Here is a 57671-nt window from a genome sequence, read left to right on the forward strand (position 1 = left end):
TTTACCTTCCTGAGGTCCTTTGGCAGAAGCACCGCTTAACGCGATACTTGAACCCGAATTTGCTCTCATGCGATCTCCTAAAATATTCAGGATGTTATAATAAACGTTCAATTGTCTGGCAGAACGGCCAGTCATAGTTTCTGTTTGTTCTTTCTGTAATTGCTCTTCTTTAAAAGCCGTTGCCTGCGTGCTGGAAAGCAATATGTAACGGCCTGGTATCATCGCTGATCCTTCATCAAAAAATACAGAATTACGAAGTGGCAAAGTTTCACTTATCTGGCGTGTTAAAGGAAGGGTTTTAGGACCACGTACAGCAAAAGTAACTTCACGTACAGGTACTGCAACAACAGGAGATTCTGTAACCGGGGCTTTTTTAGATTTACCAAATTTTAAGGCAATTCCGGTTCTAACTGTGGTAATAGATAAACTTTCTATATCACGCGGATCTTGTCCGAAGTATGGATGGAAGGAAACAAATGGTGAAAGATTCACTTTGTTTGCACTGCCTGCAGGAGAAATTTGGAAATCATATCCCATACCTACCTGACCTGAAATCAGAGAATTGCGCATTGCGCTCATTTCTCCATCGGTATTAGGCTGCTTTTCTTGAGTGTATTCAAAATCATTCTGTAAATTGAATGCTACACGAGGACCGGCAAAAAAGTAGAAGTTAGAAGAAGGAAGTCCCAAACGCAGGCTTGGTTCAACGGTTAGGTAACTCGTATTGGTTTGCAAAGTTGCCGGGCAATCGCAAGCTGCAATCACATCATCAAACTTTGCACCGCGGCCATCATAGCCAACATTTAACATGGCTCCTAATATTCCTGCTGGACGATATTCCATTAGAAAAGATCCGAAAGGACGTACTCCAAATCCTTTATGAAAGGCAGCAGGAACAATTAATGAATTATTTAATCTTTGAGTTGTTCCATCATAGAAGTTAAAATTTGCGGCACCAGATACACCAAACCACCAGGTTGGCTGTGTAGTCTGTCCCTGCACTGAACCGAAGCCCAGTATGATCATCAAAGAACAGATGATAAATTTTTGTGTTATTTTATTTGTGGGTAACATGAGATATCTTTTTTAAAAAGTTTTTTCGTTTGTTTTAGTAAATCCCCCGAAGGGGATAAACTTATAATATAAGGTGATTATGGTTTGATAACCGTGGCTGTATTTAAGGTAACAGCAGTTTGTGCCAATAATCTACCAGTAACTTTTGAACCTGTATTCAGGGAAATAAGCGTTTTACTCAGGATATTTCCGAATAATACTGTGTTGGTTTGAAGAACTGCCTGACCTGCAACAACCCATGTAATGTTTTTGGCTTGTGCGCCGCCCAGCAACCTAACCTGTGCACTATTATTCAGAGTAAGGTCTTGTGCGATCTGGAAAACCCATGTATCATTTGGTCCTCCTGATAAAGTCACACTAGCATTAGGATCAATTAAAACTCCAGTACTCCATTTATAAAGACCTGGAGCCAACGTAAGACCGCTTATATTTCCGGCTCCTCTTTCAAGAATAGGTGCAGGAGTTACTAAATTATTTGCAGTGGTATATGCAGTTTCCATATTTGCAATTGCTACTGTCAAATTGCTTGGAGTAGGTGCAGCATAATCAGATGCATAAACTTTTCCGGTAACATGTGTAGCAATGGTTGTGTGTGAAGACTGACCGTTGGTATCCATTATTAATCCAAAACCGGTAATTGAGGTGGCAGCAGCCGGACTCACTCCAATATTACCCTCTACTGAAGTAATACCTGTACTTGATATGCCGGATTTAGTTAAGATTGAATAATCAGCAGCTAAGCCTAAATTGATAGGGCCGGGGCCGATAGCTAACACTGGAGTAAAATTAGCAGTGATTATTTTGTTCGAATTCATATTAACCGTTAGAGGATTTGCTGAACCCGAAGCATCTCCGCTCCATGATGAGAATACGAAACCTGCATTTGCAGTAGCTGTAAGCTGAACTGTGCTTCCATGATTGTAATTTGCCTGATTAGGGTTTTTTACAACGTTTCCATTGACAGCATTTACAGTTAGAGTGTAGGTGTTAATTGTAAAATTAGCAACCAATGTTCTGTTGGCATTTAATACGAACGTATAATTTGCGCTTGTAGACGCAACAACTCCGGTAGCTTTATCTGTCCAGTTAGTAAAAGTGTAACCCGGGTTTGGATTCGATGTTACAGTTACTGAAGATCCAGAATTATAAGAACCTTCTCCGTCAGTTGTACCACCTGCAGTAGGGCTCGATGATAATACTACCGCTAATTGGGAAGCAGGTACAACTCTGTAGTTGGCCACCAGTGTTCTGTTTCCGCTTATTAAAAACTGAAAGCTTGAACTGGTAGAAACAATAGCTCCGTTATCTGTCCAGTTTACAAACGTATAACCTGTATTTGGAGAAGCTGTGACAGTTACTAAAGAACCTGCACTAAATTGACCGCCTCCGGCAGTTATTCCGCCAGCAGCTGGATTTGAAGATAAATTCACTGCAAAATTTCCTACAGTTACTGCTGCAAAGTTTGCAACCAGTGCTCTGTTACCTGCCAATGTGAACTGGTAACTCGGACTTAATGAAGCAACTACACCATTATCTGTCCAGCTTGTAAAGGTAAAGCCTGTATTTGGTACAGCAGATACAGTAACAACTGACCCATTTGCAAAAGTACCAGCTCCAAGAAGGGTACCGCCGACTGCCGGATTAGCTGATAATGAAACCTGAGGAATTGTGGTGAATGACCATACATAATCCTCAACCATTGCTGTACGCAATGTATCAGTTGCACCTGTTGAGATTGTTCCCGTGTAAGTGGTAAATGGCAACAAAGCAACGTCCGGCTTAAATGTGAATACAGTTCCGTTTGCAGTAGGAGCAACCGTGCCTTTTATAAGCGTGGTTCCTTGTTTAATTGTAAACGTTGTATTGTTAATTGTAGAAGCCTCCATATCGGTATTGAAGGTTGCAGATATTACTTTACCCAGAACAACATCAATAGCTTTATCTGTAGGGTCGGTTGAAACAACAACCGGGCAAAGGCCTACAATTTCGCCTTCAAAATTATCTTTTTTACATCCTGCTAAAAAGACAATCAGTAATAAGGAGAAGGACCATATGGTATTATAAATTTTAGAATAGCTCCGGCTATGGTGCACCTGCGTACTATCCGTTTTAAAAGTAATTGTTTTGCTCATGATTAATCGTTTTATTGATACTTGTTTTAATATTCTGTTATGAATTGATCAGAATTTAGGACGCTATAAACCTACCTTCTATTGCATTAGAAAACGTTATACAACTCTGTAAATAAGTTGTAAGATTCACACTTTTTAAGTGTGGATTTTAGTTCAAATGCTTGAAGGCGGAGGGAGTAATTCCCGTAATTTTTTTAAATTGATTTGATAAATGGGCCACGCTGCTATAATTTAACTTCCACGAAATTTCTGTTAAATTCAATTCATCATTGCCAATTAATTCTTTTACTCTCTTTATTTTATGAAGGATCATATAATGTTCAATGGTAATTCCTTCTGTTTCTGAAAAGATATTTGCCAGGTAGGTATAATTGAGATTTAATTCAGAACTTAAATAATTAGAGAAATTAATTTTCAGATCGCAATCTGAATAGTGAACCATTTCGATAACAACATTTTTAATTTTTTGAATGAGAATGCTTCTTTTGTTATCTATCAGCTCTAAACCGCATTTTTGCATAGCGACTTTAATCATTTGAAGTTGTTTGTCTGATATAAAGTCAAGAATTTCTACTGCTCCAAGTTCCACAGACGTGCAATAAAGACCAATTTTTTCAAATTCGATTCTTACAATCATTTTGCATCGCTCGCAAACCATGTTTTTTATGAATAGTTTCATTATGACCTGTTATACAAAGGAGAGTCCCTTAATTAAATAATGAGTTTTGAGGATTTTGATGAGTTGCAATTAGAAACGAGTCTACAGGAAGATTTCTGCTATTAGCCGCTTCTGGCGGCATTTTCTGCTTAAAATCTTATTTGAAATTTATATGCGATAAATAAAGAGATGTATTTTATGAGGATTTTTTAAACTTAAATATGATAGTAATTAATTCACAGAATTAAAATATTTCTTATGAAGTTATTAATAGCCATTTTTTGAGATAAAATTTTTAATTTTTATAATATTAGATTAAAGTATAGTTATGATTATTGATTCATGTATACGTGAGTTTCCTCTGATTAGTTTAAAGGAGTTTATGTATCTTTTTAACTAAATTTTTACAAAACTCCTTAAAATTTTTAAAACAATTTCAAATTCTCAAAATATCCTCTTGGTTTCCATTGCCTGAAAATTGCCTCTGGACTCAATTTTTTGATCTGGCATAAAAAGTGATATTAATTTTATTCCTGACTAAAGATGCCTTTAAGAGGTTTAATCATCATTCAGGGACTAATTAAATTTTTAATATTTCTTAAATCATACCGATTTTAAGAAATGAATTAAGCTCGTAGCAATGGCTGAAACTCAAAAGAATAAAAGTAACAGATCTGGCTTGCCTTATTTACATAAATCTAATTCTGGAATTTCTGGTCTGGATGAAATCACAGGAGGCGGCTTACCAACAGGCAGACCAACTTTACTTTGCGGTGAAGCGGGCAGCGGTAAAACGCTGATGTCAGTGGAGTTTATAGTTAGAGGGGCTTTAGAATATAACGAGCCCGGAGTATTTATGGCTTTCGAAGAAAAAGCTGAAGAACTAGCCATGAATGTAGCTTCCTTAGGTTTTGATTTGCAGAAACTTCAGCAAGACAAAAAAATCAGGGTTGACCATGTTCATATAGAAAGAAGCGAAATTGAGGAGACCGGAGAATATGATCTGGACGGATTATTTATAAGACTAGGACATGCAATTGATAGTATTGGAGCTAAAAGAGTGGTTTTAGATACTATTGAGAATTTATTTTCAGGATTATCCAATCAAAATATATTAAGAGCTGAGCTTCGCAGATTATTTCACTGGCTGAAATCAAAAGGAGTAACGGCAATTATTACAGCAGAACGCGGTGAAGGAAAATTAACACGCCAGGGATTGGAAGAGTATGTATCTGATTGTGTGATTTTGCTGGATCATCGGATTGTGAACCAGATTTCTACCCGGCGGTTAAGGATTGTTAAATACCGAGGTTCTGTTCACGGAACCAATGAGTATCCTTTCCTAATAGACGAAGAAGGAATCTCTGTGTTGCCGGTTACTTCCTTGCTGCTAGAAAAGGAAGTTTCTATGGAGCGGGTATCTTCAGGTATAAAATCTTTGGATAAAATGCTGGGAGGAGAAGGTTTTTACAAAGGCAGCAGTATCCTCGTTTCGGGTACAGCCGGAACCGGAAAAACCAGTATAGCTTCTTATTTTGCTAATGAAGCGTGCAAAAGAAAGGAGCGCTGTATCTATTTTGCTTTTGAAGAATCGCCAAATCAGATTATCCGGAACATGAAATCTATTAACATCGATCTGAAAAAACATGTTGACGACGGATTTTTGCTTTTTAATGCCTCCCGCCCAACCTTATATGGATTGGAAATGCATCTGGTTTCTATTTACAAAATGATTAGAAAATTTAAACCAAGCGTCGTAATTCTTGATCCCATCACTAACTTAATTACTGTAGGATCTGTTAGTGAAGTGAAAGCAATGCTCATCAGATTAATAGATTTTTTACAGGATGAGCAGATAACAGTGATGTTTACCGCCTTAACTTTAAATACGGTTGTTAATGAACAAACTGACGAAGGTGTTTCCTCATTAGTGGACAGCTGGCTGTATGTACGTGATATTGAATTAGACGGAGAACGAAACAGGGGAATGTATATCATGAAATCCAGAGGTATGAACCATTCCAATCAAATCCGCGAATTTATTATTACGGATGAAGGTATTGATCTTATGGATTTGTATTTAGGACCTGACGGCGTTTTAACAGGCTCAGCCAGAGAATCTCAGCAATTAAGGGAAAAAACCGGTGAAGCTTTAAAGAATCAGGCCGCTAATAGAATGGATAGAGAAATTAGCAGAAAAAGAAAAGTTCTGGAGGCGAAAATATCCAGTCTAACTACCGAATTTGAGTCAATTGAAGAAGAACTAAATAAGGTTTATCTGGAAGAAACTTTAAAAAAGCAAATTTCAGATAATAATAAGGAACAAATATTGAACTTGCGTACGGGTCAATCTAAAAAGAAAAATGATGATGATGCCAATTAATCCCGAGGTAAATACGATGGAAGATATGTGGGAATTAAAGCTCTATGTAGCCGGTAATACCCCTAAATCTGCCACCGCATTAGAGAATCTTAAAAAATACTGCGAAGAACATTTATTTGGTAAATACCGTATCGAAATAATTGATCTTCTCGTAAATCCGCAACTTGCAGAGGGCGATCAGATTTTTGCAATCCCTACTTTGGTGAAAAAAGTTCCGGAGCCTATCAGGAGAATTATTGGTGATTTATCTGATAAAGAAAAAGTTTTAGTAGGATTGAACATCATTCCTGTAAAATGATTGTATGATATATAATGACGAGGAATTGGAGTCGGCAGATTCTCAGAAAAATGAAAATACGGCGACCTATATTTTACGCTTATTTATAACAGGAGCCTCGCCAAATTCGGTTCGGGCGATGTCAAATATTAAAAATATTTGTGATACCTATTTAAAAGATAAGTATCAGTTGGAAGTGATTGATGTATATCAGCAACCAAAAATGGCGGAAACGGAGCAAATTATTGCTCTTCCTATGCTGGTAATAAAATCAGCAATTCCGGAGCGCAGATTAATAGGAGATATGTCTGATAAAGGAAAAGTACTTAGAGGTCTGGGTTTAAAATTTAACGATTGGGAAATTGAATAAGGAAAAATCATACGATCAGTTACTTGATGAAAATAGAGATCTTAAGCTACAATTGGAGGAAGCTACTGATACAATATTTGCCATCAGATCCGGGCAAATTGACGCATTAGTTGTCAAAAGTCTGGATGGCCACCAATTATACACCTTAAAAAGCTCTGACCACACCTATCGCATTTTTATAGAAAAAATGAATGAAGGTGCTGTCACTTTAAATAAGGATCGTACTATATTATACAGCAATTCTAAATTCGCCAGACTGGTAAATATTCCTTTAGATAAAGTTATAGGCTCTAAATTTGATTCGTATGTATTCCATCAGTCTCATCAAAATTATCATAACCTGATAGAAGAAGGATGGATTGTTGATAGTAAAGCAGAAATTCTGTTGAATAACGATAATACTGCAACTTCATGCCTTATTTCCTGTAATGCAATGGATTTGGAAGATGGCAAGGCTTTAAGTTTAATTATCACCGATCTCACCTCTCAAAAGGCTACACAAAATCAGTTAATAGAGCAAAATAAACTTCTGGAGGATTCGCAGAATCTCTCCAAAAAACTTAACGACGAGTTAGAGCAAATTGTTAGAGAAAGAACTTCTGATCTGATGATCAGCAGAGAGCATTTTAAATTTTTAGCTAATAATATCCCGGTATTTGTATGGACTGCCAATGCCAAAGGTGAACTGGATTATTATAACAGTCGTTGGTACGAATATACTGGTTTAACTTTTGAAGAAACTCTGGGCTGGGGCTGGCAGCCGGTTATTCACCCCGATGACTTGGAAAGTACATTACAAACCTGGAAATATTCTCTGGAAACCGGTCACCCATATGAAATGGAGTACAGGCTGAAGCGGAGTGATGGCGTATACCGGTGGTATTTAGGATATGCGATTGCCTATAAAAATGATAATGATGAAATTGTAACATGGTTTGGAACCAATACTGACATCGAAGATCAAAAGAAAGCTTTGGAGATTAAAGATGAGTTTATTGGAATTGCAAGTCATGAACTTAAAACGCCATTAACAAGTCTAAAAGGTTATCTGCAAATAATTTCATCTTATAAAAAAGAAGAAGTTCCTGCTATTGTAAAAGATCTGATTGGTAAAGCAAATGTCGCACTAAACAAACTTCAGGGTTTGGTTAGTGATTTACTTGACGTAAGTAAAATTAATGCCGGCAGATTAGATTATAACAGAGAGATCTTCAATATTTCTGAACTGGTGGAATATTGTATAGAAAATTCCAATCATATTTATCCCGATTTTCAGATTGAAAAAAGCATTGAAAATAATTTATTTGTTCATGGAAATGCTGAAAGACTGGAGCAGGTTTTAATGAATTTAATTAGTAATGCAGTAAAGTATTCAAGCGGCAACAAAGATATGATTGTTAGCGTTTGGAAAAATTTTAATGAAGTTCTTGTTTCTGTCACCGATTTCGGAATTGGATTGCTGCCTGAGCAAAAGGAAAAAATATTCGAACGTTTTTATCGGGTTGAAGACAAAAAATTTCTGGCCAGTGGCTTAGGCATGGGTTTATTTATAAGTGCAGAAATAATCAAGGATCATGACGGAGAATTAGGTGTAGATAGCAATCCAGGAGCCGGCTCAACATTTTATTTTAAGCTTCCGCTGATACAGCAATAAAAATAATGTTAACCAAAAAAGGAGCAATATTAAATTGCTCCTTTTTTGTGATTTCAAACAGCTGTGATTACTTCAATATTAAAATTTTATTTTTTTCAGGATAATGAAAATCATTAAATAAAAATTCTAATTTCAGCGCCGAGGATTTTTCAAAAAGAAAAATATAATCTAAACGCTATTATGAGTAATACCACATTTGCAATTATTGTTTTGACTTTGCTGATCGCAGTTGTATATCATTTTTTACTCTCATCTAAAAGCAAATAAATTTTAAAAACTAGTGTTGCCGCCCCTCATTTGCATACGGTTTTCCCTGCCCGGCATCTGCATCTGACTTTGCTGACCATTGAATTTTTGAAGGCGCATAGTAAAGCTCAGCATAAAATATCTGGATAGCCTGTTGTTGCGACTATCAGTTATCGAGGTAGCTGTAACATTTCTGGAAACGCTTGTATTCTCGTTAAACAAATCATAAGACTGTAAACGCAGTGTTCCATTCTTGTTTTTGAAAAACTGCTTTTCCAGGTACGTATTCATAATAAACGGATCGGCTGCCAGTAAGCTGCTATATCCGCTGTTAAAAGTTTTATTCAGATCTATACCAATCAGCCAGGTTTTAAGAAAATAAGTTTTACTGTTGAAGTTAATGCCGTAAGTAGAAACTTCTGTATTTGAATTGGTTACCAGATCATTCGAATTCTTATTGAAACTGTAACTAAACCCAGGATTTATTTCCAGCCATTTGCTTGGATTTAGCTGGACATTTAAACCCTGAGATAAAATCCAGTTTCGTCCTGTATTTTTTTCATCATCACTAAAAGAAACGTTATTATTAAAATTTGCCGAACCATTTAAAGAGAAAACGTACTTACGTTCTGCAAATGGTTTGGAAAAGTTATAAAATCCGTTTACTGCGTAATATCCGTCGGTGTTTAAATACCGGGTTTCTTGAATTAATCCTATCGCCGGATCATTTCTTCTGGAAATATTGGTTACAATCTTGTTTTGTGCAAATGTTGCAGTTAAACTGGTGAATAAAACATTTCCGGATGCGAAATCGAAATTATTGTAACGCATATTCAGGCTATGATTGAATTCGGCATTCAGATCGGGATTACCAAAAATGGGATACTGGGGATTTGCAATATTGGCAATAGGCTGCAACTGACTGTAAGATGGCTCGCTGCTTCTGCCAAAATAACGCACATTGAATGAGCGGGTTTTCGAAAAATTATATGCAAAACGGGCTACGGGAATAAAATTCAGGCCTGTGTTCCGGTAAGTTGTAAATACATTTGAAATAACGGCATTTCCCTCTAAAACTGTTGGCTGAATGCTGGCTCCCAATGAGTAATTATATCTTTTTTGGTTTACACGATAATTCATCCCGATGTTGCTTGTGGTAAATGAATAATCATAATCATTACTTTGATCTGTATTCAATGCCGAATTTCCTGTTTCATCTATATCATAAGTTTGGCGTTCATTATTATTATGCGAATAATTATAGCTGTAATTGAATTCCAGATTAGCCGTTCGGCTTAAAGGTTCGTTATATGATAAGGTTGCTCCGCTGCTTAAATTCCGGTTCAGAATATCCAGTTGCTGGCGGCGATAAACATCCGTATTGCCGGCGGCAGCATCGTAATTGATGTACTCATTAATCTGATCCTCTTCAGAATCATTCTCAGAGCTATTAAGAGATAAATTAAGAGAGATATTTCTTCCACGCTTTGGAAAGCGATGGTTCAGTAACAAATTGGCTCCTAATGAAGGAGTTTCAGAGCCCGTATTGCTAAATGTAGAGCCCTGAGAAATCAGAGCAGTATTATTACTTTGCAGGTAATTAGAAATACCCTCATTATCGCTTAATGAATAATTAAAAGTTGGCGAAAATTTAATAAAATTTAAGCTGTCAATTTTATATTCCAGATTCCAGTTTAAGCGGTGATTGTTGCTGATGGTATTATTATTATTATTCTGATCATTACTAATCAGTGAATTCTGGAAATTGTTCTGGCGGATTTCGTTGCTCAATACATCATTGTTGCGGTTAGAAAAACTATAACTTCCATAAGAGGACACTTTTTTGCTCCACTCATCCCGATAATTTAAGCCCAGAGAACCTACTGAAGTAATTCCGTCTCCTCCACCCTGTGCCGGCCCGCGGCCACCGCCACCTCCCATTATCTGAATTCTACCGCCACCGCCGGCACCACCGCTAAAATTAAATAAGGAGGCATTGGTATTATTCAGGTTGGCCAATACAGAAAGCTGTTGAGTTTCCCTAAATGAATTGGCTGTAACTGATGCCTGGTATCGTTCTTTATTTCCTCCGCCTAGAGTAGCCCGTGCAAAATAACCGTTATTTTTATTTGGCTGTGTTTGAATGTTTAGTATCCGTTCAGGATCGCCGTCTTTTATACCGGTCAGATTAGCCTGATCTCCATAATCCTCAACAATCTGAATTTTATCAATGATGTTTGCCGGTATCTGCTGGGTTGCAGTTTTTAAATCTCCGCCAAAAAAATCTTTTCCATTAACCCGAACCCGGGTAACTGCTTTTCCCTGCGCTTTAACGTTTCCGTCTTTATCAACCTCTATTCCCGGAAGTTTTTTCAGAAGATCTTCTGCAAGGGCATTTTCCCGAAGCTGATAGTCGGATGCTCGGTATTCGACTGTGTCTTCTTTTATAACAACTGCAGGCGTACCAGAAATAACCACTTCATTGAGCAACTTGCTCTCGAATTTTAAAATAATCGGGTCTAGCTGAAGTTCTGAAATACCCTCTTTGTACAGATATTTCCGGATTACAGGTTCATATCCAAGTCTGGTTACAGTAATAATAAAAACAGAGGTCTTTACATCCCTGAAAACAAAAGCGCCCTTATCGTTGGTACTGCTGGTTAATGTGTCTCTGGCTGATATTAGTTTAACACTTGCTGCGATGATTTTGATCCCTGTAGAATCACTAATAATTCCGCTAACCTGTCTGCCGCTTTGCGCATTAGCCGAAAAATGAAAGAAGGCAATAAAAAGAAAAAGTAAAGTTTTATTCATGTATATGTATTTAGATCTATTTTTTTGCCAGTACACTTTTTATCCAAAACTCAGTTGAGGCAGACACTTTATAACTGCTTGGTCCTTCCATTCTTCCGCTTCTAATCCTGTCCCTATTGGTCATTAACCCCCGGTTTTGGCTATTAAAATTCCTGCCGGGAGACATAACCATTCTTTGAGGACCATTAACTTTAATGTTGTAATAAATAGGATCTTTAAAATTTTGGTCAATTCCCAGAGAACTCAGAGGAATCGCTAATTCTATTTGCAGTTCATTCTGCTCATTAAATGTTGCGGCCGCTTTAATTCCATAAGTATTGTAAAGCGAGATGGAGCCGTCCATAATGTCCTTAAAGCCATTAATTTTTATAGATGTTACACGGGCCAGCATTTCTTCTCGCATTCTTTTCATCTCAATACCTGAAGATGTTGTGTCTGAAATTTTAGATGGATTTGGACGCACGGTCCTTGGTTGTGCAATTGGAAATGTAATGCCGGTTTCGGCTTTCTTTTTCCCCTCCGTATTTACCGAAAAGCTGATTCCGTATTTAAAAATTTTTGCAAGTTCCTGAGGAGCTGCATTTTTTAAAGCAACAAATATTAACTTTTCATTACTTGAGATGGTATAGAATAACTTGGTTGTTTCATTGAAATTTAGCTTCTCCGGCCAGTCATTCAGCTTGCCATCTACCTCCAGATTGTTAGAAGCCCATTTGCTAATAAATACTTCATCAGATTTTTTTTGAGAATAGGCATTAAAGGAAATAGTTAAAGCTGCAAATAATAGTAACTGAGCAGTTAGTTTGGGGCGGAAATAAATCATATTTTTCTTTGACTCACGAAACGGTAAAGAGTTTAATGCTTTGATCAATTGATAAAAATCAGAAATCAGTAATTGAATTGTTCTAGCTTAAGCCCGACCGGTGATGATGCAAGATAGACAAGCTTCCAGATCTGCTTTGTTAAATAGTGTTAAGAAGCCATTTACCCTGAAATTGTTACAGGGCAGGCTGATAGAAATCAGAATATTTGATTTCTGCTTATTTTAAAAGATCACTGATGGCACTTCGGGCACGGTCAAAAATTCCGCCCCTCAGATTATTTTCATCCAGAAAATCCCTAATCTCTCTGGCAATACGCCGTAATTCATCTTCGTTTCCGCTGGCTCTTGCAGCTTCCAGCTTACTCAGTAGATGACTGACTTCTATCGCCCTCTGAGATTCTCCCGCTCCCTGTAAAAGTGATATAATGATCCCTAAAATGATAATAAGTAGAATGATAACCAACCACATTAAGCAATCAATTTACCCTTATAAAGTTAAGGATTCCTGGAAATTTTATAAAAAAATTTGTTAATAAAAATACCTGTAAGCAGTATATTCTAAAAATATATTAGGATTTTTCTTCCCAGATTACAGCTAAATGAATAAGGGTTTCTACGGCTTTTTGCATATCCTGTAAAGAAACCCATTCCTGCCTGCTATGAAAAGCATGTTCTCCGGCAAAGATATTCGGACAAGGCAAACCCATAAATGAAAGCCTCGAGCCGTCTGTTCCGCCGCGTATACTTTGCAGTTTTGGCTTTAAGCCGGCCCTTTGAATTGCAAGCTTTCCAAACTCAATTATATGAGGGAATTCATCAAGTACTTTTTTCATGTTTCGATATTGCTCTTTCACCTCCATTTTAAATGAGGAGTGAGGGTAATTTCCAATCACCTCATCTGCAATTATTTTCAGGATCTGTTCATGATTTTTTAAAGCTTCATCTGTAAAATCACGGATTATAAACTCAATACTGGCCTGTTCAACATTGCCCTTCATTTGAGTGGGATGAATAAAACCTTCTTTACCCTCCGTGCTTTCAGGCGAAAATTTTTCCCTGGGAAGAAGGGCCACAATTTCTGATGCAATCTTCAGGGCATTTTCCATCTTTCCTTTTGCAAATCCGGGATGAGCGCTCAATCCTTCAATACTGATTTTTACTGCATCTGCCGAAAAAGTTTCGTTCTCTATGGAGCCGCAGGTTTCCCCGTCAACGGTATATGCAAAATCAGCTCCCAGTTTTATTAGATCTACTTTATCTACTCCCCGGCCAATTTCTTCATCCGGGGTGAAAAGTAATTTAATTGTTCCATGCTTTACATCGGGATGTGTGCTGAAGAAATAAGCCATATCCATAATTTCGGCCAGACCTGCTTTGTTGTCGGCGCCCAGTAAAGTTGTTCCGCTTGCAGTGATCAGGTCATTTCCAATCTGGTCTTTCAAATCATGATGTTCATTCATTCTGATCACCTGATGTTCGTCATCGGGTAAAACCAAATCCTGTCCCTGATAATTCCGATGGATTATTGGCTTTACTCCGGCACCGCTGCAATCGGGCGAGGTATCCATGTGTGAACAAAAACAAATTACCGGAACCTGCTTATCACTGTTGGACGGGATGCTGGCATATACATATCCATGTTCATCCATGTGAGCGTCAGAAATACCCATTTCAAGAAGTTCTTCGACCAATACTGCGGCCAGATCTTTTTGATTATCACTGGAAGGGCAGGTCTCCGATTCGGGATCAGATTGAGTGTTTATCTTGACATATTTTAAGAAGCGATTTAAAACAGTATGTGTTATATTTTCTATGCTATTCATAATCTATCATTTACCGGGCGATTTTTTTTGTAAATTAATACTTATTGCCAGCAAAGAACAGCATTTAGGTTAATTAGATTTTTTCTTAGTTTTATGGCGGGTAATTAATTTAAAAACTATTGAAAAAGCTTTTATTCTTTCTTTTTGGGATTTTTATGTATTCCAGTGCTTTTTCACAATATAATTTCCGGCGTTACAGCATTGGTATTGGGGGCGGAATGAATGAGCCGTATTCGGATGTAAAATACAACGACAGGTCTCCGGCATTTACCCTGAACGGTGATTTTTATTTAACTCCCTTTATTATTGGTGGACTAGAAGCTCAGTTTGGAAAGCTGCAGGGAGGTGATATGGCAAATGACAAACATTTAAGAGAATTTAATAACAGCTATATAACTTCTACGCTTAATGCACGCGTTGCTTTAGGGGAATTACTTAATTATCATCGCCCCAGTATTTTAAATAGCTTTAAGGGATTATATATCGGCTCAGGAGTTGGCTTTATAAAAAACAAAATGACTTTTGTAACTCGTATAAAGCCTGACGGCTCTAACTATGAATTTCCCGGCAAGGACGCCAGTATAAATCTGGTGGTACCTTTAACCGCCGGCATCAATTTTAATTTTTTGGATGGATGGGATGAAACACGATACATTATGACTTTAGGTTATCAAATGAATGTGACTTTTGGCGAAGGAATGGATGGGTTTAATGACCCTCCGAGTGAATTTGAAAACGATAATAATGATATGTTTGCCTATGCCACTATTGGTGTAAAATACTGCTTCGGGCGTAAAGCTCCTTTTTACCGGCCTTTCAGATATTAATCTAGTATGGATATTGAAACTATTCGTGAACATTGCCTGTTAAAGGCAGCGGTAACAGAAACATTTCCTTTTGGTGAAGATACTCTGGTGTTTAAAGTTTCCAACAAAATGTTTCTGCTCATCGGTCTGGAAAATCCAACCAGTTTTAACGCCAAATGTGATCCGGAAAGAGCACAGCAGCTACGTGAAGAATTTGAGGAAGTTCAGCCGGGATATCACATGAATAAAACACACTGGAATACGGTATTTATTAACGGCAGACTTTCTGATCAGCAGTTAATCAGTCTGATTGATCATTCGTATGAACTGGTTGTAAATAGTTTACCAAAAAGTAAGCGACTAATATAATATAGTGATGGAGTGGGTAGAAAAATTGCTTGATGAGAAAACGGGTTCAGCACAGCTGGAAAAGACATTTATTTTCAAAGACTTTATTACCGCCTGGGCATTTATGAGTCAGGTAGCATTGCTGGCTGAAAAAATGGATCATCACCCCGATTGGAGCAATAATTATAATAAGGTATCAATACGTTTAAGTACGCATAGTGAGGCGAACAAAATAACCCTTAAAGATCGTGAACTTGCAGTTTTAATAGATAAGATAAAGGGATGATTATATATTTGAGAGCTTCCTTTCACAAACAGCTTATGAAAAAAACCTTACTTTTTATCTTTCTGCTAACAGTTTCTATAATGGCTTCGGCCCAGTTAACTCCGTTTGAACTTAGTAAAAGTAAAAATGTAACAGCCACTTATCCGCAGGTAATTTCTTACTACAAAGATCTTGATCTAAAATATGATCAGATGAAAATGTTTACATACGGATTAACCGATATAGGAAAGCCTCTGCATCTGGTTGTTCTCTCTAAAAATAAAGTATTCGACCCGGTACAGATTCGCCAGCAAAATAAGCGGATTTTATTGATCAATAACGGGATTCATCCCGGGGAACCGGAAGGCATTGATGCCAGTATGATGCTGGTTCGTGATCTTCTTAAAAAGAATACCATTCCGGATGATGTGGTTATTTGCATTCTTCCTTTATACAATATTGACGGGAGTTTAAACCGCGGATTTTCCAGAGCCAATCAGAATGGTCCGGAGAGTCATGGATTTAGAGGCAATTCAAAAAACCTGGATCTGAACCGCGATTTTATAAAAACGGATTCTAAAAATTCATACTCTTTCCAGGAGATTTTTAATATCTGGCAGCCGGAAGTGTTTTTAGATAATCATACCAGTAATGGCGCAGATTACCAGTATGTAATGACCTTTATAGAAACGCAGCGTGATAAATTAAATCCCATTCTTTCAAACTTTATGACAAAAATCATAGAGCCGGCATTGTATGATGCTATGAAAAAAAAGGGGTATGAAATGACTCCCTACGTAGATCATATTGGCGAAACTCCTGATTCCGGTCTTACAGCGTTTTTAGAAATACCCCGCTTTGCTACAGGTTACGCAGCCCTTCATAATACTATTGGTTTTATCGGAGAAACTCATATGTTAAAATCCTTTGATAAACGCGTATATGCTACGTATCAATTGATGAATAATCTGATAGAGATCACCCAGAAAAATTCGGCTCAACTTGGGTCTGTGAAAAAACTGGCCGATGAGCAGGTTAAAAATCAGAAAGAATTTGCCCTAAATTGGGAAATGGATGATACTAAGTTTGAAACCATTTTGTTTAAAGGATATGAAGGAAAACACAAAGCCAGTGAAGTTAGTAGCCTAAGCAGATTATATTACGACCGCAACAAGCCATTTGAGAAAAAAGTGAAGCTTTACAACACATTTAAGCCAACCGTAACAGTAGAAAAACCTATAGCTTATATTGTTCCGCAGGCCTGGCAAAAAGTAATTGATCTTTTGAAATTAAATCAGGTTGAAATGGAGCGTCTTTCGGCAGATACTCTGATGGAGGTGGACATGTATTATATTGGGGATTATAAAACCTCTCCAAGGCCTTATGAAGGTCATTATATTCACAGTGCAGTTAAAGTAAAAAGTCAGAAACAACAGGTAAAATTTTATGAAGGCGACTTCTTGATTTATACTAATCAGAACCAAAACCGCTATATTGTCGAAACACTGGAGCCTCAGGCTGTAGATTCTTTTTTTGCCTGGAACTTTTTTGATTCGGTTCTCGGTCAAAAAGAATATTTTTCAGCCTATGTTTTTGAGGATGAAGCTGCGGAATTATTAAAAAATAAGCCGGAGATGAAGCAAAAGCTGGAAGCAGCAAAGCTCAAAAATCCGGATCTGGCAAAAAGTGCTTCTGCTCAGTTAAACTGGATTTATGTAAATTCAGATCTGTACGAAAAAACACATCTCAGATATCCTGTTGGACGATTAATTAAAAATTAGAATACTATTAATGGAAAGTTTTATAACGGAAACCCCTGTTGCCACATTCATTTTTCTGATTACCATTGTAACCAGTCTTTACGCTTTTTCAAATGCCGAAGTCTATGGCAAATTTATGCTGCATCCCTATAGTATAAGTCGTGGAGAACGCTTGTATGCATTAATTACCAGTGGTTTGATTCATAAAGACTGGGGTCATTTATTTGTAAATATGCTATCATATTACTTCTTCGCCTTCCAGCTCGAAAAGACATTTGTTTCTTTAAGCAGTTGGGGACATGTTCAGTTCGGCGTTTTATATCTGGTGAGTATTATTTTAAGTGATATTACCTCGATAATGAAGCATAAGGAACATTTTTGGTACAATAGTCTCGGCGCCTCCGGAGCAGTTTGTGCAGTTGTTTTCAGCTATATTTTATTTTATCCTTTAAATAAGATGTTTATTTTTCCTCTTCCTATTCCTATACCATCTGTAATTTATGGGTTTTTGTTTTTAGGATATTGCTGGTATGCGGCCCGCAATTCAAGGGATTCAATAAATCACGATGCGCATTTTTATGGTGCATTAACCGGGGTTTTGTTAACTGTAATTTTTTACCCTCAGGTGGCTTCGTATTTTATTGGCCAGTTAACCGGATCAAGGGTTTAATAACAAATAAATTTAGCGGACGATAAGCACAGACCCGGTTAGAACAGGGCTACCTGTTCTTAAATCAATGGTGTAATAATACACGCCGCTGGGCAATGGTTTGCCATCAAAATTTCCGTCCCATTCCTGACCATAGCCTACGCTTTTAAAAACTGTATTCCCGTATCGGTTAAAAACATGAATTCGGGATTCCGGATAGGAGTTAAGTGCAACTATTTTCCATCGGTCATTTACCATATCAGCATTCGGTGAAAACGCATTTGGAATGATCAGATTTTTTAAAACACGTATATAAACCTCATCACTTACTGTGCTGTTACATCCATCCTCAGAAATTACATTTAATGTATAGGTGATATTTTCAGGAGGGTTGGCGGTAGGATTCAGGATATTGGGGTTATCAAGATAGGAAGACGGAGTCCAGAAATATCTGGTATTATTACCTTCTGCACTTCCATTAAGTGCTACGATGCCTCCTTCAATTATTACCAAGTCCGATCCTGCATCCACAGTAGGTTTTCTATTAACCAATACCGGTAGTTGCGCTGAAAGAATCCGGCAGTTTTGTGAATTGATATTGGCTCCTTCAGCAGCGGCGAGTCTGAATGAATATCCCAACTGATTAACCGCGGGGATATTTAAACTATATGATCTCTGGTTTGCACTAATAATATCTTTCCAGCCCTCGCCATCATTAGAATTTATTTGCCATTGAAATGATGGATTAGTATATCCGGCAGAAATCTCTGCATTTAAATTAATAGTTCCGCTTTCTCCTTCACATAGTGCATTTGTTAGAGAAGAAATTTCGCTTTCTGCTGTGATAGTAGGACCGCAAGCCCTGAACGTTATGTCATCCAGTGCAAGATCATTACCGCATCCGCCAACCGACTTATTAGTCATCCGGATTACAACTTCTTCTGTGCCGGCCGGAGTGGTGAAAAAAAATCCAAATTGCTTCCATTGCGGACTCAACGTTTCAGCAATATTTCCCGTAGAATAGGTTCTGAGAATAACCCCTGAGCTATTTTCTATGGTAAAAGTTATATTGGGATCAATTCCATTAGATTCGCATGCATTATTTTTTAAAATATTCAGAATCCAGGATGCAAACTCATAAGTAGTTCCTCCGCATAGTCCGGTTACTTTTTGAGTGTAAAAGTCGCCCGGATCTAAAGATGCATTAATCACCATCATGTTCCCGTTCACATCATTAGGTGTATGATCCTGTACAACGGAGTGCCAGGTGCTACCAAAGCAGTTCTGAGTTTGAGAAGCGATATTATAAAAACCATCGCCCGGGCATGCATCTGTAGAAAATTTATAAGAAGTTACATTGGGAGGAAGGGGCATAGCGTTGGCGTACCCTTCTCCAAATGTTATGTTAACCACAGGATCTCCCAGGCTTCCGTTACAAGTTTGTGCAATGCCGGGTTTCAGACTGAGCAGGAAAAATAGGAGGATGAAATAAGTGGTTTTGAAGTAGTTCAAAATAGGGTTTAAGTATAATTCTTTGATTTAAAACACCTACTAGTCAAAAACTTCAATTCTACTTTATTAATGGTGTTACTCGTAAAGGTAAACGATTAAGTTTAATGAAAAGCTATTGCAAATAATTTTCTGTTGAACTGCTAAAAATCATATTTTAAAATAATAAAATTCTGTTTATAATCATATGTTAGTGCTATTATTCTGAATTAATATTATTGGCAGGTTAATAATTTTTAATTTATACTTTTAACAAAATTAAATTTTAAAAATATGATGCGCCCCGAAAGTTTAATGATGTCTTATGGTTATAAACCAGAATTATCAGAAGGATCTATTAAGTGTCCGGTTTTTTTAACGTCGACATTTGTATTTAAAACTGCCGAAGAAGGAAAAGCTCACTTTGAAATAGCTTATGGCTTACGCGATAAACTTGAAAATGAAGAATTGGGTTTAATCTATAGCCGCATCAACAACCCGGATCTGGAAATTCTTGAGAATCGCTTAACACTTTGGGATAAAGCTGCAGAATGTGCTGTTTTTGAAAGTGGAATGGCAGCTATTTCTACAGTAATGCTTGAATTTCTTCAGCCCGGAGACATGATTATGAGCAGCGGCCCCTTATATGGCGGAACGGATCATTTTATTAAACATTTTTTAAATAAACTGGGGATCGAACATTTAGAGTTTGATGCCACGTTTACCGAAGAGCAAATTCTTAGTCTGATCGATCAATCCGGTAAAAAAGATAAGCTGAAATTGATCTTTTTGGAAACGCCTGCCAATCCAACCAATTCATTAATTGATATTGAAATGTGTTCGAATATTGCCAAAGAACTCTCCTCAGGAGATCAAAAGATAATTGTTGCGGTTGATAATACGTACATGGGTCCGCTTTGGCAGCATCCGCTGGATCAGGGAGCAGATCTGGTTTTGTATTCGGCGACTAAATATATTGGCGGTCACAGTGATGTAGTGGCCGGGGCGTGTCTGGGTTCTGCAGAATTAGTGCAGCGTGTAAAAACTCTGAGAACATTTTTAGGAAATATGGCCAGCCCGATGTCATGCTGGTTATTGTTAAGAAGTTTAGAAACGTTAAAAGTTCGGATGGACCAGCAGGCGATTAACGCGGAAAAAGTTGCGGCCTTTTTATCCTCTCATCCAAAAGTTGAAAAAATCTATTATTTAGGAAGTCTGGAAAACATGCCCGATCAGAAAGCTATTTATGACAAGCAATGCCTATCAGCCGGAGCTATGGTTTCATTCGATATCCGCGGAGGCGAAAATGAAGCCTTTTTATTCCTGAATAATTTAAAGCTTATAAAGCTTGCCGTAAGTTTAGGAGGAACGGAATCTCTTGCAGAACATCCTGCAACAATGACGCATGCCGGAGTTGACCCGGAATATAGGTTGAAAGTAGGAATTACTGAGAAATTGGTGCGACTTTCAATTGGCGTTGAAAATTATCAGGATCTGATAAATGATATTGAAAGTGCTTTAAATGTAAGGATACATGAAACTGCAGATATTGAAAATTAGATTTAATTATAAACAGAAAGGCGTTTATATGAACGCCTTTCTGTTTATTAATTCCTGATCAGGAAGGAACCTTGCTTTCTTTTTCACGATCCCAAAAACGATGCTGAGCAATCGCTTTTATAAAATCAGCCGGACTTCCATCTATAATCACGCCTTCTTTTGCCAGATTCTTATTATCAGCCGGCATGTTTATGCTGATATACGATGCGTAAACTAATTCTACACCTTCGGCATCTGCTGCAATAGCTTTGCAATGCCTGTATGCTTCGTTTAAGAAATGAATAGCATTGGCTTCTCCTTTTAATGCATGAACACTTTTTTCTCCTCCGGGTACATAAACCGCATCAAATAAAACGGAAGCTGCCGAGTAAAATGGCTGATCAACTTTAATTGCCGCTCCGGAAGTATCGGTTATAGTCCCAAGTTTAAGGGAGATTATTTTTACTTGGGCACCTTCGGATTCGAGCGCTTTTTTCATATCCACAATAGCCGCATCCACACCATTATTTGCAAGGAAGGCGATTTGGCGGGTCTTAATCGTATCTTTTATGGTTTTTGCCATACTCAGGGCCTCGGATTTGTCAACATCCTGCTTAATCGCCTTAGGCTCATAGTCTTTTGGATCTGCATCCGCAGGGTAACTTCCATTGACAGGTTCCATCGGTTTATCCGGAGCCTGCATTCCTAAATTATCTGCAACTTTGGCAACCAGGTTTTTATCAACCTGCGTCAGAAGTCCTAATACGCGTTTACGGATCTCTTCTCTTTCTACTTTACTTAATTCAAAACTAAGAGCCTCAACGATATGATTTTTTTCCGCTTCCGACTGGCTATTATAAAAAAGTGTCGCCTGACTGAAATGGTCCATAAAACTTTTGCTGCGAACACGGATTTTACGGGCATCTATACGTTCTTCATAAGATGTAAATCCGCCTTCGGCTACTTTCGCCTGGAATGGGCAACCTCCGCCAATTGAATTTGGTTGGTAACTTACCTGGCCTTTATTGATTTGCTGCCGCATATGTCCGTCACGCTGATTGTTATGCATGGGCGAAATTGGGCGATTAATAGGGATTTCATGAAAATTAGGTCCTCCCAAACGGGATAACTGTGTATCGGTATAAGAAAACAATCTGCCCTGAAGTAAAGGATCATTTGAAAAATCAATTCCCGGAACCAAGTGACCAGGGTGGAAAGCAACCTGCTCTGTTTCTGCGAAGAAATTATCGGGGTTGCGGTTCAGGGTTAATTTTCCAATACGCTGAACAGGAACTGTTTCTTCCGGAATTATTTTGGTAGGATCCAGCAAATCGAAGGGGAATTTATGTTCGTCCTCTTCCGGGATTACCTGTATTCCAAATTCCCATTCAGGAAACGCTCCGTTTTCTATAGCCTCCCAAAGGTCGCGGCGATGGAAGTCAGGGTCTTTTCCTGAAATTTTGGTTGCTTCATCCCAGGCTACTGAATGTACACCCAGTAGAGGTTTCCAATGGAATTTAACAAAATGAGATTTTCCTTCTTCATTAATCAGGCGGAAAGTATGAATTCCGAAACCTTCCATCATACGCAAACTTCTGGGTATTGCACGGTCGCTCATAGCCCACATAATCATATGCATGGATTCGGGCATCAGAGATACAAAATCCCAAAAGGTATCATGCGCTGAGGCTGCCTGTGGAATTTCATTATGAGGCTCAGGTTTTACCGCATGAATCAGATCCGGAAACTTAATGGCATCCTGTATAAAAAATACCGGAATATTATTTCCTACCAGATCATAATTTCCTTCTTCGGTATAAAATTTAACTGCAAAACCTCTCACATCACGGGCCAGATCAGTTGAACCCCTTGACCCTGCAACGGTTGAGAAACGGGCAAAAACCGGCGTTTTTACCGAAGTATCGTTCAAAAACTTTGCTTTGGTATATTGCGGTAAGGGTTTGTATAATTCAAAAAATCCGTGAGCTGCTGAACCCCGGGCATGTACGATGCGTTCAGGAATCCGTTCATGGTCAAAATGTGTGATTTTTTCACGAAGAATAAAATCTTCCAGAAGAGTAGCTCCCCGTTCTCCTGCCTTTAAAGAGTTCTGATTGTCATTAATCTTCAGACCCTGATTTGTTGTTAAAAATTCTCCGGTACCATCTTCGGTATGAGGAGCCAGGTTTTCAATTTTTTTATTATCATTTTCCTGGTTTGGGTTTTTTTTTGCTGCCATAAGTTTTCATTTAACTCTTCTATTCTTTAACTGCTCCACAGGGCAATTGTTTGAGATAAAATGGATAATGCAGATACAGAATGCCGCAAACTGTTAACAGGAAATTAAACGGAATATATATAATCAAATGCGTGATTGAATGGCTACCCCAACCAACTGAAATCTTTTGAATTTAAATGAAATGACGTTTTTTTAATCTTTGATAGCTCCTTTTCTTAAAGTATCACTATCCCAGCCGCTGTCTCTTTCCAGGATTTCTTCGTCTTTCATATCACGCAAAATCAATTCTTCCAGCTCGGTGATTTGCTCTTTAGCAACATTGATATATGATTTGCTGTCGTTTCGATATTTTATTAATTCAGATAATGAATTTTCATCATGCTTTAGAAAGGTTTTGGCTGCCCGCTGAGTTTGATAAGCTCTTTGGCCGAGCATTTTTAAAGCATCGGCCCCCAATCTGATGGATGAATCAAGAGTTTCCCGGTAAAGGTGATCTACTCCAGCCTCCATCAGATCGTAAGAATCATTCCTGTCATAGGCCCGCGATAAGATTTTTAAATGCGGAAAATCCTTTTTTACAAGTGATACCATTTCGAGGCATTGTTGCGGAGTATCCATGGCAATGATAATGATTTTTGCTTTTTCTGCTCCGGCAGCTTTCATCAGATCGTACCGGGAAGCATCTCCATAATATACTTTGTATCCGAATTTTCGAAGCAGGTCTACCCGGTCTGAATCATTATCCAGAATGGTAGCAGAAACACCGTTGGCTCTTAAAAAACGCCCAACAATATTGCCATATCTTCCAAAACCGGCTATAATTACTTTTTGCTGTTCGTCAATATCATCTTGGGGCCGTATGTCTTTTTCTTTGGTAAAGAACCGGGGTGAGATTTGACGCTCATTTAATACAAACAGCAAAGGCGTTAAAGCCATACTGATAGCCACAACAGCTACTAAAAGACTCAGAAGCTCCGGATCAATTAAACCATACTGACCAGCAAATGAAAAAAGAACAAATGCAAATTCGCCCATTTGCGCCAGTGAAACTGCTAAAAGCATGTTCTGATCTCCTTTTAGCCCAAATAACTTTCCCAAAGCAAATAAAATGGCTCCCTTTAAAAGCATTAAGCCAAATACCAGGGATATTACTGTAAAAAGGTGGGTTTTGATAATATTAAAATCAATGGTTGCACCAACAGCCATAAAAAAAAGTCCGAGGAGTAAGCCTTTAAACGGATCAATATCACTTTCGAGCTCATGGCGGTATTCGCTGTTTGCAAGCACAACTCCTGCCAGGAAAGTACCTAACGCTGGGCTTAAACCAACTATAACCATTAATTCTGCTATGGCAAATACCAAGAGCAGAGCGGTAGCCATAAATAATTCCCGCTGCCGTGTTTTAGCCACCCATCTGAACATAGGTCCAATAATATACCGTCCGGAAATAATGATAGTAGCAATTGCTCCCAATACAATAAACGTTTGCTGCCAGCCATTAAAATTACTGATGAAATTATCTCTTTGGATTGGAGGAAGCTTGGTGGCTAATAAAGGAAATAGAGCAAGTAATGGGATGACTGCAATATCCTGGGATAATAGAACTGCAAATGCAGATTTGCCCGACGCAGTTTTTAGAAGACTTTTTTCACTTAAAGTTTGCATAACGATGGCTGTAGATGATAAAGCCAGAATGCTGCCTATGGCAAAAGATGATTGCCAGGTTTGCCCAAGGGCAAAACTAATGCCTCCAATTACTGCAGTAGTCAGCAAAACCTGTAAACCACCTAATCCGATGATTAGTTTTCGCATGCGCCAGAGCAGGTTTGGTTCCAGTTCCAGGCCTATTACAAAAAGCATCATTACAACACCGAATTCGGCAACATGCATTAAATCTTTTCCCTCTTCGCCAACAAACCCAAGCACGAATGGGCCAATAACTATTCCGGCAAGTAAATAGCCGAGGATAGTACCCAGACCTAATCGTTTGGCAATGTTTACTCCTATAATTGCCGAAGCCAGAAAGATAATTGCCTGAAATAAAAAAGTTTCCTTAGCCATATTCTTATAATGTATAAGGTCTGCCGATTAAATTGTTCATATAGTTAGCTCTAACCAGATCATCTTCACTAAAAATGCCGTCTCTTAAACCTGTAACAACTTCCAGATACTGATTTGAAAAATCTTCTATTTCCTCAGAACTTAATAAATGAGAGTTATGCACAACAAAAGGAGGATAGTAAGTCATTTTACATAAAAATGCTGTTTGATCAAATACTGCAAGAAATTCTGTAATAGTGTACCGGTTGTGACCTTCTTTCTGATAAGCTGAAAAACTGCCGCCTGTTGATATTGCATTAAATATTTTTTTATTCCTTAGATGCGTTCCTTTAATCCCGTATGCAAACCCATATTCCAGAACCAGGTCCATCCATTGTTTTAAAAGGGCAGGCATACTATACCAGTAAAACGGATGCTGGAATATTAATATGTCGTGTTTTAAAAGCAGTTCTTTCTCACGTTCTACATTGATATCGAAATCAGGATATTCCTCATACAGATCATTAATGGTCACATTTTCCAAACCACTAATCTTCCGAATCAATTCTTTATGAGTTCTTGATTTTTCAAAGGCCGGATGAGCGAACAGTATTAGAATAGATGGCATGCCACCAAATTACTCAATCTCCTGAATTTATTACGAGAGAAAGAGTTTAGGGTAAACTTCCGGCGAAGATGCATCTTCATCTAAAATTCATATACTGCTTTTATGTTTGTATGGTTAAACTTATTAACCCCTAAAACAATAATATGAAAAAGTTAATTTTTTCTGCTGTAGCAATACTAAGTATGGCCTTTACAGCTTGTAACAAAGAAAGCGGTACGGTAACACGATTAAATGTTAAAATGACTGATGGTCCGGGAGCGTATGATGCTATTTATTTAAACATTAAAGAAATACAGGTAATATCCGCAGGTGGCGAAAGCACTTTGCAGGTAGGTTCAACTCCATTTGATATTTTAAAATTCCGTTTAGGTAAAGATACCCTGATTGCTTCCCAGGACGTTCCCTCAGGACGTCTTCAGGAAATTCGTCTTGTACTTAACTCAACCGGAAACACCGTAGTTGTTGATGGTGTTTCTCACAATCTTACTACTCCAAGCGGACAAACTTCAGGAATAAAGTTAAAAGTACAGGAAGAATTAATATCTGGTATTGCCTATACTCTTTTATTGGATTTTGATGCTGCAAAATCAATTGTAATGACTGGAAATGGAGGTTATCAGTTAAAGCCGGTTATTCGTGCTATTCCTCAGGCTGTTTCTGGTGTTTTATCCGGAACTGTTAATCCGGTAACATCAAACCCAAAAGTATATGCAATTACCGGAACAGATACCCTCGGAACAGTTACTGATGCTTCGGGAAAATTTTACTTTCCGGGATTAGCAGCCGGAACTTATAAAGTTAACTTCTCACCTGTTAGTCCTTTTATATCAAAATCAATTGAGAACGTTGTGATTAAAACTGGTTCAACCACGGAACTTGGCATAGTTACTTTACTACAATAAGAAATTTCTAATTACAAACCCTTCGGTCTTTTTTCGGATCGAGGGGTTTTTTATGCCCAGTAAAAATTGCGGGCTTCTAATTAACCATCACTTAGTGAGGATTTTCTATTCTTAATTTTAGTTGTGAACTTAAAGTATTCAAACAATAAAGGATAGCTTCTTGTTTATAAATAATTAGTATTCAGATTATTGTAAAACGATGACGTTAAATTTTAACCTGAGTTTTGGGTCTGTTCAAATAATCAGCAAAAGAGGGAAAGTCCATGAAAATATTCACCGTTAATTTTAAGGCCGGTACTTTGGATTTAGGTGTTATTATAACCCCTCTGGATGAAAACAATCAGAAATTTAAAGTAGAAATGATTACGGGCGAACGAAGTCCGGTTATTTTAACACGTTCCGGACAAGATAACTGGAATGTAGAAAATACCGGTAAGTGGTCCATTTCTGATGAGGAATATCAAAAGCTGGGGAAAGCAATTGACGCATACTTAAATAATCTTTTCTGCATGAGAAGTATGCTGGTGCTGACCGATTTTTCTGATGCAGCATTGAATGCAGCCTATTATGCTGCTGCTTTATCTCATCAGTTAGGTACAACTTGTATGTTTTTATATCATTCTTACAGGTCTTCTCCGGTGAATACATATATGCCCATGTCAATTCCTCCCGAAGCTATTGATACTCAAAAAGAAAGTTTGGAACATCTTAACAAGCTAAAAGATAAACTTCAGGTTTTAGTAAACAAGGAAACAGTTATTCAAATCAGGACCGATGAACGACCGCTGGTGTCAGCTGTAAATTTATTAAGTGAACAGCAGCATATCGGACTTATCGTGATGGGAATAACAGGGAAAAGCAATCTGGAGCAAATATTAATAGGAAGTAATGCTATCAAAATTGCAAAGGAAAGTTCGGTTCCGTTATTGATTATTCCCAAGGATGCAAAATTTGAGAGTATTAAGCGGGTACTATTTGCCTGCGATTTGAAAAAAGTCTTAAAAACTACTCCAGTCCAAACTATTAAGTCATTTATACATGCTTTGGGTGCTAAACTATTTATTTTAAATGTTGCTGATAATCAGCTGGTATTCAATGCTGATAATACTGAAGAGCAATTAAAACTCCATGAATTATGGGATAGTGAGAATGCAGAATATCATTATATTGATAGTGAAGATACTGCAGAAGGAATTATGAAATTTGCAGATGAACATGATATTCAACTTGTAATTACAGTTCCTAAAAAGTATGGTTTTTTCGAAAGCCTTTTTCATCGCACTGTAACCAAGAAATTATCCTATCATAGTCACATTCCCCTACTTCTTCTGGAAGAAGGTATTTAATTTATAGAATATGTGGCCGTAAAATCTCGTATTTAAATTCTGATTCCGATGATCAGAAACAAGGCACAAACAATAAACAGAATAATCATCAGGGGCCAGATAAACCTGAACCAGGTTTTTAAACTAATATTTACCAGGGCGAGAGAAGGCAAAACTAATCCTGTGGGAGTAATTAATCCCATAATTCCCATTCCAAATAAATAAGAATTGACTATTTCGCGGCCCGGAACGCCGGCAACTATAGCCAGAGAACCCAGAATCGGCATAGTGACAACAGCCATGCCCGATGTTGATGAAATAAACAGGGTGAAAATCATGAATATTATGAGAAGAGATACAATGAAAATAGAATCCGGCATCTGGCTTACAGCCGATGAAGCATAATATAAAATCGTGTCGGTTACATTTCCTTCATTTAAAACGATTGTAACGCCTCGTGCAACTCCTATAATAAATGCTACCCCAAGCATACTCTCGGCACCCTGAATAAATTTTTCTATGAATGTTTTTTCATTCATCCGCTGAACAAAAGCCATTAATATGGATGCGGCAAGAAATAATGCAGACATTTCCAGGAACCACCACTTTAAAAATATTACTCCTCCAATAAGTATTAAAAAAGTGAAAAGGAACATAAGAAGTAATATGACTGATTTTCTGTCGGGACTCTGAGTGGTTTTACCAATGTTTGTACCGGTTGGATATGGCGGTTTTACAAATCCATCAAAGCGAAGTACCAAAGATAAATCAGGATTATTTTTTATTTTTTGGGCATATCTTACCACGTACCAAATAAATATAGCTGTAGAAATTGCAAACATCAGCAGCCTGCCATACAATCCATCGGTCCAGTTAACACCTGCTGCATTACTGGCAATTATGGTAGAAAACGGATTGACAAATGAAGAAATATATCCTAACTGGGTTCCGCCAAAAATAACTGCGACGGGAACCAGCAGATCATATCCGGCCGCAAGGAATAGCGGTACTAATACCGGATAAAAAACCAAAGCTTCTTCGGCCATTCCAAATGAAGAGCCTGCAAAGGAAAATAGAAAACCCAGAATAATGATCAGCCAGGCCTCCTTCCCTTTCATTTTGGCAGAAAGATAAATCAGGCCTTGCTCCATTGCGCCCGATGTATAGAATATATTGATGAATCCGCCAATAAGAAACAGAAAGAGAATAATTTCTATAGAATCTGTAATGCCTTTTAAAGGAGCTTTAATTACATCCAAAAAACCTTGTTTTTGAGAACGAAGCTGTTGATAAGTACCCGGAACAGAAACAGGCTTGCGGATATCACCCTGAATAAATTTTTCTAATCTGATTTGAATGTGCAGGCTGTCTAGTGTTTTTTGAGTTAAGGCTAACTGAGTTTCCTTGCCCGGAGAACTGAGAATGAAATGGTTATTATCCTGATAAGAAAGCGTAACGTATTTGCCTGCCGGTAAAATCCATGTAGCCAGGGCTGCTAAAAAAATAACCATCATCAGGATGGTTATTGGAGAAGGCATTTTTTTTATTGAAGACATTGAGTGCTTAATTTCCCTGTTTTTTATGCGAACGATTATAGGACTGCTGAAGATGAAAAGACACCTGCTCGTTTAGGTCATTGATATGCTGAATAACAACCATGTGCGAAATTCGGGGCATGGGTCCTGTTAATTTGGTTTTTTGAAGATCTTCAGTAAAAGGTTCGTCTCCAAGATCAATGCCTAATCTAATTTCCTTAGGTTTAATATTGATGGCTGCGAATTCTTTTTTGGCGGTAAATGAAACGTACGTTTTTTTGGGAATAATTTGAGCATCCGGAAAATTGAAGAGAATTTTTTTGGAAACCGCATCAAATAAAGGTCTCATATCTTCGCATTTGGCAAATTGATTTTCTAATAAATTGCTTTCATTCTGATAAACTACCTGCCCATTATTTAAAAAGATGCCGGCAACAAACTGGGCTTGCATATGATTTAACTGATGTTCTTTTTTTAACCAGTTCAGAATTTCCATTTGCTTGCTATAACCGGTTTTTTTCACCAGTTCAAGCCATTCTTCCAATGATTTTCCGGTTTTTTCTTTTGCGGTTTGAATAAATTCCTGTTCAAATTCGCCTGCTGTTTTTGCCATACCCTTAATTTTAAACAAAAAATGAAATTAAATCTGTGATTAAAATTACTGATAATTAGTTGTTATCAGCATATCAGGTTTCTTGCAGAGAGAAGTGCGAAGAGTGCAAATAATTGAGGGAAGTCCGTAAAACAAAAAAACCGGCTTAAGTTTAATTAAGCCGGTTTTTTTTCTGGAAATCGTTTTCAATAAATCGCTTTTATAGCTGACTTTAATGATTTTACATTTGAATCAACATTATCGCTGCTTTCAAAAATGGCCGATGCAGTAGTTTCTTTTTTATAATACTCCATATTAGCTGCCTTATCAATATCAAGCTGAGCGCCATTTAAGCTGATACCTGCAAAAAGTCCCTTGCTGCGTGAATATGAATAAACTTCTGCCTCTAACTTTGAGTCGGTATTGGCCGATGAACTTCGGCCTACCGGACCTGCAGCAATGGAAATATCTCCGCCAAGGGTAAAATCTCCCTGCCCGATATTCATAAGGGTACTTTTATTCATAAATACCATAACCAGGTCTATGGATTGTACTCCCGCCTGAAACCCGATACTACCACCTGTTAAGGTTACAAAAGCAGGATTGCTCCAGCTTCCGTCTTCATTTTTTACCATCGCAAGTCCCTTACCTCTTTTGCCGCCAATTCCAAAACCTGCATTTATAAGGCCCGGAATAATTATAATTCCTTCTGCCCTTTGCATAAGTTCCGCTGGAATGCTTTCTTTCATATCTGTAAAGCCTTTTATTACGGTTGTGGCCTTAACAATTTTTTCATCCTGTTTTTCTTGCGAAAATGCAGGGCTGATTAATCCTGTAGCTAATACAAGACTAAAGCATATAAATTTTTTCAATTTTTTCATAACGTATAATTTGATTGTTACTCACTGGGTTTAAAATAAACGTTGATGTTAATTCTTTGTTTTTGGAAGGGATAAATCCTTTTTGCTTAAATAATCAAAACTCTAGTTCGGCAGGCTTTTCTCAAAACATATCCTATTTAATTAACTTTGCCTCATGTCTCCATCTGCAGAAGCAAAACCACCGGAAAAACTGAGTCTTCACCCCAGAAACAAGCACCGGCTCAGATACGATTTTAAATCACTTAGCAAAGCCAACCCCGGATTGAAAACTTTTGTCGGTACAAATAAGTACGGAGATGAATCTATTGATTTTTCAAATCCTGAAGCCGTAAAAAGCCTGAATAAAGCCTTGCTGATTTTTTTCTATGAAATTAATTACTGGGACATACCAGAAGGATTTTTATGCCCTCCCATTCCCGGAAGAGCAGATTATATTCATTATGCGGCCGATTTGCTGGCAACCCTAAATAATGGAATAATCCCGCGTAAACCGGTTCGGGTTTTGGATGTGGGAGTTGGCGCAAATTGTATTTATCCCCTGATTGGCAATAAGGAATATGACTGGAATTTTGTAGGATCGGACGTCAGTCAGTCGGCAGTTGATTCGGCACAAAAGATTGTATCAGATAACCAATTGGAAAATGCGATTGAAATACGCAAACAACAATCCCCGGCTAATTTTTTTAAGGGGATAATTAAACCGGGAGAATTATTTGACCTCAGTATTTGTAATCCGCCTTTCCATTCGTCTCTGGCTGAAGCCACATCAGGTACAAAGCGTAAGCTTAAAAATCTGGGAATTGCCTCAAAAAATAAACCCATTTTAAATTTTGGAGGCCAGGGTACAGAACTATTTTGCGAGGGCGGAGAAGAACGATTTTTAGGAGAGATGATTTTGGAAAGCCGTCACTATTCAAAAAATGTTTGCTGGTTTACTTCACTGGTTTCAAAAAGTAAATCACTTGAAAGTTCTTATAATTGGCTTCGAAAAGTGAAAGCAGCCGAATATAAAACGATTGATATGGCGCAGGGTCAGAAAATAAGCAGGGTGTTGACCTGGACTTTCTTAAGTAAAAAGGAGCAGGAAAGCTGGAGTAAAAATCGCTGGCAGATTTCCTGATCAGGACGGCGTTGGAATAAAAACTTCCCGGCTGAAATTCCCTTCTTCATTCAATAGAAAACTTATCGGGTTTTCAGGATCTTTGATAATCTCAAAAAGAGTTATACCCCAGGGTTTCCATAAATTTTCTAATACCTGTGCGTAAGGTTTTACCTGCCAGTTGTCAAATAAAGGTCTATTACTCATTCCCCGCAGGGGCATCGCTTCAATGTAAACCTTATCCGTGGTTGGCATAATACTGTATTCCGGCAAACGGTTAAACAGATAATTTGAATAATAAAAGCGGGCTATTAATTCTTCAAACTGTATTGGTTTTAATATTTCCCCATCAATTTTTTCAAGAATGTCTGAATGATAAATGGCATTGGTTCCGTTATCCTGCAAACAGGCAATAATTCCAAAATCATTCATCGCTAATGAAAATGTGAGCGTGTTTATTTCATCGCGGTAGTTAAATGTTTCTGCTGAATTCTCCACCTTAAAAACCCGGATATTCCAGGGTGTATTTTCTTCAAATTCGATGGGTTTGATTAATGATTGCATCATCGAATTGAGATTGCCAAATTTATGGATCAAACCCTGAGCAAGCAGAAAAGGTTCGCCGCCGGATTGTTGCTGTCTTAGTCCCATCCGGATTTCATTATAAATGATTCCGTAGACTATTTTTGAAATCCACTGAAATAATTTGATGGAGGAAAGTTCTTTAACATGTTCGTACCCCGAGTTAAATGCGTTTTGAATTTCTTCGTCAAGCGGATCGAGAGCGTCATTCTTAACCCAGTCTGCACAGGGTAATTTTAAATCCTGGTATGTGCTTCGGCTTTCATCAAGCAGTTTAAAATGTTTTTGATTTAACTCAAACTGATCAATCAGCCATTGCGGAAACACGGTAATTTCTTCTGTTGATGCACTGATTTTCTCGCCGCTAAGAAAGCAGGTATTTTTATTGAAATCAAACTTCTGGAAAGGATTAAAAAGAGATATAGCCATTGGCCGCAAAGTTAGGCCAAAATGTTGCTCTCATCAATTTTAAATTGATCAGCTATTTGTAATAAGAACGAAACTGGTATGATAGTCTTGGCAGCATGTCTCGCCTGGAAAGGTTCAGCAGGAAATCGATTTCTACGGGTTCCATTCCCATGCTCCGCATAGAATACAAAGAAGGATCGACTGCTCGTGGATCGCCCTGGATATTATCTACGTAGGTATTAGCGTAATTGAAGTTTGAATAAAAGGATTGTTTGTATGTTTTGGGATCTGCGCCTTTAAAAGTCAAGGTAGTAGTAAATCGGGCATTTGACCGTCTTTCAACATTGATGATATCTACTGAAGCTACAATAGTTTGATAGATGGGTTTGCCGGCTGAATCGTTTCCAACCTGTATAACCCGTCGTAAAGTTCGTCTGGAAATACGCTCGCTTTTTGGCCAGAGAACAAAATTGTCAATATTGAGGTCAAGAACAACTTCCGGATTTTCATCAGCCTCCACCAGATCCAGATCTACGTTTAAAAAATTATCAAGCTGGTCAAGAACCTGTAAGCGATAATAATCCATATTTACAAAATTCAGGTCGTGGTTATTGCCAGACTGAATATTTATTGCAATAGGTACAACTCGGGCATCGGGTCTTTTAGATCTTCCTTTTTGGGATGTTCCGCATGCGCTGAATAACAAAATGAAAATTAGCAAAAACGGACTTAAATGCTTGCTTTTTAATGTCATACAAGCATAACTATTTGCAATTAAAATTGTTTAAAACCGACTGTAAAACTGCCTGATATTATCGGTTAAACGGGCATAAATGGGTTTCGTAAATTCAATAAACAAATCTTGTGGTGCAGGCGGTCTCTGCTCTCTTCCAGACATTAAGCGCTTTTGATCTTCATTAAGCGCTCTTTTATCTCCTTTATAGGTTGCCCATTGGTCCTGCCAAATATATGTTCCGGGAATATTCTCTTCTTTTATAATGTTTTTACTTTTCCAGTCAGAAATTCTGAAACTTAGCAAACCGGCAGAAGTAACAGTTTTTTCAAATACGCTTACTTCAGCTTTTACAGGTCCGTAAACATCTTTTCCATTCTGAGTTCCAATTTTTACGCTGTCGCGATTGACTACTTCTACCCGTTCTTTAACATAGGTTTGACCTACCACAAAATCCCGGAAATTTAACGACAAAACCTGGTGCGGAATCAGTTTTTCGCTTCGAGCTTCTTTGGGAGTATAGAATTTAATAAAACTGCGATCCTCATAATTTTCTAAATATTCGTAAATTTTATTTTGAAAATAATCATTACTGAACTTATAGATTCCGCTGTTTACCTGAACCGGCTCTACCACAACTTTTAAAACTGCGGCCCAATAAGCATCCTCCATTTTTATCCTCGAATCTTTAAAATCGGGATACAAATCAGTTGCACGTTCGAAATCATAATACGCCTGTTTGGCACTAACGCGATTATTTTCTTCCAGTAATTTTAGCCCGCGGGCATATCTTATCTCAGCAGCTTTATATTTTGCTTCATTAATTTCAGAAATATATTTTGTACTGTTTATTTCCTGACGGCACACCATACAGCCTTTTATTTTTTCATTCAAATAATTTAGCTGCTCATATTCTCTGAGAATATTTTCCCATCTTAAAATATCGGAAGAAATTTTAGCATCTTTTATATTATCTAAATGATCTTCCACAGCAAATTGATAGGCCTGCTCTAAGGTTTTTAAAGCAGTCCGGTTGACTTTATCTTTCTGTAAACGGGCAACAGCCTTAAATACGGCCTGGTCATATTCACCTTTTTTTAATAAACGTTCACCGGTACTGCAAGAGCTTATCAATAATATAATTGAACATATAACTGATAAATAAAGGGCCGAAGGTTTCATAAGTAGCAATTTAAAAATGTATTTCTGAAATGATTGCTGATATTTTTGTTATTTAGTACGCCTGCTTATTATGCAGACGATCATTTATGAAGATAGGTTACAGTCCCTTTGAATTAGAGTTAAAACATCCGTTTACAATCGCCCGTTTTTCGAGAACTTCTACCCCAATTATGCTCCTTAAAATTGAGCATGAAGGCTTTATTGGCTATGGAGAGGCTTCCATGGTTCCTTATATGGGAGAAAATTTGAGTTCAGCTTCAGATTTTTTGGCTAAGGTAGATCTCAGCTGGTTAAGCTATCCCTTTAATTTTGATGAAATTATTTCTTACCTGGACGATATAGCTCCCGGAAATCCCAATATAAAAGCAGCTGTGGATATTGCTTTGCATGATCTGAAAGGAAAGCTGGAAGATACCCCCTGCTATAAGTTTTTTAATGCTGATCCTGAAAAAATGCCTCTGACTTCTTTTACAATTGGCATTGATACTCCCGAAAAAGTCATCGAAAAATTACAGGATGCCGGAGGTTGCCATATTATAAAAGTTAAGTTAGGGCGTGATAATGACCGGCAGCTTATACAGACTATCCGCTCGGTAACCGATAAACCTCTTTTTATTGATGCCAACCAGGGCTGGACAGACCGGAATGAAGGATTGGAAATGGTTCATTTTCTGGCAGAAAATGGCACATTATTAATCGAACAACCCATGCCGCGTGAAGCAATAGATTCTAACGCCTGGATTACAGAAAACAGCCCGATTGCCATTATTGGAGATGAGGCCGTTCAGCGGTTTGCTGATGTGGAAAAGGCAAAAAGTGTTTATCATGGAATCAATATTAAGCTGATGAAAAGCGCCGGTATGCACGAGGGTTACCGGATGATTAAAAAAGCCCGAGAATTGGATTTAAAAGTAATGATTGGCTCTATGAGTGAAACCAGTTGTGCTATCTTAGGAGCTGCGGCTCTGGCCCCATTATGCGACTGGTGCGATCTGGATGGTCCGTTCCTGACAATAAACAATCCGTTCAGGCAACCAGATTTTGCAGATGGGAAATGGGTGTTAAATGAAAATCCAGGATTGGGCTTGGGATTGAAAGCGGAATAACTGCTGGGCATTTGATTAGGAATTGCCTCGCCTTTAAATTTTACAGAAAATATTATCTTGCAGTTCATCTCTTGAAATATGAATAAATCCTACTTTTCTATTTTCATTTTATTACTTATTGGAAATATATCATTTGCTCAGCAGCCATTATCTTACTACCTGCCGCAGAATGTTACTTATGATCAGAAAGTACCCAGCCCGCAACAATTTTTAGGTTTTCAGATCGGCGAACAGCACGTAAGCCATGATCAGATCGTAGCTTATATGAAAGAGCTTGACCGAACTTCAGATCGGGTTACTTTACAGGAATATGCCCGAACCTATGAGAACAGGCCCTGCCTGTTATTAACCATCAGCTCGACAGAAAATCAGAAAAACATAGATGAAATCCGTAAGCAGCACTTAAAGTTAAGCGAACCTTCTCAATCGGCTTCGGTCAATTTGGAGAATATGCCTGCTGTGGTTTGGATGGGTTACAGCGTACATGGAAATGAGCCCAGCGGTGCGAATGCAAACATGATGGTATCTTATTTTCTGGCTGCCGCACAGGGAGCAGAAGTAGACCAAATGCTTAAAAACACAGTAATTCTTATTGACCCGGCAATCAATCCGGATGGCATTCAGCGTTTCTCGTCATGGGTGAATGCCAATAAAAGCAACACGCTGGTAAGTGATAATAATTCGAGAGAGTTTTCTGAACCCTGGCCAAATGGGCGTACCAACCACTATTGGTTTGATCTTAACCGCGACTGGCTACCATTACAACATAATGAATCAAAGGGAAGATTGCAGAAATTTCATGAGTGGAAACCATTGATTCTTACAGATCATCATGAGCAGGGAACCAATGCTACTTTCTTCTTTCAGCCCGGAATACCTTCCAGGACAAACCCTTTAACTCCCCAGATAAACCAGGATCTGACCGCAAAAATGGGAAAATATCATGCGGAAGCTCTGGATAAAATAGGTTCTTTATATTTTACAAAAGAAGCCTATGATGATTTTTATTACGGAAAAGGATCTACGTACCCGGATATAAACGGATCTATAGGAATTCTGTTCGAACAAGCCAGCTCACGCGGCCATGCACAGGAAAGTGTAAACGGAGTGTTAACTTTTCCTTTTACCATCCGAAATCAGGTTGTCACCTCTTTTTCGACACTTAAAGCTGCCCAGGTAATGCGGCTTGAGCTTTTAAATAACCAGCGCAACTTTTATAAGAATGCATTAAATCTGGCGAAAGCTGATCCGGTTAAAGGTTATGTTTTTGGCGATGGTTTTAACAAAGCTACCAGCTGGCATTTGCTGGATATATTACGTCGTCATCAGATTGAGGTATATAAACTGGCGGCAAATAGTTCACAGGGCGGAAAGAATTTCCAAAAAGACAATTCATTTGTGGTTCCTTTAAACCAATCGCAATACACAACAATAAAAGCCATTTTTACTAAGCAGACTAAATTTCGCGATAGCTTATTTTATGACATTTCTGCCTGGACTTTTCCTTTAGCATTTAATCTGCCTTACTCAGAACTAAGCTCAGTAAGCGGCTTAACCGGTTCAAAAGTAGAGGATTTCAGCTTCCCGAAAGGAAGAATTTATGGAGGTAAAAGTCAGTATGCTTATTTATTTGAATGGAATGAATTTTATGCACCAAAAGCTCTAAATGAACTTTTAAAAGCAGGCATTCGTGCAAAAGTTTCTCAACGAAATTTCAGCATGAAACTCGAAGGAGAAATCAGGAATTTTGATTACGGAACTATTTTAATTCAGGCAAATGAACAAACATTAAATGCAGATGAACTTTACAACAAATTAGCGAAGCTGGCCGAAGAAAATGCTATTGATGTATATGCTGCCGGTACTGGCGTAACGGAAGGAATAAATCTGGGGAGCAGTAATTTTAAGCTGGTAGAACAACCTAAAATTGCGCTTCTAACCGGCCAGGGAGTAAATAATAATGATGCCGGTGAAGTTTGGCATTTACTGGATCAGCGCTTTAACATGCCACCAACCTTACTGGAACAAAGCCGGTTAAGCCGAATGAACCTCGATAAATATACAGTGATGATCATGGCCGAAGGTTCTTATTCGGGTTTAACTGAATCCGGTAAAGAAGAAATAAAACGCTGGTTGCGCAATGGCGGAGTTTTAATAGCTATTGGAAACGCCAATCGCTGGACGAATGCTGCAGGCCTGAGCAACATCAGATATAAAGAGCAAAAAAATATCGATTCTGCGGCATTTAGAAATTACGATACGCAGCAGGAAATTATGGGAGCGCAATTCATTCCGGGTGCAATTTTTCAAACCCGTTTAGATCGGACGCATCCATTAGCATACGGAATTAAAGGAACAAGTATTCCTGTTTTCAGGGAAGGAACCGGGATGTTTGACAAGCCTAAAAATCCGTTTGTAACCCCGCTCGCATATACGGATAAGCCATTGCTGGCCGGATATATTTCAAAAGAAAATGAAAAGTTACTCAAAGGATCCGCATCAATCATATGCAGCAATTTCGGCAGCGGTCAGGTGATTTCCTTTTCGGATAATCCAAATTTCAGAGCATTCTGGTTCGGAACAAGCAAATTGTTTATGAATGCCATATTTTTTGGAAATACGTTAAGAAGCACATCATTTGATGGCGAAGAGTAGTTTTCGATAAAAAATGTCGGATTATTCCGGCAGTTTTTTAAAATAGACTGATCTTATGCGCCTGATAAAAGCAGAATCTATATTTTCTTTTTTGTTGCTTGATAGAATTACCAATCCGGGAAAGTGTTCTATTTTTTGTAAAAGATACGCCACTTCCAGGTTGGCGTATTTATCATGCGAATCCTTTACGTCCGTTCTTTTACCAAATAAGGCATCTGCTTCGTCGAAGAATAGAATCCAGTTTTTATCCGCTGCTTTTGCAAACAGCGTTTCCAGGTTTTTTTCTGTTTCGCCAATATATTTGCTGATTATTTGCGATAAATCTACCCGCTGAATTTGTTTCCCCGTCTGGCTTGCGAGTAATGTGGCTGCTTTGTTTTTAGATGAAGTGTTCTTACCATAAAGCAGCAAGGTGTTGGCAGGTTTAGTATTAATTTTAGTTTTCCCGATGAATTTCCCCGGGTTGACAATAAACTTCTCTGCAGATGCAAGGCTTTTTCTGGAACTTATGCTTACAGGCAGATCATTCCATTTCGAATCTGTTGCAGGCTCATTTAATTGATCAGATGATTTTGCTTTTCTTTTAATACGATCTTTCATCATACTAGTATTTAATTCATACTATTCTTAGATACGGCTAAATAGATTCTGCTTTATTAAAAATACAAAAGAAGAATTTGAATTCCTATGTGTTCAGATTAACAGTTTTAATACAAGGATTTTTAAAATATATTACCAAATTTAAATTTTGATAAAACAGCCAGATTCTATAATGAGAAAAATCTATTTATTATTCCTTTTTACAACTTCGGTTTACCAGTTAAATGCACAGCAGATTGCTCCATTAACTGTTGAAAAAATTATGCGAGATCCAAAATGGATGGGCGTTTCTCCTAGCAATATTCAGTGGGATGTAAACAGCCGGGATGTTTATTTTAACTGGAATCCTGAATCTGCTGAACGCGATGCTACATTCATGATAAACATCGCAAATAAAAATCCTGTTAAGGTTTCTGATCAAACCAGAAACAGATTAAACCGCCGGCAGGTAATTTATAGTTCAGACAGAAGTAAGATTCTGTTCGAACGGAATGGAGATCTGCTTATCCAAAATTTAAAAGACGGGAAAGAAAAAATTCTGACCCAAACTGTGGAACGTGAAAGTAATCCGGCTTTCAGTGCAGATGGCAATAAGGTATTTTTTCAGCGTGGTGATAATTTATTTAGCATTGATACCAAAGGTGGTGAATTAGTGCAGCTGACCAACTTCAGCCGGAGTCGCAAAAGGCCCGAAAGTAAATTAAGTGTTCAGGATGAATGGTTAAAGCAAGATCAGCTTAGAGATTTTGAAATCATAAAGAAAGAAGAAAAAGAAAAAAAGCTGGATGCCGATGAACGTAAACTATTTGAATCTAAACGCCCCAAAGAGGTATATCTGGATGAGCGTAGTTTCATCAATAATATCCGGATTAGTCCGGATGAAAATTTTATTACCTGGAGAATTGGCAAGCAACCAGAATTTTCAAAAACAACCATAGTTCCTAATTATGTAACAGGATCTGGATATACTGAGGATATACAAACCCGTAGTAAAGTTGGCAATCCGCTAACAACTTATCAAAATTATATTTACGACCAGAAAAGAGACTCCGTTTACAGCATTGAAACAGGTTCTATACCTGGTATAAAAGATCTTCCGGATTACGTAAAAGATTACCCGAAACAACTTGAAGAACGCACTAAAAAGAATGAGAACAGAGAAGTGGCTATAACCGGTCCTTTCTGGAATGCAGATGGCCGTCAGGCTGTAGTTGTGGTTGTTTCTTTGGATAATAAAGATCGCTGGATTATGAAGCTGGATCAATTATCGGGCAAATTAACACTTTTAGACCGTCAACGGGATGAAGCCTGGATTGGCGGCCCCGGAATTGGCGGCGCTTTTGGTGGTGGCAATGTTGGATTTACGGATGCAAACACATTCTATTTTCAGAGTGAAGCTTCGGGCTATTCACACATTTATCTGGTAAATGTATTAAGCGGAACCAAGAAACAGCTTACAAGCGGAAAGTATGAAATCCAGTCACTGAATTTGTCAAGAGATAAGCGGACTTTCTATTTTACGGCGAATATGCAGCATCCGGGAATTACCCATTATTATAAAATGCCGGTTTCAGGCGGAACCCCTTTGCAGCTTACCGGGATGAAAGGTGGCAATGAAGTTTCCCTATCTCCTGATGAAAAGTGGCTTGCAATACGACACTCAACATCAAATAAACCCTGGGAATTATACATTCAGGAAAATAAAGCCGGGGCAAAAGCAACAAAAATCACCAGTTCAACAAGCAAAGAATTTGATTCATATTCCTGGCGAGAGCCGGAAATGATCAATTTCAAAAATAGATTTGGAGATGATGTACACGCCCGTTTATATCGCCCTTCAAATGCCGATGCGAATAAACCGGCTGTTGTTTTTGTGCATGGAGCAGGTTACCTTCAGAATGTTCATTACTGGTGGAGTCAGTATTTCAGGGAATATATGTTTCATAATTTTCTGGCAGATAATGGTTACACGGTTTTAGATATTGATTATACAGGGAGCTCCGGCTATGGCCGTGATCATCGCACCGGGATTTACCGCCACATGGGTGGTAAAGATTTGACCGATCAGGTAGATGGTGTGAAATTACTGGTTGATAAATACAATGTTAATCCGAAAAATGTTGGGCTTTATGGAGGCTCTTATGGCGGATTTATTACACTAATGGCCATGTTTACAACTCCTGATGTTTTTGCGGCCGGAGCAGGATTACGCTCGGTTACAGACTGGGCACATTATAATCATGGATATACTTCAAATATTTTGAATGAACCTTTTAATGATGAAATAGCCTACAAGAAAAGCTCGCCTATTTATTTTGCCGACGGACTAAAAGGTAATTTGCTGATGGCTCATGGTATGGTAGATGAGAATGTTCACTTTCAGGATATTGTAAGACTTTCGCAGCGACTAATTGAATTGAAAAAGGATAACTGGGAACTTGCGGTTTATCCTGTAGAAGATCATGGGTTTGTGGAGCCTTCCAGCTGGACTGATGAATATAAACGGATATTTAAACTTTTTGAAGAAAGTCTTAAAAAATAAAAATTTGATGTTACTATAAAAAAAGCGAAGTGTTCCCACTTCGCTTTTTTTATATAAATCTGAAAAATTACTGATTTAAAGTTATTGTACCCAGATCAGTTGTTTTACCTTCTTCTACCAATACATTTTCTACTTTCTGATCCTTAAATGGTTCTTTAGCGTCAATTTGTATAGAATATGTACCAGGCTTTACCTCAAGGGCCACCAAGCTGTCTGCTACTTGTGCTTTGATTGTATCTGTTCCCGAAATAGCATAAACTGACTCTACAGAACCTGAAGGTGTTACTGTTCCTTTAATAGTTCCGCCTTCAAAAGCGGTAAAAGAAAATAATCCGATAGATACTGCTGTTAATGCTAAAATACTCCTGCTCACGTTTTTCATTTGTCTAATTTTAAAGTTACTGTTGAATTTATTTGAGTAAAAATTTACATAGACGATTTGTTGATTTCTGCCATGATAACGCCCACTTTGTTAAATGTATTGTAATTGTTACATATATTTTTAAGCTAAGTTAGCGTGTATTTTTAGAAATTTTATTTGTAAAACACTTAAATTCAGTAGCATATAAAGTGCACCTGAATTCGATTATGATATATTAAAAATCAATTATTGAATGGCCTACCTGCTAATTCTGCCCTGATTTCAAAGTCAATACTTTAAACAAATCACTTTTATTTTATAAATATTCTATACCTTTTCAACACAAACAAGAAGTATGGATTTAGAATTTGTAAGAAAGCAATTTCCCGCTCTGGATAAGGAATTTGTGTTTATGGATAATGCCGGTGGGTCGCAGGTTTTAAGCAGAGTTGCGAATAAAATAACTGATTACCTGATCAATAGTAATGTTCAATTGGGCGCTTCTTATAAAGTTTCTGTAGAAGCAGGCGAAAAACTGATAAATGCCACAGACATGGTGGCAGATTACATTAATGCGTCTGATAGCCGTGAAGTTGTAATCGGTCCTTCTTCCACTATGTTATTTCGTATTTTGAGTATAAGCCTTTCCCATCAATGGAAAGAAGGAGATGAAGTTATAGTAAGCAATTCTGATCATGAAGCTAATGTTTCATGCTGGACAGATTTAGAAGATAAAGGGATTGTAATTAAAATCTGGAAGATCAATCCGCAAACCTTTGAGTTTGAAATTGAAGATCTGAAAGCTTTATTTTCAGATAGAACAAACCTTGTTGCTATGGTTCATACTTCCAATGTATTGGGAACGATAAATCCGATAGAGGAAATTTGCAGCATTGTACATAAAGCAGGTGCATTGTTTTGTGTAGACGGAGTTGCGTATGCACCTCATCGTTTAGTTGATGTTCAAAAATGGAATGTAGATTTTTATGTTTTCAGCTGGTATAAAGTTTATGGTCCGCATTTGGCAGTTATGTTTGGCAAGTTGCATTTGCTGCAAAACATGAAAGGAATTAATCATTATTTTATTAAAGATGATGATGTGCCCTATAAATTTCAACCGGGAAATTACAACTTCGAATTAACGTACAGCTTAACAGGTATTACTGATTATTTAAATGCTTTTTATGAGCATCACTATCCGGATTACCCGCTTAAAAATAATCGTGAAAAGTATCAGAAATGTTTTGAGTTGATTTCAATTCACGAAGAAAAATTATCCGCGGTTTTATTGTCTTATTTAAACACAAATTCTAAAATTCGTGTAATTGGTAAAACTGATGCTGACTATAAAAAACGTGTTCCCACCATCTCATTTGTTCATCAGGACTTGAAAAGTTCTGATATAGTATTGCAAGTGGATAAATTTAATATTGGAATTCGGTTTGGTGATTTTTATGCCAAGAAATTAATCGGTGATCTGGACCTAAACGATAAAGATGGAGTTGTGCGTGTAAGTTTGGCTCATTACAATTCGCTTGATGAAGTGAATGATTTGATAAAAGCACTAAAATCAATTCTTGTGGATTGATTTTTTTGTTAAGCAAGGTAAGTATAGTTTAAGCAATTATATATGAACCCAAATGCGCAATTGATCAGATCATTTTATTCGGCATTTCAAAATGGAGATTATATAAGCATGCAGAATTGCTATTCAAATGATGCTGTTTTTAATGATGAAGTATTTAAAAATTTAAATTCTGCCGAAGTAAAATGCATGTGGGAAATGCTTTTAAAGAGGAGCAAAGATTTGCAGCTGGAATTTAAAAATATAAAGGCTGATAACTTTAAAGGAAGTGCAGAGTGGATTGCTACATATACTTTTTCTGCTTCTCAAAGGAAAGTTGTAAATCATATTTATGCAGATTTTCAGTTCGAAAACGGGAAAATAATTAATCACAGAGATAAATTTGATTTTTATAATTGGGCAAGGCAAGCTTTAGGTTTAAAGGGTTTTTTATTTGGACGGACTTCTTTTCTAAGAAATAAAGTTGAGAAAACTGCCGCTAAAAATCTGAAAGATTTCATGAACAGGAAAAGTTCATGAACCTGATTAATATTGTGTTAAAATGTGAGTTTGAATATTAAGCTACTTGTTTTGATTTTTTTTTTGCCTGATAAGCCATTTAAATATTATTTAACATTATATAGTTTTTTACTATAACATCATCAATAAATAGTATGAGATATTTTAACAAGCTCGTTTTTTTGCGAGTTTTATAAACTTACCTTTGCTGCATATTATAAAAATTAATAAATATCGAATATGATAACTATAGGACAGAAATTTCCGGCATTTGAAAAAAAAGCAGTAGTAAGTATTGAAAAAGGAAAAGAATTTGAAACCATTACATCAGAATATTTAACAAATGATGATAACGTTTGGACCGTAATGTTTTGGTGGCCAAAAGATTTTACGTTTGTTTGCCCAACAGAAATCTCTGAATTTAATAAAGCATTTTCTGATTTCACGGACCGCGATGCACGTTTGATTGGAGCTTCTACAGATTCAGAAAATGTTCATTTGGCATGGAGAAATAATCATGATGATCTTCGCAATCTAAAATTCCCGATGCTTGCTGATACTTCAAAATCCTTAGCCGAAGATTTGGGAATATTAGAACCAACAGAGAAAATTGCTTACCGTGCTACTTTCATTATTGACCCGACAGGTATTGTTCGTTGGGTTTGTGTTAATGATTTAAGCGTTGGACGTAACGTTAAAGAAATTATTCGTGTACTGGATGGTTTACAAACAGACGAGTTATGTCCTTGTAACTGGGAAAAAGGTCAGGAAACTTTAACAGTATAAATTAACCGATTTTAAAACTCCTCAATTTTCCGATTAATCGGTTTTTGAGGAGTTTTTTTAATTAAAAAATTATAAACATGTCCGAAAGCACCGAAGTTATCAGGGAAATATTAAATACTATTCATGCAGATCCTGAACACCGCACGCCGGCACTTTTGCTTTTAGAGCAGGGTGAATCACGATATTTGCGTGATCTAAAATTGAATTTCAGCAGTATTTTAAATTCAGAATACCTTTCTCAAAAGGAAATTGGTCTGCTGGCTTTAAGTATTGCAGTTAATGAAAGAAATGATTTAATGATCAGCTTCTTTAAAAAGTTTGCTGCCGAACATGAATCCAGTCAGGAAGAAATTGCAGAGGCTGCAGCATGCGCTTCATTATTGGCTTCCAATAATGTTTTCTATCGTTTCAGACACTTTACACAGAAGGAAAAGTACAGCCAGATTCCGGCACGAATCCGAATGCAAATTATGATGAAGCCGGTAACAGGTAAAGAGTTTTTTGAATTGATGAGCCTGGCTATTTCTGCTGTTAATGGTTGCGAAATGTGCGTAAATGCTCATGAAGATTCACTTATAAAAATGGGAGCCACCGAAGAGCGCATTTTTGATGCCGTAAGGATAGCCTCGTTAATAACCTCAACAGGTAAAATTATTTTTTAAGGCGCTGTTAATTAAGTTTTTCTCAAAAATTTCTTGTGTTGAAAACTATTTTGAGATTCGAGAGTAAAATTTGTATTTTTAAGGCATAAAGGTTAATCAACCTTAAAGTAATTATTACTTAAACACAAGTCAGACATGCAGTGATTGTATTTCGGATTTTGTGGATAGTTCTTTAAGGATTATAAGTAATTATTTATTTATAATTTTTTGGGTAAACGGTCAGATAATTAATTATCTGACCGTTTCTTTTTTTCTCATAATCCATAGATTTCCTTTTTAAAATCTTACAATGCTTTTAATGGATAATCTGAGTAATCATGGTAAACTCCATGATTGAATGATAGGATGTCTTTAAAACCGGCAAAAATTATTTATTTTGGAGCGATTCTACCCTGATTATGAAATTATCAATATTAATTTTCTTCTTTTTAGGAATTTTTAGTGCTTCAATTTTTGCTCAAACTTCGCCCGGGTGGAGCTCTTCTGAGATTAAACAGGGAATGCAAAAGTTGGCTGTTACAGCAAGTGCGCTGTACATAGCAGCACATCCGGATGATGAAAATACACGACTACTGGCTTATTTGTCAAAAGAAAGAAACGTAAGAACAGGATATCTGGCATTAACACGTGGCGATGGAGGTCAGAATCTTATCGGGAATGAGCAGGCAGAATTATTAGGGTTAATAAGAACTCAAGAATTGCTTGCAGCCCGAAGTATAGACGGAGCCGAACAATTTTTTACCAGAGCAAATGATTTTGGATATTCTAAAACTTCTGATGAGACATTTAAGTTTTGGGGCAAAGAGCAGATTCTTGCTGACGCCGTTTGGGTGATTCGGAAATTCAGACCGGATGTAATTATCACCCGGTTTCCGGAAGATTCCCGTGCCGGACATGGTCATCATGCAGCTTCTGCAATCATAGCACGCGAGGCATTTGTTGCTGCAGCAGATCCAAAGAGATTTCCCGAGCAGCTTAAGCATGTGCAAACCTGGCAGGCCACACGGATTGTATGGAACACTTTTAATTTTGGAGGAACCAATACCACTTCCGAAGATCAGTTGAAGATTGATGTGGGAGGTTTTAATCCTCTGTCAGGAAAAAGTTATGGCGAGGTTGCTGCAGAAAGCAGATCCCGGCATAGAAGTCAGGGTTTTGGAAGTGCAGCACAAAGAGGGCAAATGTTTGAATATTTCAGTCCTGTTGCCGGTAAACCTGCGTCTAAAGATCTTTTTGATGATGTTGATCTCTCCTGGAATAAAATCAAGGGCGGAGCAAATATTCAGAAATTGATTAATCAGATTAATCAGAATTTCCTTAATGAAGATCCTTCAAAATCTGTTAGCCAACTAGTTAAACTTCTTACTGATGTTGAGGACTTAAATCCTTCATCAATTAAAGATAAAAAGGAAGAGGAAATAAAGGATTTGATAATAAGTTGTGCCGGACTTTGGTTTGAAAGTTATGCAGCAGAACCGAGTTATTCAGTTAATGATAGTATTAAAATCCGTTCACAGGTAATTGTAAGATCGTCCAAACCTGTTTTATGGAAAAGTTTATCAGGCAAGACAATCAATACTACGCTGAAAAATGGAATCATGGTTTCTGCAGAAAATTCAGCACTGGCAAATGAAATCTCAGAACCTTATTGGCTGGCTGCAAATCACCCAGTCGGTTATTACCTTATAAATGATCAGCAACTCGTTGGAAATCCTGAAAATATTAATCCAATTCAAACTACTTTCTCCTTCTCCATAAATGGGAAAGATTTGACCTTCCATCGTCCTGTAGTGTATAAGTATACAGATCAGGTTCGCGGAGAGATTTATCAGCCCATGATTATTGCTCCTCCGGTTACAGCAAGCATTGCCGAAAAATCATATGTATTCGCTGCAAAAAACTCAAGAACCATACAGGTACAATTAAAAAGCTTCAGAAATAATACCTCCGGGATATTAAAACCCATAATTCCAAAAGGATGGAAAATCAGTCCACAGGAAATTGAGTTTGCCATTGCTAAAAAAGGCGATGAGCAGATTAAGGAATTTATATTAAGCCCTTCCGGTGAAGTCAAAAGCGGTAATTTATCCATTAATATACATTTGGATAGCCAAAAATATAACCGAGGGTTAAAGGTTGTAAATTATGATCACATTCCGCTTCAAACGTTATTTCCAGTAACGGAGGTACGTGTTGAGCGGCTGGACTTAAACACAGACGGAAAGAAAATTGGTTATATGGCAGGTGCTGGTGATTTAATTCCTGAATCTTTAAAGCAAATTGGCTATGAGGTAATCCTGCTTTCCGAAAATGAAATTTTGATTGGGAGTTTAAATTCATATGATGCAATAATTGCGGGTGTGAGGGCATATAATGTTAATGAAAGACTGAAATATTTACAACCTAAACTAATGGAATATGTAAAAAATGGGGGAACGTATTTGGTTCAATATAACGTGAATAATCCACTCCTGGTTAATAATATTGGTCCTTATCCTTTTAAAATTTCAAGAGATAGAGTTACCGATGAAGAAGCGGCAGTTACCTTTATTGATCCTAAATCAAAAATTTTAAATTATCCGAATAAAATAACACCGGATGATTTTAACGGCTGGATTCAGGAAAGAGGAATTTATTTTGTCTCTGATTTTGATCCTGAATATCGCTCCATTTTGAAAATGAGTGATGCAGGGGAAAGTCCGAATGCAGGTTCATTAATTGTAGCAGATTACGGGAAAGGGAAATTTGTATATACTTCCTTAGCTTTTTTCAGGCAATTGCCTGCCGGAGTACCCGGTGCTTACAGATTATTTGTAAATTTGCTCGCTAAAAATCAATAATTTATTAAGTCAATCCCAATACACATTTAAAAATGGAAAATCACGACACAACAGAAAAAGCTAATTATTCAATAATGTACATCCTTGCCGTAATTTGCGGAGTTTTAACTGCCTGGGTGCTTACAGGAAGTATTTTATATATTTTATTAGGAGCTATATTGGGATTATTAACTGCAGGTTTCTTCAAAAACGTGCTGATGAAAAACCGTGAGGTCTGACAAAGAACTTCCTCCATTTGTTAAAAGCTGGAACCAGTTTTATATCCTGCTGGTTATCTGGCTTGGGATTTTAATTTTACTTTTTTACGTGTTCACAAAAACATTTGAATGAGTAATATTGATTGGATTGTCCTTTTTGTAACCCTGATAGGCATAGTTGTTTATGGCATTTATAAAAGTCGCGACACCCATGATATAAATGGTTTTCTGCTGGGAAACCGGTCCTTGCCCTGGTATCATGTTACTCTTTCTGTAATGGCTACCCAGGCAAGTGCTATTACGTTTCTTTCTGCTCCAGGCCTGGCTTTTTCTTCGGGGATGAGTTTTGTACAGTTTTACTTTGGCCTGCCCCTGGCCATGATAGTATTATGTATAACGTTTGTCCCTATTTTCCACCGCTTAAAAGTTTATACGGCTTATGAGTTTCTTGAAAAAAGATTTGATCTCAGAACCAGAGCTTTAACCGCATTTCTCTTTTTAATACAGCGGGGATTATCAACAGGTATTACTATCTATGCCCCCTCTATCATTCTTTCAACCATTCTCAATATTGATACCACCTATACGACTCTATTTATAGGTGGATTAGTGATTACCTACACTGTTTATGGTGGTACAAAAGCTGTATCATATACACAGCTGATGCAAATGAGTATAATCTTCTCCGGATTATTTATAGCCGGAATCATGGTTGTGCATTTACTTCCTGCTAATATTGGTTTCGGGAAAGCCATACAAATAGCGGGTAAAATGGGTCGTACCAATGCCATTGACTTTTCATTCGACTGGAACAATCAGTATACCGTTTGGAGCGGATTAATCGGAGGCTTTTTTCTGCAGCTTTCGTATTTTGGAACGGATCAGAGCCAGGTTGGACGGTATCTTACCGGATCTTCTGTAAGCCAGAGCCGCCTTGGATTGCTAATGAACGGTCTGGTGAAAATTCCGATGCAATTTCTTATTCTGCTCATTGGGGTGTTGGTTTTTGCTTTTTATCAGTACAATCAGCCTCCTGTTTTTTTTAACAGCTATGAACTGAATAAACTTGAAAATAGTACCTATAGCCCTGATATACAAAGTATAAAAACTGAATATTCAGCAGCATTTAAAGAAAAACAAGAACAGATAAATGTTTTGAATACCGCCCTTGAATCAGGCAATGAAAAAGAAGTTGATAAAAGCCGCATTATTCTTCAGCAAGCTGATGAAAAAACAAAAGTAATCCGCAAAAAGGCAGTTGATCTGATGTTAAAAAACGATCCAAACGCAGATACGAATGACAATAATTATGTTTTCCTAAGTTTTGTAACACGTTATTTGCCTCAGGGATTAATTGGTTTATTAATAGCCATTATATTTCTGGCTTCAATGGGTTCCACGGCAAGTGCTTTAAACTCTTTGGCTTCTACAACGGTTATAGATATTTACAAACGGTTAATCAATAAAAATGCTTCTGATGCAAATTATCTTTGGGCATCAAGAGTTGCCACTATTATATGGGGAATAGTATGTATTACCATGGCACTTTATGCCAGTAAACTGGGAAATCTGATAGAAGCTGTAAATATCCTTGGATCTCTTTTCTATGGAACCATTTTAGGGATATTTATAGTTGCTTTTTACCTGAAGAAAGTTGGGGGAACAGCAGTTTTTATTGCGGCAATAATTACAGAAATTATTGTATTTACTTGCTGGATAGATGATTTTATGGCTTTTTTATGGTTAAATGTATTGGGATGTTTATTAGTAGTAATTACTTCATTACTAATAAGCCATTTTTATAAAAATAAATCGCTGCGATAATTACAGCCTGTTTTAAATAAAAATATGCTTAAATTGAACCAGGCAATACTTTTTAGGCTGGCCTATGAAACGCAATTATCTTACTGTAATTTTTATATTCCTTTTACAAGCCCTTCTTTTTTCCTGCAAGAAAGAAATTCCGGCAGCCAGGAGACTGGATGAAAAATGGCAGCTTGAAAGAATCATATATGATTATTATAACCCTAGCGGAGAATTAACGTATTCCGACTCGGAAATAAGTCGCTCTGAAAGCTATATTTTATTATTTGCTGATTTAAAGTTCGATCTGTTCTATGATAGAGAGCTAACCCAGGGCACGTACACTCTGGGAAATAATCTTTTAAATTTATCTTTTTTGAAACCTTCCAGTAACGGAATTAGAAAGGATACCACAGTTGTCTATACAATCTCTAAAAAGTCTTCCTCTCAATTCATTTTTTTTAACGAAAAGTTAGTTTCAGATGGGAAGGAAAAAGCAACTCTGTATTTTAAAAGAGAATATTAATTACAAAAAAAGCCCTATGGATTCCATAGAGCTTTACAAATATTTATTTTAAGATTACTTTTTAGCTTCTGCAATCAGTTTTTCATTCAGCGCTATATAGTCCGGATTATTCTGAGCTTTGGCTTTTGCCATTGAGCTGGTAGCAGATAATATAGCTGCTTTCTTATCACCCATTTTCAATTCGATTTTGGCTTTTAAATGCTCTACCCAGTATTGGGTTGGATTCATTTCCACGGCTTTTTTCACCCATTTGTAAGCAGAATTAATATCCTTATCATTTTCAAAGTAATAAGATGCAGCAGCATAATACGGTCTGCGGTCTGTATCAGACATTGCATCAGTAATTTGTTTACTAATCTTACTGTCTATATCTGCAGTAACCGTAAAATTAACCATTGTATTTTCCCACATCATATGAACATCCATTGATTGTGCTTTCAGGTTTACAAACTGCATGGTGAAGGTTTCCATATTCATTGGCGAATTCATCGCTTTAGCTTTAAATCGCACTAAATCTTCAGATTCTTTATATCCCATTGAGCCCCAAAGGGTGGTATTTTTACTTAAAATTATAGTCCACTCTTCTTTTCCTGGAATGGTATACAGAGCATATTCTCCCTTTGGAACATTATTGCCTGCAATTTTAACATCTTCGCCAAATTTAATCTTAGTTGAAGCATTAGCGCCTGTACGCCAAACTTCATTGTAAGGAACCAGTTCGCCCATTATTTTGCGGCCTTTTGCTCCCGGTCGGGAATAAGTCAGCTCAATTTCTGATAGAGCAAATTGCTGCTTTATCGTTTGAGTAGGACTTGCAGGAGGAGTGTTGATTGTTTGAGCCTTCAGTGTTATGGCTGATGCTGAGGTTAGCAATACCATAATGAAGATTTTCAGGGTTGATATTTTCATGATTTTTTGTCTTTTTCGAATATACATAATTTAGTTAAAATGTATTTTCATTTAAATAATCTCAGAAATTCTGTTCTATAATTTGTGCTTTGTAAATGTCATCGCAATAGTCTCAATCTATAATTTAGCCGTTTATAAAAAAGCCCCTCGCATTTCTGCGAGGGACTTTCAACCTAAACCTTATCACAATTAAACCAATAATGGTTTTCATATAAACCAGAATCAGTAAAAAAAGTTCTTCAAAAATTTATTAATTTTTTAATCTGAATACACCTTTTATTGAATGACTATAACATTGTTTGGCGATAAATAAAATCAAACTCAATCAATTATTCTTGCGTAATTTTTCTCGGATTATTTAGTTAGTTGTGTGTCTTTTCTTAAAAAGTTATCCAAAAGATAAAGAGCCAGAATGATGTCTGCAAAAAAGAAAGAATTAATTACGGTGCTGTTTAAATAACTTGAAAAATTAACATCAGGCAATTTGTATTGCTGTAGTGTTCCTGAAACCGGTTGTGACCAATCCATTTGATAAAAAACAACAGCCAGCATTGCAGAAATCGATAAAAGAAAGAAAGCAGCTATTCCATAGATAATCCGCTTATCGGTGGTGGATTTAAAAGTTTCGGTTAAAGGTTCTAAATTAACCTTATTCATTACATTGCGGGTAAAGCCCATGGAAGGTTCATCCAGTTCTATAGATGAAAAAACCTGACTTAAATCTTTCAACTCATTATAAACTGTTTTATAATCCGGATCTGTTTCAATCAGGTGTTTAATTTCCTGATGTTCTTTCTGTGTACATGAATTATCCAGATAATCCCAAATACGTTGTTCTATTGTATTCATAGCAGTTCTTTTACTTCATGATGTAATAATCGTTCTAACTTTTCTTTCAGCCGCTGTCTGGCCCGGTGCAATTTTACTTTAACAGTATTTGATTCCATGCCCAGCACTTTTCCTATTTCTTCTAAGGATTGCTCGCCCTGATAAAACAGGGTGATGATAGTAGCATCATCGGGCAACAACTGGCTGATCGCTTTATTGACATAAACCATTTTCGATTTATGTTCTGTTTGGTCAGTTTTAAAATCTGATACGTGATTTTCTAACTGAACAAAAATATTTTCATCGTCAATATCAACCGTATCCAGCCTTTTTTTTCGTAAAAAAGTCATAGATGTGGTGTAAACAATGCTGTATAACCAGGTGCTAAATTTTGAGGTTTGCTGAAAAGCATTTAAAGAACGATAAGCCTTTACAAAACAATCCTGCGCAATTTCTTCGGCATCTTCACGGCTTTTAGAGAATCTTAATGCTAATGTAAATACGAATCGTTGATGGCGCTTAATCAATTCAGCATAAGCCGATTGGTTTCCTGCCAGCACCTGCGAGATCAACTCTATATCCGTAGTCTTATTTTGCATCCGTTATTTCTATGACAACAGGTTTTTAGAAAAGGTTACAACAGGCTGCACAGTTTATTGAATGAGAATCAGGCAAATTTATATAATGTCCAAATAAGCATCAATTTACCTATTAAAGATTACTGAGAATGAAAACTTAGATTATATTTTCAATTTAACTGTAACCTCAGTTAAAACCATGTGGTCATAGTTAACAGATCAGCTGATCCAAACAAATCAAACTTTTATAAACATTAATAAATAATATCATGAACGGTCCAGAAATTTTAATTCCAATCACACTATTCATTTGCTTTTTCGCAATGGTATTTTCCCTTCGTTACTTTTCTAACAGAGAACGGATGTCTATGATCCAAAACGGAATGGATCCGGGTTTGCAAAAATCACAACCACAACCTTTTGTTATATTAAAATGGGCGCTTTTGTTAATGGGTGCCGGAATAGGCTTATTCACGGCTTACATACTTGATAATACTGTGCTAAATCAAGCCAACGGTTTTCAGAATAATGAAAATCCCGCAGTGTATTTTGCCCTGATTGGTATATTCGGAGGATTGGGTTTATTTATCTCATACATTATTGAGAAGAAAGAAACAATTAGTAAATAACCGGATTTTACGAAACTTTCCCGCAGATTATATCAGATCAGTTAATCTGAAAATCTGCGGGATTTAAAGTTGATTTTTTTACCAATCTTCTTTTGACCCATATTCCTTAAATCCTCGGAATAATAGCCACTGTTAGTCTGCTGATGCAATTCATTTTTCCGCGGTCATCATACATCTTTATTTCCCAAACATGGGTTTTGGCCCCGATATGTAAAGACTTGCAAATTCCTGTCACAAATCCCGATTTGACAGGTCTTAAGTGATTGGCATTAATTTCGAGGCCTACGCCCATATATTTAGAATCATCAACTACCATATTGGAAGCCACGCTTCCCAAAGTTTCGGCCAGAACTACAGAGGCACCGCCATGTAAAATCCCGGCAGGCTGATGAGTTCTTGCATCAACAGGCATGCGGGCAGAAATAGAATCATCGTTTATTTCAATAAACTCAATTCCAATCAAACTCCCCAAATGATCTGCAGGACGTTCATTTAAATCAGCTGGAGTTATCTTTTTAAACCAGATCATAAATAGCGTTCGGTAATAATATTCTTATGATGATTTAAATGTCCGGCTATAATATAGAGCAAGGCTTTAACGCTAACATTTTTTTCACTTGCCGTTCCCATACTGCTTAAATCCTCTTCAGAAAAAGATTTAAAAAGGAACATATTTGATTTTCGTACGGCGGCAAATTCATCTGCAAGACTGTTTAATGAACGGTCATTAAAACAGGCATTTTTCACATATTCGTTTTCATCAAAACCCGGTAAAAGGGTTTTATCCTTACGGGAAATGGCAAGTGCACGATAAGACATAATTCGCTCGGTGTCAATCAAATGACCAACTATTTCTTTAATAGTCCACTTTCCATCCGCGTAAGCGTAAAACGCTTTTTCTTCAGAAATTGACTTCAGAAATTCAGGAAATGCAGTAGCCTGATGCTCCAGTTCGCCCATTACATTTTCAGAAACTGTATCAACGTAAGTTGAATAATAGGGAGCATACTCGTTAGATTCCGGTGGGTTCATAGGTTAAATTACTTTTTAAAATTATACGAAACGTGGTTCCTTTGCCAATTTCAGAATCTTTAACAAAGATGTGACCCTGGTGGTAATTCTCAATAATTCGCTTGGTAAGCGACAGGCCCAAACCCCAGCCTCGTTTCCGGGTTGTATATCCGGGCTGAAAAATAGTATCAAATTTAAGTCTTGAAATTCCCTGGCCGGTATCACTTACATCGATAAAAACCTGCTCCTTTACCAGATTTTCAGTTATGTTTAATTCAATAGTGCCCGCTCCTTCAATAGCGTTTACTGCATTTTTCAATAGGTTTTCTAAAACCCAATCAAACAAAGGCACGTTGATCAATGCCTCCACCTGCTTATCGCCTGAAATTTTAAACTTAATTTTGTCGCTTACCCTTACTTCAAAATAGTCAACAAATTCCTGAACTACTTCATACACACCATGGTTTTGCAGGATAGGTTTGGATCCTATTTTTGAAAAACGATCAGCAACCATTTCAAGTCGTTTTACATCGTTCTCCATTTCCATAATCAGCGGATCTTTTTCAGCATTAAACTTTGATTTTAAAAGTTCGACCCATGCCATTAATGAAGAGATCGGTGTACCCAGCTGATGGGCGGTTTCTTTTGCCATTCCTACCCACACCTGGTCCTGTTCAGACCTTCGGGCTGAACTGAAAACCAGATAAGCAACTAACAGGAACAGGGCAATTACCGTTAGCTGAATATACGGGAATACTCTTAACTGGGTTAATAAAAGTGAATCTTTATAATAAACGTACCATTTAGCAGTATTTCCAGAGGTTAAATCGAGAACAAAGGGCTGATGCTGATTTTTCATCTCCTTTAACTGCTCCTTGAAATAAGCGGGATCGTATTTAACCAGACTATCTGCCTCGAGAGCAAAATTTGTTTTTAGAGTATCCAAACCACGATAATAAATAATATTATCGGCCGAATCCGCAACAATTGCCGGTACCGCTAAACTATCACGTATGGAATAAATAAATGTTATATATTCATCGTTGATATCAGGCATATCAATAATGTTTCGGGTACTTTTGGCCCAAACTTCTGCACGTGCACGTTCTGCTACAGAGATATTCTTAACCAGATAATTTGTATACCATAAGGAGGCGCCGGCAATAACAATTGCAAACGCAAGCAGTATAAATTTCCAGCGGCGTTTTTGTTCGTAGGGATTCATTTTCACAGCCAAAATACAAAAATGAAATACAATGCCTGTAAAAGGAGATATCCAAAAAAATAAAGTAATTAGATTGAATGCCCTTATTAATTGAATTGCTTGGGAAAGTTTTTTACTAAAAATAGTGAATATTGTGTCCGGGCTTGAGTCTTCCCCGCAATAAACTATCTTTGCAGCTATGTCAGCCAACAAAAAAGTCCGCGTTCGTTTTGCTCCAAGTCCTACAGGTGGTTTGCACCTGGGCGGAGTGAGAACTGTTTTATTTAATTATTTATTTGCCCGTCATCATCAGGGAGATTTTGTGTTGCGTATTGAAGATACCGATCAAAACCGTTTTGTAGAAGGTGCCGAACAGTATATCGTAGATTGTTTAAAATGGTGCGGTTTAAATCCGGATGAAAGTCCGCAGGTTGGTGGCCCGTTTGCACCTTACAGACAAAGTGAGCGAAAAGCAAGTTACCGTCAGTATGCCGAACAGCTGGTGCAGCAGGGAAATGCATATTATGCTTTTGATACTCCTGAAGAACTGGAAGCGCAACGTCAGAAAACCCCAAATTTCAGATATGGGCTGGATAACCGTCAGGGATTGCAGAATTCTTTAAACTTATCTGAAGATGATGTTAATGCGCTTTTAGAAAAAAATACTCCATACGTTATCAGGATAAAAATGCCGGTTGATGAAACTGTCAATTTTGAAGATATGATTCGTGGACACGTTAGTTTTGATACGAATCTGGTGGATGATAAAGTTTTGTTAAAAGCAGACGGTATGCCGACTTACCATTTAGCAGTAGTGGTTGACGATTACCTGATGAAAATTACCCATGCTTTTCGGGGAGAAGAATGGTTGCCTTCTGCTCCCGTTCATATTCTGTTATGGGAATACCTGGGCTGGAAAACTGATATGCCGCAATGGGTTCATCTCCCGTTAATATTAAAGCCTGATGGTAACGGAAAACTTAGCAAACGAGATGGTGACCGCCTGGGATTTCCGGTTTATGCCATGAACTGGACAGATCCAAAAACAGGAGATGTAACCAAAGGATTTCGTGAATTGGGATATTTGCCCGAAGCT

51 protein-coding genes (2 of these 51 cut by a window edge) are annotated in these 57671 nt (G+C 37.4%); 26 read left to right on the plus strand and 25 right to left on the minus strand.

Features of this window, described 5'->3' with window-relative positions:
* The 3 genes from G521_RS0104700 to G521_RS0104710 form a co-directional block, all read right to left on the minus strand.
* Positions 1-1074 carry the 5' portion of an OmpA family protein gene (locus G521_RS0104700; protein ID WP_026897503.1) on the minus strand. It extends 864 nt beyond the left edge of the window, so only the first 1074 of its 1938 coding nucleotides appear in the window; its start codon is at positions 1072-1074; its stop codon lies off the left edge, out of view.
* 77 nt (positions 1075-1151) lie between these two features.
* A complete protein-coding gene (locus tag G521_RS17680) occupies positions 1152-3206 on the minus strand; it encodes an ice-binding family protein (protein WP_051189462.1) in 2055 nt (684 codons plus the stop codon).
* Between the two features lie 148 nt (positions 3207-3354).
* Positions 3355-3885 carry a helix-turn-helix domain-containing protein gene (locus tag G521_RS0104710; RefSeq protein ID WP_026897504.1) on the minus strand — a complete coding sequence of 177 codons (531 nt, stop codon included), beginning with the start codon at positions 3883-3885 and terminating at the stop codon, positions 3355-3357.
* A gap of 619 nt (positions 3886-4504) precedes the next feature.
* Here G521_RS0104710 and kaiC point away from each other — a divergent pair.
* The 4 genes from kaiC to G521_RS16500 are packed head-to-tail and all read left to right on the plus strand — an operon-like array spanning position 4505 to position 8548.
* On the plus strand, positions 4505-6247 hold the full coding sequence (gene kaiC / locus G521_RS0104715; RefSeq protein ID WP_026897505.1) for a circadian clock protein KaiC: 1743 nt from the start codon (positions 4505-4507) through the stop codon (positions 6245-6247).
* Positions 6231-6545 (plus strand): circadian clock KaiB family protein, encoded by a 315-nt coding sequence (locus tag G521_RS0104720; protein WP_051189464.1) that lies wholly within the window; start codon positions 6231-6233, stop codon positions 6543-6545. The genes kaiC and G521_RS0104720 overlap by 17 nt, the downstream gene beginning before the upstream one ends.
* Before the next feature lie 4 nt (positions 6546-6549).
* Positions 6550-6894: a circadian clock KaiB family protein gene (locus G521_RS0104725; protein WP_036678169.1), complete on the plus strand. Its 345-nt coding sequence runs from the start codon at positions 6550-6552 to the stop codon at positions 6892-6894.
* Complete coding sequence (locus G521_RS16500) at positions 6887-8548, plus strand: PAS domain-containing sensor histidine kinase (RefSeq protein ID WP_026897508.1); 1662 nt, start codon at positions 6887-6889, stop codon at positions 8546-8548. The genes G521_RS0104725 and G521_RS16500 overlap by 8 nt, the downstream gene beginning before the upstream one ends.
* Positions 8549-8818: 270 nt before the next feature.
* On the opposite strand, the gene G521_RS0104740 is transcribed toward G521_RS16500, so the two are convergent.
* From G521_RS0104740 to pepT, 4 genes are all read right to left on the minus strand, one after another.
* Entirely contained in the window at positions 8819-11608 is a 2790-nt protein-coding gene (locus G521_RS0104740) for a TonB-dependent receptor (protein WP_026897509.1), read from the minus strand.
* A gap of 16 nt (positions 11609-11624) precedes the next feature.
* Positions 11625-12431, minus strand: a complete 807-nt coding sequence (locus G521_RS0104745; protein WP_026897510.1) for a hypothetical protein — start codon at positions 12429-12431, stop codon at positions 11625-11627.
* 217 nt (positions 12432-12648) lie between these two features.
* Positions 12649-12900 (minus strand): hypothetical protein, encoded by a 252-nt coding sequence (locus tag G521_RS0104750; protein WP_026897511.1) that lies wholly within the window; start codon positions 12898-12900, stop codon positions 12649-12651.
* A gap of 100 nt (positions 12901-13000) precedes the next feature.
* Entirely contained in the window at positions 13001-14254 is a 1254-nt protein-coding gene (gene pepT / locus G521_RS0104755; protein ID WP_026897512.1) for a peptidase T, read from the minus strand.
* Between the two features lie 119 nt (positions 14255-14373).
* Between pepT and G521_RS16505 the strand changes: the two genes are divergently transcribed.
* From G521_RS16505 to G521_RS0104780, 5 genes are read left to right on the plus strand one after another with little or no spacing between them, the layout of a single operon-like run.
* Positions 14374-15081 (plus strand): hypothetical protein, encoded by a 708-nt coding sequence (locus G521_RS16505; RefSeq protein WP_155975659.1) that lies wholly within the window; start codon positions 14374-14376, stop codon positions 15079-15081.
* A 6-nt stretch (positions 15082-15087) separates the two neighbouring features.
* The gene (locus tag G521_RS0104765) at positions 15088-15429 is read left to right on the plus strand and encodes an MmcQ/YjbR family DNA-binding protein (RefSeq protein WP_026897513.1); all 342 of its coding nucleotides are present in this window, start codon (positions 15088-15090) and stop codon (positions 15427-15429) included.
* 7 nt (positions 15430-15436) lie between these two features.
* Positions 15437-15694 carry a 4a-hydroxytetrahydrobiopterin dehydratase gene (locus G521_RS0104770; protein ID WP_051189467.1) on the plus strand — a complete coding sequence of 86 codons (258 nt, stop codon included), beginning with the start codon at positions 15437-15439 and terminating at the stop codon, positions 15692-15694.
* Between the two features lie 35 nt (positions 15695-15729).
* The gene (locus tag G521_RS0104775) at positions 15730-17454 is read left to right on the plus strand and encodes a M14 family metallopeptidase (protein ID WP_026897515.1); all 1725 of its coding nucleotides are present in this window, start codon (positions 15730-15732) and stop codon (positions 17452-17454) included.
* A 10-nt stretch (positions 17455-17464) separates the two neighbouring features.
* Entirely contained in the window at positions 17465-18103 is a 639-nt protein-coding gene (locus tag G521_RS0104780; protein WP_026897516.1) for a rhomboid family intramembrane serine protease, read from the plus strand.
* Positions 18104-18115: 12 nt separating this feature from the next.
* On the opposite strand, the gene G521_RS17685 is transcribed toward G521_RS0104780, so the two are convergent.
* The gene (locus tag G521_RS17685) at positions 18116-19594 is read right to left on the minus strand and encodes a gliding motility-associated C-terminal domain-containing protein (protein WP_051189469.1); all 1479 of its coding nucleotides are present in this window, start codon (positions 19592-19594) and stop codon (positions 18116-18118) included.
* Between the two features lie 270 nt (positions 19595-19864).
* Between G521_RS17685 and G521_RS0104790 the strand changes: the two genes are divergently transcribed.
* The gene (locus G521_RS0104790; protein ID WP_220096042.1) at positions 19865-21130 is read left to right on the plus strand and encodes a cystathionine gamma-synthase family protein; all 1266 of its coding nucleotides are present in this window, start codon (positions 19865-19867) and stop codon (positions 21128-21130) included.
* Positions 21131-21188: 58 nt separating this feature from the next.
* Here the strand turns inward: G521_RS0104790 and G521_RS0104795 are convergent, their stop codons facing one another.
* The 3 genes from G521_RS0104795 to G521_RS0104805 form a co-directional block, all read right to left on the minus strand.
* Entirely contained in the window at positions 21189-23348 is a 2160-nt protein-coding gene (locus G521_RS0104795) for a catalase (RefSeq protein ID WP_026897518.1), read from the minus strand.
* A gap of 192 nt (positions 23349-23540) precedes the next feature.
* Positions 23541-25409 (minus strand): monovalent cation:proton antiporter-2 (CPA2) family protein, encoded by a 1869-nt coding sequence (locus G521_RS0104800; protein WP_026897519.1) that lies wholly within the window; start codon positions 25407-25409, stop codon positions 23541-23543.
* Between the two features lie 4 nt (positions 25410-25413).
* Positions 25414-26016 carry an NAD(P)H-dependent oxidoreductase gene (locus G521_RS0104805; protein WP_026897520.1) on the minus strand — a complete coding sequence of 201 codons (603 nt, stop codon included), beginning with the start codon at positions 26014-26016 and terminating at the stop codon, positions 25414-25416.
* Positions 26017-26159: 143 nt separating this feature from the next.
* Between G521_RS0104805 and G521_RS0104810 the strand changes: the two genes are divergently transcribed.
* Both G521_RS0104810 and G521_RS0104815 read left to right on the plus strand, forming a co-directional pair.
* Positions 26160-26918, plus strand: a complete 759-nt coding sequence (locus G521_RS0104810; RefSeq protein ID WP_026897521.1) for a DUF4382 domain-containing protein — start codon at positions 26160-26162, stop codon at positions 26916-26918.
* Positions 26919-27181: 263 nt separating this feature from the next.
* Positions 27182-28264 carry a universal stress protein gene (locus G521_RS0104815; RefSeq protein WP_026897522.1) on the plus strand — a complete coding sequence of 361 codons (1083 nt, stop codon included), beginning with the start codon at positions 27182-27184 and terminating at the stop codon, positions 28262-28264.
* Positions 28265-28296: 32 nt separating this feature from the next.
* On the opposite strand, the gene G521_RS0104820 is transcribed toward G521_RS0104815, so the two are convergent.
* The 3 genes from G521_RS0104820 to G521_RS0104830 form a co-directional block, all read right to left on the minus strand.
* Entirely contained in the window at positions 28297-29799 is a 1503-nt protein-coding gene (locus tag G521_RS0104820; protein WP_026897523.1) for a YfcC family protein, read from the minus strand.
* Between the two features lie 7 nt (positions 29800-29806).
* On the minus strand, positions 29807-30391 hold the full coding sequence (locus G521_RS0104825) for a DUF5655 domain-containing protein (RefSeq protein WP_026897524.1): 585 nt from the start codon (positions 30389-30391) through the stop codon (positions 29807-29809).
* 185 nt (positions 30392-30576) lie between these two features.
* Complete coding sequence (locus G521_RS0104830; RefSeq protein WP_026897525.1) at positions 30577-31251, minus strand: lipid-binding SYLF domain-containing protein; 675 nt, start codon at positions 31249-31251, stop codon at positions 30577-30579.
* Positions 31252-31405: 154 nt separating this feature from the next.
* Between G521_RS0104830 and rlmF the strand changes: the two genes are divergently transcribed.
* The gene (gene rlmF, locus G521_RS0104835; RefSeq protein ID WP_026897526.1) at positions 31406-32371 is read left to right on the plus strand and encodes a 23S rRNA (adenine(1618)-N(6))-methyltransferase RlmF; all 966 of its coding nucleotides are present in this window, start codon (positions 31406-31408) and stop codon (positions 32369-32371) included.
* On the opposite strand, the gene G521_RS0104840 is transcribed toward rlmF, so the two are convergent.
* Genes G521_RS0104840 through G521_RS0104850 form a run of 3 tightly spaced genes read right to left on the minus strand, consistent with a single transcriptional unit; the run spans position 32372 to position 35207 of the window.
* Positions 32372-33361, minus strand: coding sequence for a hypothetical protein (locus tag G521_RS0104840; protein ID WP_026897527.1), 990 nt, complete (start codon positions 33359-33361; stop codon positions 32372-32374).
* A gap of 52 nt (positions 33362-33413) precedes the next feature.
* Positions 33414-34094: a hypothetical protein gene (locus G521_RS0104845; protein ID WP_026897528.1), complete on the minus strand. Its 681-nt coding sequence runs from the start codon at positions 34092-34094 to the stop codon at positions 33414-33416.
* A gap of 30 nt (positions 34095-34124) precedes the next feature.
* Positions 34125-35207: a hypothetical protein gene (locus G521_RS0104850; protein ID WP_245580829.1), complete on the minus strand. Its 1083-nt coding sequence runs from the start codon at positions 35205-35207 to the stop codon at positions 34125-34127.
* A 134-nt stretch (positions 35208-35341) separates the two neighbouring features.
* Between G521_RS0104850 and G521_RS0104855 the strand changes: the two genes are divergently transcribed.
* On the plus strand, positions 35342-36361 hold the full coding sequence (locus G521_RS0104855; RefSeq protein ID WP_026897530.1) for a dipeptide epimerase: 1020 nt from the start codon (positions 35342-35344) through the stop codon (positions 36359-36361).
* A 78-nt stretch (positions 36362-36439) separates the two neighbouring features.
* On the plus strand, positions 36440-39016 hold the full coding sequence (locus G521_RS0104860) for a M14 metallopeptidase family protein (RefSeq protein WP_026897531.1): 2577 nt from the start codon (positions 36440-36442) through the stop codon (positions 39014-39016).
* Between the two features lie 21 nt (positions 39017-39037).
* On the opposite strand, the gene G521_RS16515 is transcribed toward G521_RS0104860, so the two are convergent.
* Positions 39038-39616 carry an ATP-binding protein gene (locus G521_RS16515; protein ID WP_245580830.1) on the minus strand — a complete coding sequence of 193 codons (579 nt, stop codon included), beginning with the start codon at positions 39614-39616 and terminating at the stop codon, positions 39038-39040.
* 172 nt (positions 39617-39788) lie between these two features.
* Here G521_RS16515 and G521_RS0104870 point away from each other — a divergent pair, with 172 nt between their 5' ends.
* A complete protein-coding gene (locus G521_RS0104870; protein WP_026897532.1) occupies positions 39789-42158 on the plus strand; it encodes a S9 family peptidase in 2370 nt (789 codons plus the stop codon).
* 67 nt (positions 42159-42225) lie between these two features.
* On the opposite strand, the gene G521_RS0104875 is transcribed toward G521_RS0104870, so the two are convergent.
* A complete protein-coding gene (locus G521_RS0104875; protein WP_026897533.1) occupies positions 42226-42540 on the minus strand; it encodes a hypothetical protein in 315 nt (104 codons plus the stop codon).
* A 334-nt stretch (positions 42541-42874) separates the two neighbouring features.
* On the opposite strand from G521_RS0104875, the gene G521_RS0104880 reads away from it, so the two are divergent.
* The 8 genes from G521_RS0104880 (at position 42875) to G521_RS0104915 (ending at position 51416) form a co-directional block, all read left to right on the plus strand.
* On the plus strand, positions 42875-44107 hold the full coding sequence (locus G521_RS0104880; protein ID WP_026897534.1) for a cysteine desulfurase-like protein: 1233 nt from the start codon (positions 42875-42877) through the stop codon (positions 44105-44107).
* A 42-nt stretch (positions 44108-44149) separates the two neighbouring features.
* Positions 44150-44623 carry a nuclear transport factor 2 family protein gene (locus tag G521_RS0104885; protein WP_026897535.1) on the plus strand — a complete coding sequence of 158 codons (474 nt, stop codon included), beginning with the start codon at positions 44150-44152 and terminating at the stop codon, positions 44621-44623.
* Between the two features lie 219 nt (positions 44624-44842).
* Positions 44843-45388 (plus strand): peroxiredoxin, encoded by a 546-nt coding sequence (locus G521_RS0104890; protein WP_185095041.1) that lies wholly within the window; start codon positions 44843-44845, stop codon positions 45386-45388.
* Between the two features lie 77 nt (positions 45389-45465).
* Positions 45466-46050: a carboxymuconolactone decarboxylase family protein gene (locus tag G521_RS0104895; RefSeq protein WP_026897537.1), complete on the plus strand. Its 585-nt coding sequence runs from the start codon at positions 45466-45468 to the stop codon at positions 46048-46050.
* A gap of 398 nt (positions 46051-46448) precedes the next feature.
* A complete protein-coding gene (locus G521_RS0104900) occupies positions 46449-48890 on the plus strand; it encodes a PIG-L family deacetylase (protein WP_026897538.1) in 2442 nt (813 codons plus the stop codon).
* Positions 48891-48922: 32 nt separating this feature from the next.
* Positions 48923-49108, plus strand: a complete 186-nt coding sequence (locus tag G521_RS16520; RefSeq protein ID WP_036678173.1) for a hypothetical protein — start codon at positions 48923-48925, stop codon at positions 49106-49108.
* Between the two features lie 108 nt (positions 49109-49216).
* A complete protein-coding gene (locus G521_RS0104910) occupies positions 49217-50911 on the plus strand; it encodes a sodium:solute symporter (RefSeq protein ID WP_026897539.1) in 1695 nt (564 codons plus the stop codon).
* Between the two features lie 64 nt (positions 50912-50975).
* A complete protein-coding gene (locus tag G521_RS0104915) occupies positions 50976-51416 on the plus strand; it encodes a hypothetical protein (RefSeq protein WP_026897540.1) in 441 nt (146 codons plus the stop codon).
* 54 nt (positions 51417-51470) lie between these two features.
* Here the strand turns inward: G521_RS0104915 and G521_RS0104920 are convergent, their stop codons facing one another.
* The 3 genes from G521_RS0104920 to G521_RS0104930 form a co-directional block, all read right to left on the minus strand.
* A complete protein-coding gene (locus G521_RS0104920) occupies positions 51471-52325 on the minus strand; it encodes a DUF2911 domain-containing protein (protein WP_026897541.1) in 855 nt (284 codons plus the stop codon).
* A gap of 354 nt (positions 52326-52679) precedes the next feature.
* Positions 52680-53174: a hypothetical protein gene (locus G521_RS0104925; protein WP_026897542.1), complete on the minus strand. Its 495-nt coding sequence runs from the start codon at positions 53172-53174 to the stop codon at positions 52680-52682.
* Entirely contained in the window at positions 53171-53752 is a 582-nt protein-coding gene (locus tag G521_RS0104930; protein ID WP_026897543.1) for an RNA polymerase sigma factor, read from the minus strand. The genes G521_RS0104925 and G521_RS0104930 overlap by 4 nt, the downstream gene beginning before the upstream one ends.
* A gap of 248 nt (positions 53753-54000) precedes the next feature.
* On the opposite strand from G521_RS0104930, the gene G521_RS0104935 reads away from it, so the two are divergent.
* Positions 54001-54360 carry a DUF6249 domain-containing protein gene (locus G521_RS0104935; RefSeq protein WP_036678176.1) on the plus strand — a complete coding sequence of 120 codons (360 nt, stop codon included), beginning with the start codon at positions 54001-54003 and terminating at the stop codon, positions 54358-54360.
* A gap of 106 nt (positions 54361-54466) precedes the next feature.
* Here the strand turns inward: G521_RS0104935 and G521_RS0104940 are convergent, their stop codons facing one another.
* The 3 genes from G521_RS0104940 to G521_RS0104950 are packed head-to-tail and all read right to left on the minus strand — an operon-like array spanning position 54467 to position 56596.
* Positions 54467-54889 (minus strand): hotdog fold thioesterase, encoded by a 423-nt coding sequence (locus G521_RS0104940; protein ID WP_036678179.1) that lies wholly within the window; start codon positions 54887-54889, stop codon positions 54467-54469.
* Positions 54886-55392, minus strand: a complete 507-nt coding sequence (locus G521_RS0104945) for a DinB family protein (protein WP_026897546.1) — start codon at positions 55390-55392, stop codon at positions 54886-54888. The genes G521_RS0104940 and G521_RS0104945 overlap by 4 nt, the downstream gene beginning before the upstream one ends.
* Positions 55373-56596 carry a sensor histidine kinase gene (locus G521_RS0104950; RefSeq protein ID WP_026897547.1) on the minus strand — a complete coding sequence of 408 codons (1224 nt, stop codon included), beginning with the start codon at positions 56594-56596 and terminating at the stop codon, positions 55373-55375. Before G521_RS0104950 ends, G521_RS0104945 begins: the two co-directional genes overlap by 20 nt.
* A gap of 178 nt (positions 56597-56774) precedes the next feature.
* Here G521_RS0104950 and gltX point away from each other — a divergent pair, with 178 nt between their 5' ends.
* On the plus strand, positions 56775-57671 hold the 5' portion of the coding sequence (gltX, locus tag G521_RS0104955; RefSeq protein ID WP_026897548.1) for a glutamate--tRNA ligase. 630 nt of this gene lie beyond the right edge of the window; the window shows 897 of its 1527 coding nt (coding positions 1-897); the start codon lies at positions 56775-56777; its stop codon lies off the right edge, out of view.

Origin of the sequence: Daejeonella oryzae DSM 19973 (assembly GCF_000422945.1) — a bacterium.
GTDB classification, from domain to species: Bacteria; Bacteroidota; Bacteroidia; order Sphingobacteriales; family Sphingobacteriaceae; genus Daejeonella; species Daejeonella oryzae.

What these genes read in the sequence shown, in the direction of transcription:
- G521_RS17680 (WP_051189462.1), bottom strand. Translation starts at nt 3,206, where the DNA reads ATGAGCAAAACAATTACTTTTAAAACGGATAGTACGCAGGTGCACCAT.
- G521_RS0104710 (WP_026897504.1), bottom strand. Translation starts at nt 3,885, where the DNA reads ATGAAACTATTCATAAAAAACATGGTTTGCGAGCGATGCAAAATGATT.
- kaiC (WP_026897505.1), top strand. Translation starts at nt 4,505, where the DNA reads ATGGCTGAAACTCAAAAGAATAAAAGTAACAGATCTGGCTTGCCTTAT.
- G521_RS0104720 (WP_051189464.1), top strand. Translation starts at nt 6,231, where the DNA reads ATGATGATGCCAATTAATCCCGAGGTAAATACGATGGAAGATATGTGG.
- G521_RS0104725 (WP_036678169.1), top strand. Translation starts at nt 6,550, where the DNA reads ATGATATATAATGACGAGGAATTGGAGTCGGCAGATTCTCAGAAAAAT.
- G521_RS0104740 (WP_026897509.1), bottom strand. Translation starts at nt 11,608, where the DNA reads ATGAATAAAACTTTACTTTTTCTTTTTATTGCCTTCTTTCATTTTTCG.
- G521_RS0104745 (WP_026897510.1), bottom strand. Translation starts at nt 12,431, where the DNA reads ATGATTTATTTCCGCCCCAAACTAACTGCTCAGTTACTATTATTTGCA.
- G521_RS0104750 (WP_026897511.1), bottom strand. Translation starts at nt 12,900, where the DNA reads ATGTGGTTGGTTATCATTCTACTTATTATCATTTTAGGGATCATTATA.
- pepT (WP_026897512.1), bottom strand. Translation starts at nt 14,254, where the DNA reads ATGAATAGCATAGAAAATATAACACATACTGTTTTAAATCGCTTCTTA.
- G521_RS0104765 (WP_026897513.1), top strand. Translation starts at nt 15,088, where the DNA reads ATGGATATTGAAACTATTCGTGAACATTGCCTGTTAAAGGCAGCGGTA.
- G521_RS0104770 (WP_051189467.1), top strand. Translation starts at nt 15,437, where the DNA reads ATGGAGTGGGTAGAAAAATTGCTTGATGAGAAAACGGGTTCAGCACAG.
- G521_RS0104775 (WP_026897515.1), top strand. Translation starts at nt 15,730, where the DNA reads ATGAAAAAAACCTTACTTTTTATCTTTCTGCTAACAGTTTCTATAATG.
- G521_RS0104780 (WP_026897516.1), top strand. Translation starts at nt 17,465, where the DNA reads ATGGAAAGTTTTATAACGGAAACCCCTGTTGCCACATTCATTTTTCTG.
- G521_RS0104790 (WP_220096042.1), top strand. Translation starts at nt 19,865, where the DNA reads ATGATGCGCCCCGAAAGTTTAATGATGTCTTATGGTTATAAACCAGAA.
- G521_RS0104795 (WP_026897518.1), bottom strand. Translation starts at nt 23,348, where the DNA reads ATGGCAGCAAAAAAAAACCCAAACCAGGAAAATGATAATAAAAAAATT.
- G521_RS0104800 (WP_026897519.1), bottom strand. Translation starts at nt 25,409, where the DNA reads ATGGCTAAGGAAACTTTTTTATTTCAGGCAATTATCTTTCTGGCTTCG.
- G521_RS0104805 (WP_026897520.1), bottom strand. Translation starts at nt 26,016, where the DNA reads ATGCCATCTATTCTAATACTGTTCGCTCATCCGGCCTTTGAAAAATCA.
- G521_RS0104810 (WP_026897521.1), top strand. Translation starts at nt 26,160, where the DNA reads ATGAAAAAGTTAATTTTTTCTGCTGTAGCAATACTAAGTATGGCCTTT.
- G521_RS0104815 (WP_026897522.1), top strand. Translation starts at nt 27,182, where the DNA reads ATGAAAATATTCACCGTTAATTTTAAGGCCGGTACTTTGGATTTAGGT.
- G521_RS0104820 (WP_026897523.1), bottom strand. Translation starts at nt 29,799, where the DNA reads ATGTCTTCAATAAAAAAAATGCCTTCTCCAATAACCATCCTGATGATG.
- G521_RS0104825 (WP_026897524.1), bottom strand. Translation starts at nt 30,391, where the DNA reads ATGGCAAAAACAGCAGGCGAATTTGAACAGGAATTTATTCAAACCGCA.
- G521_RS0104830 (WP_026897525.1), bottom strand. Translation starts at nt 31,251, where the DNA reads ATGAAAAAATTGAAAAAATTTATATGCTTTAGTCTTGTATTAGCTACA.
- rlmF (WP_026897526.1), top strand. Translation starts at nt 31,406, where the DNA reads ATGTCTCCATCTGCAGAAGCAAAACCACCGGAAAAACTGAGTCTTCAC.
- G521_RS0104840 (WP_026897527.1), bottom strand. Translation starts at nt 33,361, where the DNA reads ATGGCTATATCTCTTTTTAATCCTTTCCAGAAGTTTGATTTCAATAAA.
- G521_RS0104845 (WP_026897528.1), bottom strand. Translation starts at nt 34,094, where the DNA reads ATGACATTAAAAAGCAAGCATTTAAGTCCGTTTTTGCTAATTTTCATT.
- G521_RS0104855 (WP_026897530.1), top strand. Translation starts at nt 35,342, where the DNA reads ATGAAGATAGGTTACAGTCCCTTTGAATTAGAGTTAAAACATCCGTTT.
- G521_RS0104860 (WP_026897531.1), top strand. Translation starts at nt 36,440, where the DNA reads ATGAATAAATCCTACTTTTCTATTTTCATTTTATTACTTATTGGAAAT.
- G521_RS16515 (WP_245580830.1), bottom strand. Translation starts at nt 39,616, where the DNA reads ATGAAAGATCGTATTAAAAGAAAAGCAAAATCATCTGATCAATTAAAT.
- G521_RS0104870 (WP_026897532.1), top strand. Translation starts at nt 39,789, where the DNA reads ATGAGAAAAATCTATTTATTATTCCTTTTTACAACTTCGGTTTACCAG.
- G521_RS0104875 (WP_026897533.1), bottom strand. Translation starts at nt 42,540, where the DNA reads ATGAAAAACGTGAGCAGGAGTATTTTAGCATTAACAGCAGTATCTATC.
- G521_RS0104880 (WP_026897534.1), top strand. Translation starts at nt 42,875, where the DNA reads ATGGATTTAGAATTTGTAAGAAAGCAATTTCCCGCTCTGGATAAGGAA.
- G521_RS0104885 (WP_026897535.1), top strand. Translation starts at nt 44,150, where the DNA reads ATGAACCCAAATGCGCAATTGATCAGATCATTTTATTCGGCATTTCAA.
- G521_RS0104890 (WP_185095041.1), top strand. Translation starts at nt 44,843, where the DNA reads ATGATAACTATAGGACAGAAATTTCCGGCATTTGAAAAAAAAGCAGTA.
- G521_RS0104895 (WP_026897537.1), top strand. Translation starts at nt 45,466, where the DNA reads ATGTCCGAAAGCACCGAAGTTATCAGGGAAATATTAAATACTATTCAT.
- G521_RS0104900 (WP_026897538.1), top strand. Translation starts at nt 46,449, where the DNA reads ATGAAATTATCAATATTAATTTTCTTCTTTTTAGGAATTTTTAGTGCT.
- G521_RS16520 (WP_036678173.1), top strand. Translation starts at nt 48,923, where the DNA reads ATGGAAAATCACGACACAACAGAAAAAGCTAATTATTCAATAATGTAC.
- G521_RS0104910 (WP_026897539.1), top strand. Translation starts at nt 49,217, where the DNA reads ATGAGTAATATTGATTGGATTGTCCTTTTTGTAACCCTGATAGGCATA.
- G521_RS0104915 (WP_026897540.1), top strand. Translation starts at nt 50,976, where the DNA reads ATGAAACGCAATTATCTTACTGTAATTTTTATATTCCTTTTACAAGCC.
- G521_RS0104920 (WP_026897541.1), bottom strand. Translation starts at nt 52,325, where the DNA reads ATGAAAATATCAACCCTGAAAATCTTCATTATGGTATTGCTAACCTCA.
- G521_RS0104925 (WP_026897542.1), bottom strand. Translation starts at nt 53,174, where the DNA reads ATGAATACAATAGAACAACGTATTTGGGATTATCTGGATAATTCATGT.
- G521_RS0104930 (WP_026897543.1), bottom strand. Translation starts at nt 53,752, where the DNA reads ATGCAAAATAAGACTACGGATATAGAGTTGATCTCGCAGGTGCTGGCA.
- G521_RS0104935 (WP_036678176.1), top strand. Translation starts at nt 54,001, where the DNA reads ATGAACGGTCCAGAAATTTTAATTCCAATCACACTATTCATTTGCTTT.
- G521_RS0104940 (WP_036678179.1), bottom strand. Translation starts at nt 54,889, where the DNA reads ATGATCTGGTTTAAAAAGATAACTCCAGCTGATTTAAATGAACGTCCT.
- G521_RS0104945 (WP_026897546.1), bottom strand. Translation starts at nt 55,392, where the DNA reads ATGAACCCACCGGAATCTAACGAGTATGCTCCCTATTATTCAACTTAC.
- G521_RS0104950 (WP_026897547.1), bottom strand. Translation starts at nt 56,596, where the DNA reads ATGAATCCCTACGAACAAAAACGCCGCTGGAAATTTATACTGCTTGCG.